The 57,671-nt window shown below is 45.9% G+C and carries 58 protein-coding genes and 1 other annotated feature (1 of these 59 running past the window's edge); of the genes, 15 read left to right on the top strand and 43 right to left on the bottom strand.

All coding sequences use genetic code 11. The features are described from left to right. Positions 1 to 253 carry the beginning of a TAXI family TRAP transporter solute-binding subunit gene (locus tag ABE021_RS10055; protein ID WP_430288439.1) on the bottom strand. 740 nt of this gene lie to the left of the window's left edge, so only the first 253 of its 993 coding nucleotides appear in the window; the start codon lies at positions 251 to 253; its stop codon lies beyond the left edge, outside the window. 177 nt (positions 254 to 430) lie between these two features. Then, entirely contained in the window at positions 431 to 982 is a 552-nt protein-coding gene (locus tag ABE021_RS10050; protein ID WP_430288438.1) for a phosphatidylglycerophosphatase A family protein, read from the bottom strand. Positions 983 to 1,105: 123 nt separating this feature from the next. Between ABE021_RS10050 and ABE021_RS10045 the strand changes: the two genes are divergently transcribed. The 3 genes from ABE021_RS10045 to ABE021_RS10035 all read left to right on the top strand — a co-directional run bounded on the left by ABE021_RS10045 (position 1,106) and on the right by ABE021_RS10035 (position 2,866). Further along, positions 1,106 to 1,828 (top strand): alpha/beta hydrolase, encoded by a 723-nt coding sequence (locus tag ABE021_RS10045; protein WP_430288436.1) that lies wholly within the window; start codon positions 1,106 to 1,108, stop codon positions 1,826 to 1,828. A 77-nt stretch (positions 1,829 to 1,905) separates the two neighbouring features. Beyond that, complete coding sequence (locus ABE021_RS10040; RefSeq protein ID WP_430288435.1) at positions 1,906 to 2,424, top strand: YjcG family protein; 519 nt, start codon at positions 1,906 to 1,908, stop codon at positions 2,422 to 2,424. Between the two features lies 1 nt (position 2,425). Then, complete coding sequence (locus ABE021_RS10035) at positions 2,426 to 2,866, top strand: GNAT family N-acetyltransferase (RefSeq protein ID WP_430288433.1); 441 nt, start codon at positions 2,426 to 2,428, stop codon at positions 2,864 to 2,866. 61 nt (positions 2,867 to 2,927) lie between these two features. Here the strand turns inward: ABE021_RS10035 and ABE021_RS10030 are convergent, their stop codons facing one another. The 7 genes from ABE021_RS10030 to ABE021_RS10000 form a co-directional block, all read right to left on the bottom strand. Beyond that, the gene (locus tag ABE021_RS10030; protein WP_430288431.1) at positions 2,928 to 3,239 is read right to left on the bottom strand and encodes a hypothetical protein; all 312 of its coding nucleotides are present in this window, start codon (positions 3,237 to 3,239) and stop codon (positions 2,928 to 2,930) included. A gap of 73 nt (positions 3,240 to 3,312) precedes the next feature. Then, positions 3,313 to 3,564 (bottom strand): stage VI sporulation protein F, encoded by a 252-nt coding sequence (locus ABE021_RS10025; protein ID WP_039042078.1) that lies wholly within the window; start codon positions 3,562 to 3,564, stop codon positions 3,313 to 3,315. A gap of 21 nt (positions 3,565 to 3,585) precedes the next feature. Continuing rightward, positions 3,586 to 3,726 (bottom strand): YjcZ family sporulation protein, encoded by a 141-nt coding sequence (locus ABE021_RS10020; RefSeq protein WP_082003292.1) that lies wholly within the window; start codon positions 3,724 to 3,726, stop codon positions 3,586 to 3,588. Positions 3,727 to 3,814: 88 nt separating this feature from the next. Further along, positions 3,815 to 4,177, bottom strand: a complete 363-nt coding sequence (gene spoVAE / locus ABE021_RS10015) for a stage V sporulation protein AE (RefSeq protein ID WP_430288429.1) — start codon at positions 4,175 to 4,177, stop codon at positions 3,815 to 3,817. Positions 4,178 to 4,187: 10 nt separating this feature from the next. After that, a complete protein-coding gene (locus tag ABE021_RS10010) occupies positions 4,188 to 5,192 on the bottom strand; it encodes a stage V sporulation protein AD (RefSeq protein WP_430288488.1) in 1,005 nt (334 codons plus the stop codon). Continuing rightward, entirely contained in the window at positions 5,189 to 5,644 is a 456-nt protein-coding gene (gene spoVAC / locus ABE021_RS10005; RefSeq protein ID WP_430288428.1) for a stage V sporulation protein AC, read from the bottom strand. The genes ABE021_RS10010 and spoVAC overlap by 4 nt, the downstream gene beginning before the upstream one ends. Next, entirely contained in the window at positions 5,644 to 6,045 is a 402-nt protein-coding gene (locus ABE021_RS10000; RefSeq protein WP_430288427.1) for a hypothetical protein, read from the bottom strand. Before ABE021_RS10000 ends, spoVAC begins: the two co-directional genes overlap by 1 nt. Before the next feature lie 123 nt (positions 6,046 to 6,168). On the opposite strand from ABE021_RS10000, the gene ABE021_RS09995 reads away from it, so the two are divergent. Beyond that, on the top strand, positions 6,169 to 6,708 hold the full coding sequence (locus tag ABE021_RS09995; RefSeq protein ID WP_430288425.1) for a CotY/CotZ family spore coat protein: 540 nt from the start codon (positions 6,169 to 6,171) through the stop codon (positions 6,706 to 6,708). 104 nt (positions 6,709 to 6,812) lie between these two features. Here ABE021_RS09995 and ABE021_RS09990 read toward each other — a convergent pair whose 3' ends face one another. After that, positions 6,813 to 7,181: a hypothetical protein gene (locus ABE021_RS09990; protein WP_430288424.1), complete on the bottom strand. Its 369-nt coding sequence runs from the start codon at positions 7,179 to 7,181 to the stop codon at positions 6,813 to 6,815. Between the two features lie 99 nt (positions 7,182 to 7,280). Then, positions 7,281 to 8,654, bottom strand: coding sequence for a magnesium transporter (gene mgtE / locus ABE021_RS09985; RefSeq protein ID WP_430288486.1), 1,374 nt, complete (start codon positions 8,652 to 8,654; stop codon positions 7,281 to 7,283). A gap of 91 nt (positions 8,655 to 8,745) precedes the next feature. Here mgtE and prpE point away from each other — a divergent pair, with 91 nt between their 5' ends. Continuing rightward, the gene (gene prpE, locus ABE021_RS09980) at positions 8,746 to 9,486 is read left to right on the top strand and encodes a bis(5'-nucleosyl)-tetraphosphatase PrpE (protein ID WP_430288423.1); all 741 of its coding nucleotides are present in this window, start codon (positions 8,746 to 8,748) and stop codon (positions 9,484 to 9,486) included. Here prpE and ABE021_RS09975 read toward each other — a convergent pair. From ABE021_RS09975 to ABE021_RS09960, 4 genes are read right to left on the bottom strand one after another with little or no spacing between them, the layout of a single operon-like run. Next, positions 9,453 to 10,403, bottom strand: a complete 951-nt coding sequence (locus ABE021_RS09975; RefSeq protein ID WP_430288421.1) for an RluA family pseudouridine synthase — start codon at positions 10,401 to 10,403, stop codon at positions 9,453 to 9,455. The genes prpE and ABE021_RS09975 overlap by 34 nt on opposite strands. After that, the gene (locus tag ABE021_RS09970; RefSeq protein WP_191688535.1) at positions 10,390 to 11,196 is read right to left on the bottom strand and encodes an NAD kinase; all 807 of its coding nucleotides are present in this window, start codon (positions 11,194 to 11,196) and stop codon (positions 10,390 to 10,392) included. Before ABE021_RS09970 ends, ABE021_RS09975 begins: the two co-directional genes overlap by 14 nt. After that, positions 11,196 to 11,870: a GTP pyrophosphokinase gene (locus ABE021_RS09965; protein ID WP_191688484.1), complete on the bottom strand. Its 675-nt coding sequence runs from the start codon at positions 11,868 to 11,870 to the stop codon at positions 11,196 to 11,198. The genes ABE021_RS09970 and ABE021_RS09965 overlap by 1 nt, the downstream gene beginning before the upstream one ends. Positions 11,871 to 11,897: 27 nt before the next feature. Beyond that, complete coding sequence (locus tag ABE021_RS09960) at positions 11,898 to 12,290, bottom strand: hypothetical protein (protein WP_430288419.1); 393 nt, start codon at positions 12,288 to 12,290, stop codon at positions 11,898 to 11,900. A 155-nt stretch (positions 12,291 to 12,445) separates the two neighbouring features. Here ABE021_RS09960 and ABE021_RS09955 point away from each other — a divergent pair, with 155 nt between their 5' ends. From ABE021_RS09955 to ABE021_RS09945, 3 genes are all read left to right on the top strand, one after another. Further along, positions 12,446 to 13,153, top strand: coding sequence for a lytic transglycosylase domain-containing protein (locus ABE021_RS09955; RefSeq protein ID WP_430288418.1), 708 nt, complete (start codon positions 12,446 to 12,448; stop codon positions 13,151 to 13,153). Positions 13,154 to 13,247: 94 nt separating this feature from the next. Then, the gene (locus ABE021_RS09950) at positions 13,248 to 13,640 is read left to right on the top strand and encodes a globin (protein WP_430288417.1); all 393 of its coding nucleotides are present in this window, start codon (positions 13,248 to 13,250) and stop codon (positions 13,638 to 13,640) included. Beyond that, on the top strand, positions 13,637 to 14,449 hold the full coding sequence (locus ABE021_RS09945) for a DsbA family protein (RefSeq protein ID WP_430288416.1): 813 nt from the start codon (positions 13,637 to 13,639) through the stop codon (positions 14,447 to 14,449). Before ABE021_RS09950 ends, ABE021_RS09945 begins: the two co-directional genes overlap by 4 nt. 911 nt (positions 14,450 to 15,360) lie before the next feature. Here ABE021_RS09945 and pepF read toward each other — a convergent pair. The 4 genes from pepF to spxA form a co-directional block, all read right to left on the bottom strand. Continuing rightward, positions 15,361 to 17,169 carry an oligoendopeptidase F gene (pepF, locus tag ABE021_RS09940; protein ID WP_430288415.1) on the bottom strand — a complete coding sequence of 603 codons (1,809 nt, stop codon included), beginning with the start codon at positions 17,167 to 17,169 and terminating at the stop codon, positions 15,361 to 15,363. A 53-nt stretch (positions 17,170 to 17,222) separates the two neighbouring features. After that, positions 17,223 to 18,380, bottom strand: coding sequence for a competence protein CoiA (locus ABE021_RS09935; protein WP_430288414.1), 1,158 nt, complete (start codon positions 18,378 to 18,380; stop codon positions 17,223 to 17,225). Positions 18,381 to 18,540: 160 nt separating this feature from the next. Further along, positions 18,541 to 19,203: an adaptor protein MecA gene (gene mecA / locus ABE021_RS09930; RefSeq protein ID WP_430288412.1), complete on the bottom strand. Its 663-nt coding sequence runs from the start codon at positions 19,201 to 19,203 to the stop codon at positions 18,541 to 18,543. Between the two features lie 280 nt (positions 19,204 to 19,483). Further along, entirely contained in the window at positions 19,484 to 19,882 is a 399-nt protein-coding gene (gene spxA, locus ABE021_RS09925; protein WP_025786060.1) for a transcriptional regulator SpxA, read from the bottom strand. 443 nt (positions 19,883 to 20,325) lie between these two features. Next, positions 20,326 to 20,545: a binding site (T-box leader), on the top strand. 52 nt (positions 20,546 to 20,597) lie between these two features. Between spxA and trpS the strand changes: the two genes are divergently transcribed. Further along, entirely contained in the window at positions 20,598 to 21,584 is a 987-nt protein-coding gene (gene trpS, locus ABE021_RS09920) for a tryptophan--tRNA ligase (protein WP_430288410.1), read from the top strand. Positions 21,585 to 21,885: 301 nt separating this feature from the next. On the opposite strand, the gene fabF is transcribed toward trpS, so the two are convergent. Together fabF and ABE021_RS09910 are read right to left on the bottom strand one after the other, a co-directional pair. Then, positions 21,886 to 23,124, bottom strand: coding sequence for a beta-ketoacyl-ACP synthase II (fabF, locus tag ABE021_RS09915; protein WP_430288408.1), 1,239 nt, complete (start codon positions 23,122 to 23,124; stop codon positions 21,886 to 21,888). Between the two features lie 79 nt (positions 23,125 to 23,203). Beyond that, complete coding sequence (locus tag ABE021_RS09910; protein ID WP_430288406.1) at positions 23,204 to 24,136, bottom strand: beta-ketoacyl-ACP synthase III; 933 nt, start codon at positions 24,134 to 24,136, stop codon at positions 23,204 to 23,206. Between the two features lie 187 nt (positions 24,137 to 24,323). Between ABE021_RS09910 and ABE021_RS09905 the strand changes: the two genes are divergently transcribed. Beyond that, on the top strand, positions 24,324 to 24,509 hold the full coding sequence (locus ABE021_RS09905; protein WP_430288405.1) for a DUF2929 family protein: 186 nt from the start codon (positions 24,324 to 24,326) through the stop codon (positions 24,507 to 24,509). A 101-nt stretch (positions 24,510 to 24,610) separates the two neighbouring features. After that, positions 24,611 to 24,814 (top strand): hypothetical protein, encoded by a 204-nt coding sequence (locus tag ABE021_RS09900; RefSeq protein WP_430288403.1) that lies wholly within the window; start codon positions 24,611 to 24,613, stop codon positions 24,812 to 24,814. 70 nt (positions 24,815 to 24,884) lie between these two features. Here ABE021_RS09900 and ABE021_RS09895 read toward each other — a convergent pair whose 3' ends face one another. The 3 genes from ABE021_RS09895 to ABE021_RS09885 all read right to left on the bottom strand — a co-directional run bounded on the left by ABE021_RS09895 (position 24,885) and on the right by ABE021_RS09885 (position 28,343). Next, positions 24,885 to 27,026: an ATP-dependent Clp protease ATP-binding subunit gene (locus ABE021_RS09895; RefSeq protein ID WP_430288402.1), complete on the bottom strand. Its 2,142-nt coding sequence runs from the start codon at positions 27,024 to 27,026 to the stop codon at positions 24,885 to 24,887. A gap of 185 nt (positions 27,027 to 27,211) precedes the next feature. Continuing rightward, positions 27,212 to 27,520 (bottom strand): metal-sulfur cluster assembly factor, encoded by a 309-nt coding sequence (locus ABE021_RS09890; RefSeq protein WP_430288401.1) that lies wholly within the window; start codon positions 27,518 to 27,520, stop codon positions 27,212 to 27,214. A 52-nt stretch (positions 27,521 to 27,572) separates the two neighbouring features. Beyond that, positions 27,573 to 28,343, bottom strand: coding sequence for a prolyl oligopeptidase family serine peptidase (locus ABE021_RS09885; protein ID WP_430288400.1), 771 nt, complete (start codon positions 28,341 to 28,343; stop codon positions 27,573 to 27,575). A gap of 136 nt (positions 28,344 to 28,479) precedes the next feature. Here ABE021_RS09885 and ABE021_RS09880 point away from each other — a divergent pair, with 136 nt between their 5' ends. Both ABE021_RS09880 and ABE021_RS09875 read left to right on the top strand, forming a co-directional pair. Further along, entirely contained in the window at positions 28,480 to 29,295 is an 816-nt protein-coding gene (locus ABE021_RS09880; protein ID WP_430288399.1) for a Cof-type HAD-IIB family hydrolase, read from the top strand. Positions 29,296 to 29,313: 18 nt separating this feature from the next. Continuing rightward, positions 29,314 to 30,162 (top strand): DegV family protein, encoded by an 849-nt coding sequence (locus tag ABE021_RS09875; RefSeq protein ID WP_430288397.1) that lies wholly within the window; start codon positions 29,314 to 29,316, stop codon positions 30,160 to 30,162. 90 nt (positions 30,163 to 30,252) lie between these two features. Here ABE021_RS09875 and ABE021_RS09870 read toward each other — a convergent pair whose 3' ends face one another. From ABE021_RS09870 to ABE021_RS09840, 7 genes are all read right to left on the bottom strand, one after another. Then, positions 30,253 to 31,701: an alpha-amylase family glycosyl hydrolase gene (locus ABE021_RS09870; RefSeq protein WP_430288395.1), complete on the bottom strand. Its 1,449-nt coding sequence runs from the start codon at positions 31,699 to 31,701 to the stop codon at positions 30,253 to 30,255. 502 nt (positions 31,702 to 32,203) lie between these two features. Further along, entirely contained in the window at positions 32,204 to 32,575 is a 372-nt protein-coding gene (locus ABE021_RS09865) for a YisL family protein (protein WP_430288393.1), read from the bottom strand. A gap of 76 nt (positions 32,576 to 32,651) precedes the next feature. Next, positions 32,652 to 33,551 carry a fumarylacetoacetate hydrolase family protein gene (locus ABE021_RS09860; RefSeq protein ID WP_430288391.1) on the bottom strand — a complete coding sequence of 300 codons (900 nt, stop codon included), beginning with the start codon at positions 33,549 to 33,551 and terminating at the stop codon, positions 32,652 to 32,654. A 43-nt stretch (positions 33,552 to 33,594) separates the two neighbouring features. Further along, positions 33,595 to 34,791 carry a DUF418 domain-containing protein gene (locus ABE021_RS09855; protein ID WP_430288390.1) on the bottom strand — a complete coding sequence of 399 codons (1,197 nt, stop codon included), beginning with the start codon at positions 34,789 to 34,791 and terminating at the stop codon, positions 33,595 to 33,597. Further along, entirely contained in the window at positions 34,788 to 38,495 is a 3,708-nt protein-coding gene (gene addA / locus ABE021_RS09850) for a helicase-exonuclease AddAB subunit AddA (protein WP_430288389.1), read from the bottom strand. Before addA ends, ABE021_RS09855 begins: the two co-directional genes overlap by 4 nt. Further along, positions 38,470 to 41,991: a helicase-exonuclease AddAB subunit AddB gene (gene addB, locus ABE021_RS09845; protein ID WP_430288387.1), complete on the bottom strand. Its 3,522-nt coding sequence runs from the start codon at positions 41,989 to 41,991 to the stop codon at positions 38,470 to 38,472. The genes addA and addB overlap by 26 nt, the downstream gene beginning before the upstream one ends. Before the next feature lie 367 nt (positions 41,992 to 42,358). After that, positions 42,359 to 42,988, bottom strand: a complete 630-nt coding sequence (locus tag ABE021_RS09840; protein ID WP_430288385.1) for a TVP38/TMEM64 family protein — start codon at positions 42,986 to 42,988, stop codon at positions 42,359 to 42,361. 119 nt (positions 42,989 to 43,107) lie between these two features. Between ABE021_RS09840 and ABE021_RS09835 the strand changes: the two genes are divergently transcribed. Both ABE021_RS09835 and ABE021_RS09830 read left to right on the top strand, forming a co-directional pair. Then, a complete protein-coding gene (locus tag ABE021_RS09835; protein ID WP_430288383.1) occupies positions 43,108 to 43,830 on the top strand; it encodes an AzlC family ABC transporter permease in 723 nt (240 codons plus the stop codon). Continuing rightward, on the top strand, positions 43,830 to 44,138 hold the full coding sequence (locus ABE021_RS09830; protein ID WP_430288381.1) for an AzlD domain-containing protein: 309 nt from the start codon (positions 43,830 to 43,832) through the stop codon (positions 44,136 to 44,138). The genes ABE021_RS09835 and ABE021_RS09830 overlap by 1 nt, the downstream gene beginning before the upstream one ends. A 97-nt stretch (positions 44,139 to 44,235) precedes the next feature. Here ABE021_RS09830 and ABE021_RS09825 read toward each other — a convergent pair whose 3' ends face one another. The 12 genes from ABE021_RS09825 to secA form a co-directional block, all read right to left on the bottom strand. Then, positions 44,236 to 44,496, bottom strand: coding sequence for a CsbA family protein (locus tag ABE021_RS09825; protein WP_430288379.1), 261 nt, complete (start codon positions 44,494 to 44,496; stop codon positions 44,236 to 44,238). A gap of 24 nt (positions 44,497 to 44,520) precedes the next feature. Continuing rightward, positions 44,521 to 45,690 (bottom strand): PDZ domain-containing protein, encoded by a 1,170-nt coding sequence (locus ABE021_RS09820; protein ID WP_430288377.1) that lies wholly within the window; start codon positions 45,688 to 45,690, stop codon positions 44,521 to 44,523. 104 nt (positions 45,691 to 45,794) lie between these two features. Next, on the bottom strand, positions 45,795 to 47,234 hold the full coding sequence (locus ABE021_RS09815) for a S41 family peptidase (protein WP_430288375.1): 1,440 nt from the start codon (positions 47,232 to 47,234) through the stop codon (positions 45,795 to 45,797). A 248-nt stretch (positions 47,235 to 47,482) separates the two neighbouring features. Then, on the bottom strand, positions 47,483 to 48,055 hold the full coding sequence (locus ABE021_RS09810) for a redoxin domain-containing protein (protein ID WP_430288373.1): 573 nt from the start codon (positions 48,053 to 48,055) through the stop codon (positions 47,483 to 47,485). Next, entirely contained in the window at positions 48,052 to 48,702 is a 651-nt protein-coding gene (locus tag ABE021_RS09805; RefSeq protein ID WP_430288371.1) for a hypothetical protein, read from the bottom strand. Before ABE021_RS09805 ends, ABE021_RS09810 begins: the two co-directional genes overlap by 4 nt. Before the next feature lie 188 nt (positions 48,703 to 48,890). Continuing rightward, positions 48,891 to 50,252: a murein hydrolase activator EnvC family protein gene (locus ABE021_RS09800; RefSeq protein ID WP_430288369.1), complete on the bottom strand. Its 1,362-nt coding sequence runs from the start codon at positions 50,250 to 50,252 to the stop codon at positions 48,891 to 48,893. A 38-nt stretch (positions 50,253 to 50,290) separates the two neighbouring features. Further along, positions 50,291 to 51,175, bottom strand: a complete 885-nt coding sequence (gene ftsX, locus ABE021_RS09795; protein ID WP_430288368.1) for a permease-like cell division protein FtsX — start codon at positions 51,173 to 51,175, stop codon at positions 50,291 to 50,293. Continuing rightward, positions 51,165 to 51,851, bottom strand: a complete 687-nt coding sequence (gene ftsE / locus ABE021_RS09790) for a cell division ATP-binding protein FtsE (RefSeq protein ID WP_430288367.1) — start codon at positions 51,849 to 51,851, stop codon at positions 51,165 to 51,167. Before ftsE ends, ftsX begins: the two co-directional genes overlap by 11 nt. Positions 51,852 to 52,126: 275 nt before the next feature. Continuing rightward, positions 52,127 to 52,456: a cytochrome c551 gene (gene cccB / locus ABE021_RS09785; RefSeq protein ID WP_430288366.1), complete on the bottom strand. Its 330-nt coding sequence runs from the start codon at positions 52,454 to 52,456 to the stop codon at positions 52,127 to 52,129. A 257-nt stretch (positions 52,457 to 52,713) separates the two neighbouring features. Then, on the bottom strand, positions 52,714 to 53,163 hold the full coding sequence (locus tag ABE021_RS09780) for a hypothetical protein (protein ID WP_430288365.1): 450 nt from the start codon (positions 53,161 to 53,163) through the stop codon (positions 52,714 to 52,716). Positions 53,164 to 53,325: 162 nt separating this feature from the next. Then, a protein-coding gene (gene prfB / locus ABE021_RS09775; RefSeq protein WP_430288484.1) for a peptide chain release factor 2 occupies positions 53,326 to 54,427 on the bottom strand; the annotation gives its coding sequence in 2 pieces (ribosomal slippage) (positions 53,326 to 54,354 and positions 54,356 to 54,427; 1,101 coding nt in all). A 39-nt stretch (positions 54,428 to 54,466) separates the two neighbouring features. Continuing rightward, positions 54,467 to 56,974, bottom strand: coding sequence for a preprotein translocase subunit SecA (gene secA, locus ABE021_RS09770; RefSeq protein WP_430288364.1), 2,508 nt, complete (start codon positions 56,972 to 56,974; stop codon positions 54,467 to 54,469). Between the last annotated feature and the right edge of the window lie 697 nt (positions 56,975 to 57,671).

The raw sequence follows: 57,671 nt of genomic DNA, 5'->3' as shown, positions 1-57,671 counted from the left end.
ATGCTTGAGACACTTCAGCTGATGTTTTCACACCCGTATCCTTTTCGATGAATTCAGCGATTGCACCACCAAGTGCATAATACGTCCCTTGTGTCCCCCCCGTCAAAACACTGAGGAACTTATATTCTTTCCCGCTATCTGCATCCCCTTTTGCTCCATCATCTTTTCCAGCATCATCCGATGTCCCACACGCTGCAAGTGCAAGCACTGCAATGAGCAGCATCGAGATGAGCCCTAAAAGTTTCTTATTCATCCAAAGACCCCCTAGTTTTTATTTGTCTAGTAATGTATATTCTACCATGTAAGCGGGTTCAATTGTCAATTGATTTCAGAAAACAAAATCAGTTGCAATCGGTTTCATTACTGAAAAATAAAAAAAAAGAAAAGAGTGATCGAGCACCCTTTTCTTCAGAAATCCTATAGCATCCTATCACTTTGCAGCATCTTTGACATCTTCAAACGTCAATCCAGCTTCCTCTAAATCCCGGGAACGATGAGCAATCCGTGCGGCTGCACAAGATGCGACACTTGCAACTAAGTCATCTAAAAATGTATGCACCTTATTCCCTTTTTTCGTATCCAAATCATTGATAATCCCGACTTTGTTCTTATCCAAATGACCAAATGTCGTCACTGCAATCGAACCGTACGTGAACACCGCTCCAAGAGCAATCGTTTCATCCACCCCAAAAAGACCTTCGTCCGATTCCACAATTTCTTGTAACGGGGTCGATAACTTGCCTTGTTCACAAAGCTCGTCCAGCTCGATACCTACTAAGATCGCGTGCTGCAGCTCCCGTTTCTTTAGTACATTCATGACCGAATCCACACATTGTTCCAACTGAAGCTCTTCGTTATAGGGAGCTTGCATTTCATAAACGATTTTCGCGATATCTATCAGCTCCACCCCACGGCGTTGCAACGCTTCCTTTGTAGCTTTTGCAATTACTTCCGAACGAACTTTACTCTTTCCATCAAACATGCAAATCATCCCTTTCTAAATCTAATACCAACTGTAACAATTTTCAGTCAATCGTGCACATTATACCCTCTAACGAGTGTATGTTACAATCTCCTTGAATAGACACGTAAAGGAGGCAACACTATGAATTATGGAAAGATCCACGATGTTCAATTTTACAGCGAATCCCTTCAGGAAGAAATGGAACTTCTCATCCATCTTCCATATAATTATTCTCCACTCTATAAATACTCTTTACTTTTCGCATCAGACGGAAAAGATTATTTTCAATACGGAAGAATCGGGAAAGTCATCGATGAATACTTGGACAAGGAAGAAATCGAAAATGTCATCGTGGTCGGCATCCCCTACAAGTCCGTTTCAGAGAGACGCAGAATGTATCATCCAGACGGAGATCGCCAGAAAGATTATATCCGTTTCCTCGTGCACGAACTTGTGCCCTATATGGACGAGCACTATCCGACTTACCAAATTGGCGGGGGCCGTGGGTTAATCGGCGATTCTTTAGCCGCTACCGTTTCTTTGCAAACTGCACTGCTCTATCCGAATTGCTTTGGAAAAGTCATTCTCCATTCTCCTTATGTAAACGAAAAAGTTCTTGACGCTGTCGAGTCAGCTAAAGACCCCTCTGGTCTGTCCGTTTATCATGTAATCGGAACTGGTGAAACGGAGGTCGTCACCACTGTCGATGGAAAGCAGGATTTCCTGACCCCGAATCGAAAACTAAAAAAATTATTCGAGAATAAAGGATTTCCATACTTCTATGAAGAATTTAATGGGGAGCACACATGGAAATATTGGCAGCCAGATGTGCGACGTGCTGTCCAAATGGTATATGGACAATAACCAATCGGACAATTCCAAACAATTCTGCTATACTTAAAAGAAGTTAATGTATTTACTTTCCTAAGGAGGTTTTTCACATGAAATACGGTGTTGTCGCATTCCCATCAAAGAAATTGCAAGATTTAGCAAATGGATATCGTAAGCGGTATGATCCTCATTATGCTCAGATTACTCCTCATATGACGGTAAAAGGTGTTTTTGATGCGGATGAAACGGAAATTGAAGCAGTCGCTGAAGCGATCCGAAATGTAGCCAAAGAACACAAGCCTTTCGAACTCAGCGTCTCAAAAGTGAGTACTTTTGCTCCTATAACGAATACAATATATTTCAAAGTGGCTCCCAATGAGGAGTTATTGGCCCTCCACAAAGCACTGAATAACGAAGAATTTTTTGGAGCGCTTCCACAGTACGCATTTGTCCCTCATATCACGATTGCTCAAAGTCTGACTTCCGGTGAGCATGACGACATTATCGGTCAACTGAAAATGATTGGTGCAGATCACTCTGAAATCATTGATCGCCTCCACCTCCTTTATCAGCTTGAGGATGGATCTTGGACAGTATACGAAACGTTCCGTCTGCAAGAGGAGAACTGATTTGTACGAGGTGAAAATTGCCACGTCTGAACAAGAACGTGAAGCTGCATTTACTGTACGGAAGAAAGTATTTGTGGAAGAACAAGGTGTTCCCTTAACGATGGAAATTGACGAACACGATAACACGTCTTCCCACTTTGTCGTATATGATGGTACGAAAGCGATTGCTGCAGGTCGTATCAGAAAGATTTCAAGCGAAGTCGGGAAAGTGGAACGGGTTTGTGTATTGAAAGAATACCGCGGCCAGCATCTTGGCGTGCTGATCATGAACTCTCTGGAAGAACATGCAAAAAAGACTGGCATTCACAAAATTTTGCTGAATGCCCAGTCTTATGCAATTCCATTTTACGAAAAGCTGGGGTATGGCGTCACTTCCCCTGAGTTCATGGATGCGGACATTCCCCATCGCGCAATGGAGAAACAAATTTATTCCTCACTTTAGAAATGAAAAAGACCCAGTCCGATTGAGGACTGGGTCTTTTGTGTTTCCTATGGAACGTCTTTTAAACATATTCATTTATGGCCATCCCTTTTCCAACTACAGCCGCTACTTGTTTGGAAAGAGCTGCTGGATTGGGTTGGATAAAACCTTTTTTAGCTGGAGGCAAGGGCCGTTGTGAATTCGCTTCTTCGCCAAATTCCCATTCGGAATTCTTCTCCCGTTCACGACGAAGCACCTTCTGCCATTCATCGTATTCTGTTTGTAACTTCACAGATTGGACTCTGTCAATGTATGCAAAAGACGGTGAAACATTTTCCATACGATTTGCATACATTTGTGATTGGATATTCTGAATCGGCAGTAGGTACCCCATTGCCTCCACCTTCCTCCCCGTTTAAGTTGATATAACCCTCTACCCGATCGGCAAGAAGCTTAAACCTCTTTTTTTATTTCCCTAGCATTCTTTGGATATCTGCAATATTGACAGGCTGGCCACTGGAAACAAGTGAGTTTACGAGTTCGTCTTCCAAGTGCTGCGGAACGTTTTTATTCGCAAGCATCCCCACATTCTGAATAATTCTTCTTACTTGACGTTCATCTTTAAAATCCGCATGTTGGATGGCATTCGCGAGAGCAAATACTTCAGTCATGGGGACACCCGTTTTTGATTCTATTTTCTTGAAGAAGGAGTCATTCATACTCCCATTCCCCCCTCTCATTTAGCAGAACGTACTGCCAACAATAATCAGTAAGATGAACAATACAACGAGCAAGACGAACGTAGAGCCGCCTCCTTGGTTGCAGCCGCGGTCATATCCACCTTCATAACGCGGTTCTCCATAACAGTAGTTTCCATACATAAGAAAATCCCCCCTCTCTTCCCTGTATCCTATGCAAGGACTCAGCAAAGCGGGCGGGACATTTGCACATTTATTTTCTGCAACTGATTTAAATGGAGCCCTTTGACTTGAAAACAAGTGAAGCGATGAAACCGAAAACGATTGCTGCACTAATTCCGGAACTCGTCACTTCAAACATCCCTGTCAGCACTCCGATGATTCCATGTTTCTCTGCCTCAGCAAGCGCACCATGTGTCAATGCATTCCCAAAAGAAGTGATCGGTATGGTCGCACCTGTCCCAGCGAAATCAATCAGAGGCTCATATAAACCGAAGCCATCCAAAATGGAGCCTACTACTACGAGTGTGCAAAGAGTGTGCGCTGGGGTGAGTTTACCAACATCCATCATTAACTGACCGATGACACAGATCAGTCCACCGACTATAAAACTTGTTATAAATATGGATAGCAATTCAAACCACTCATTTCATTTGGATTTCCACTGCATGCGCTACGCAGGGAATCGTATCGCCTTGCTGATACGAAAGCGGAGACATTAAGGAGCCTGTAGCAATCAGTAATACGCGTTTATACGTTCCAGATAGGAGTTTATCGTAGACTTCAGAGAAATAAGCGGATGCTGAACATCCTGAGCCACTAGCTCCTGCCAGGAATTCAGGGTGCTTGCCATAATACTCTGCACCGGCATCTCGGAACGTATTCGATACGTTATATTCCCACCGATCCAGCAACGTTTTGAACAACTCGAAGCCGATTTTCCCTAAATCCCCCGTCATGATCAAGTCGTAATCTTCGAGTGTCGTGCCGTGACCTTCCAAATGCCGTTTAAATGTATCCGCTGCTGCTGGTGCCATCGCAGCCCCCATGTTTAATGGATCTGTCAGACCAAGATCCGTTACGATCCCAATAGTTCCACAAGCAATAATCGGAGCTCCTTCTATATAAGGGATAACCGTTGCGGTTCCTGCCGCACTTGCAGTCCATTGTGCTGTGGCCCCTTTTTGACTCCCATATTGGAGGGGATAACGGAATTGCCGTTCAATAGCGTTATGCTGACTGGAAGACCCAGCGACTATTAGTTCAGCCATACCGGACTCCGTTAGTAAGGCAGCCATCAATAACGAAGAAACAGACGTAGCACAAGCAGAAAACATTCCGATATACGGAACCCCGATTGTACTAGCGGCAAAGTTGGATGGGGTCATTTCATTCACTAAATCCCCCATCAAAACGAATTCAGCATCCGCCGGGGTCTTATCCAGCTTGCTCAGGGCAATCATGCACGCATCTTCCATCATTTTTGCGTGCCCTTGCTCATTCGTCTTTAATCCACAGCGTTCGTCATCGTAATTCTTGTCAGCATATTTGGCAAAAGGACTTTTCTTCATCTCTAAAGGTCCAACCGTAACACCAGTCGACGCGATGACAGGTTTGGATGCAAATGTCAGTAATCCTCGTTGATTCACCAAGATACCACTCCTAATCCAACAAGTATCGTTTTAATGAGAGCGACGACAAATGCCGAAAAAACTCCATATATAATGACCGATCCAGCCAGTTTGAACATATTGCCCCCCACGCCTAATACATAACCTTCTGTCTTATGTTCAATTGCTGACGAAATCACCGCATTTCCGAAACCGGTGATCGGTACGGCACTCCCTGCACCACCGACCTGTGCAATCTTTTTATAGTAGCCGAATCCGGTCAATAGCATGGATATAAAAATCATAGTAGCCACCGTCGGATTACTTGCGGTACGTTCTGTGAAATCAAAGTAAATAATATAAAAAAGCGCTACGAATTGGCTAATAAAGCAAATGAAGCCTCCCACTAAAAATGCTGTGATGCAATTCTTTACATATTTCGGCTTAGGAGTAATCTGTTGTTCCAATTGCTGATACTTTTTTTCATCCATTACGTCTCTTCCTTTACTAATGCACTGATTTTTTCCATCTTCTCTTCATAATTCTGTTCATCCTCTTTTTCGATCAACTTGTTTGTTTCCAGCAGCACTTTACTGTCAGCGGATACGGTAACTTTTAGATCAGGATACATATCTTCCAGCTCTTTTGAAAGTTCTTGTGCAATTTTACGCTTCTTGAATCTTTCAAATGTATTGACACGCAATCCCGCAATCAGCCGATCCTCGTGAATTAGAACGACCGCATTTTTAATCCGCTTATCTTCTTTTAATAACTTTTCCGCCCGCTGGGAATCCATATCTGTTGTATTGACGGTTTTGAAACCGATCGATGTCGAACAACCTGCTAGCATGACGAGGATGAATACCAGTGTCAGTATTTTACGAATCGCCATCCCCTCCTTTTTTCACCAGTATGTCTAAATAGCTTGCAATTTATTCATAACGGTTCAAGCGCCCTGCCAATAGGTAGAGGAATGCATAAGGTATAGAGAACAAACGAGAGGAGGAAATAATCAATGAGTTGTGGATGTGGAAAGAACGAAAATACGGGGGATAAGGTGAATCCGATTCAAGGACACTGTGTTTGTGAGGCAGTCCGCTTCATTAAACGTCTTCAGGATACGCACACAGACGATGATTGCTTCGACTGTGATACAGACTGCTTTATGAGACCACTTGGTAGTCTCGTCAGCCCTACGAATGAGCGCTTCAATACACGGGTGTTTTCATTGCTGACAGAAGACGGTGATTTCTTTAAAGCGATGTACCGTCCGAAAAGCCATACCCATCATGGCATCAATTGTTTCTCTGTATTTTTCAGAGTCCAAAACATTTTTGACAATTGCTGTGCAACCTTGATGGTACTTGAGCCACTAGACAAAGACGGAAAACCAGTCGACATCATCGATTGCGGTAAAATCAATCTCGAAAAGCTTTGCAAAGTCGAGCGTTTCAGAGCGACAAAGTCTTGTATCACTGTTGACTTGAATTGTTTCTGTGCAATCCAATGCATCAAAGATACATTCGTCACGCAGTGTGCAACAAACCCAGCATAAGCATCACCCCCGCGATGCGCGAAAAGAGGACTGCCCAAATGGGCAGTCCTCTTTTTCCTTGTATTAAAATACGCCTCAGACTAATTAGCCTGAGACGCGTCTTTTCATGAAAACGGTGTTCCTTTCCAGAACACTTCTTCGATCTCCTGCAAGTTCAGCGTACGGATTTCGTTTAAATCTTTGCTTTCTTGTTTCACTTCGATCGCAATCTGTGAATCAGTCATCGCAGAAATGCCGCCTGTCAATAATTGGCCGTTCACCAAAAATTGGAGCGGACGATAAGCATTGCGGGGAAACGGTTCGGATAAGTAACGTAATCTTTTCACGACTGGGGAGTCGATCGAGACCTCCTTCACCTGGTGAGGCACAGTTTCTTCTTGCAATAATTCATTCTGTTCCGTCAGATCAGGGTCATTAGCTGACCAGTAAATGGACGTACTCTCTTCTTTCACAACTTCCACAATCGATACCAAAGGGGGTCCGTCGATAAAAAGCAAGGGAACTTGAAGTGAAATATGCGCCACATCCTTTTTACTGCATTATATGCAGCATCTGCCCATGCGTGACTCCAATTACAACAGGTTGATGAAAGTGGTCGCCAATCCTAAGTAAATTAAAATACTGATCAAGTCATTCAACGTGGTGATGAAAGGGCCAGAAGCGACAGCTGGATCGATTTTCATTTTGTGCATGAACAACGGGATGAATGATCCGGAAATAGTCGCCGCGAAAATCGATACGAAAATCGCTGCCCCGACTAGCATTCCGATGACCAATTCGTGCTTCCAGAAAAAGATCAGCCCGATGACAAAAACTCCGCATATGAATCCGGTGATCAGTCCGGTACCGGCTTCTCTTATCAATAATTTCATTTTGCTTTCATCTTCTATATCTCGTGTTGCAATTCCTCTGACGGCAACAGCAAGTGCCTGGGTGCCACTGTTGCCAGCAGTACCTGCAATCAAAGGTATGAATGCGGCGAGTAACGCCACTTGGGAAATGGTGTCCGTAAACATATCAATTAAATTCGCCGTGATCATCCCGAGTATAAGTAGAATAATAAGCCATGGTACTCGTTTCTTCGCTGCAGATAACGAATTTTTGTCAAATGTATCCATATTCGATACACCGGCTAATTTCGAGTAATCATCCGATGCTTCTTCTTCGAGGATATCGAGCACGTCATCGACTGTAACAATTCCGAGTATATGCTGCTGAAAATCCACGACTGGTACAGCAAGCAAGTTATAGTCCTGTGTTGTACGGGCGACGTCTTCCTGATCGTCGGACACAAGGACACTAACCACACGTTCATTCATTATGGAATTGATCAAGACATCTTCTTCTGAGGTGATCAAGTCACGTAACGAAACAACCCCTGTTAGACGGTTGTCTTCATCCACAACAAAAACGTAGTAAATCGTTTCAGCACTCGGAGCTTCAATGCGCAAAATATTCATCGCAGATCGAACCGTAGAATTCTGGGGAACAGTGACGTACTCCGTTGTCATGATAGATCCGGCAGTGTGCTCTTCGTAATGCAAAAGTTCCTTGATTTGATCGGCTGCTTCTTTGTCCATAAGCGTTAAATAGCTGACGCTTTGAGACTTATCGAGTTCTTTCAGGACATCGACCGCGTTATCCACAAACATGTAAGAAATCATCTCTGCGGCATACGTCGCCTCCATCTCCTGAAGGAACTCTTCGTATTCATCTTCGTCAATTTCACTCGTTTCAAAAATCTCTGCCATTTCTTTCGGACTTAGGAAATAATACATCGTTTTCCGAAGTTCGGCTCCAGCTTCTTCATAGAAGATTGCGCGATCGTAAGGATGGAGTAGCAAATATTCATCTCGGAACGCTTTAATATCTTGCCGTTCTAAATCTTCCCTTAGCTTCTCTACATCAAAATCCACTTCTTCTTTGCGGTCCTCTGTTGTTTCCATTGCTACACCTTCCTTTCTTTTCGCCAATTGGCACTCCTCCTGTATACTACTTGTGTGCTTTACAAATACTTCGTAAAAAGGAGTGTATCATATGTTTGATATAATCGGTGACATACATGGCTGTTACGATGAACTGCTCGAGTTACTCAGCTCACTTGGATATTCTTTGACGTCTGGTATTCCAATCCATCCCGGCGGCAGACAGGTTGCATTTGTCGGAGATGGCATGGACCGCGGACCTTCCTCTATAAAAGTGATGCAGCTTCTATTTGCACTACAAGACGAAGGTCGGCTCATTTATTCCCCGGGAAATCATTGTAACAAACTGTATCGTTACGCTAAAGGGAATAACGTACAGCAAACGCACGGTCTGGAAACGACGGTTGCAGAGTTGGACTCTTTGCCAAAAGAAAAACGATCACATATTCTAGATCGCTATGAAAGATTCTACGAAGCATTGCCTCTTTACCACCAATTGGACAGCGGAAGGTTAATCATTGCACATGCCGGGCTTTCCGAGCAATTAATAGGCGCTCCGGCATCGCAAACTGTGCGTACATTCGTCCTCTATGGAGATATTTCAGGGAAAACCTTACAGGATGGACGTCCTGATCGCCGTGACTGGGCAAAGTCATATCATGGGACAGCCTGGGTCGTCTACGGACATACCCCTGTCCGGGAGCCGCGCTTTAAGCATCATACCGTGAATATCGACACTGGATGTGTGTTTGGAGGTAAACTGACTGCATTCCGATGGCCGGAACGTGAAACCGTCTCCATACCGTCCAAACAGCCGTTTCAACCTGAAAAGTTCACTTCGTACCCATCTTGAGTCTCCATTTCAATCGGAAGAAGTCTCAATAGATCTTGCGGGAGTTCACTTTCAAAGGAAACATAGTTATTCGTTGAAGGATGCTGAAACGAAACAGATTTACAATGAAGGGCTTGTCGGGAAATCAAATGACAAGGCCCCCCATACAAATCATCTCCAAGTAAAGGATGTCCAACGTGCGACATATGGACCCTTATCTGGTGGGTTCTTCCAGTATGCAATTGAAGCTCAACCATTGTATATCGACTGCCATCCATTTCAAAACGACCGGTTACAAGGACATCGGTACGTGCATATTGTCCATCTGTCCTGACAATCCGTTCAATAATACTGCCGTCTTTTCGGCCGATTGGCATTTCAATCGTAAACGTTTCTTCATGAATCCACCCACTCACGAATGCAATATACCGTCTGTCAAATCCCGTTTGCTGCATTTGTGTACTTAGCAGGTGATGAATATGACGATTTTTCGCAATACAGACGACGCCGGATGTGTCCGTATCCAAACGGGTGACTACGTGAACGGTCGCAGGATGCTGGTCATTTACATACTTCCCGGAAATTGTATTCGCGAGTGTGCCCTTCGGATGGTTTCTTGAAGGAATCGTTCCTTGTCCTGGAGGTTTTTCCACTACTAAAATCGAATCGTCCTCAGCAAGGATTGAAAGTTCTCCATGTTCAGGCACCAATCCTTCACCTATCTCTTCAGGTGGAAATTCAATGATGATCTTGTCCCCTTGCTCGAGCATCCATCGGACGGTGCGTTCTTCCCCATTCACTAAAATCCGCCCGCCTTCATATTTGACGGCAGTCAGCGCTCTTTTGGAAAGGTTTTTCAGTTTAAGGAAGTCTTTTAGAAGAATCTGTTCTTCTGCAATAAATGTTAGCAGCAGCGGTGAAGGATTACTTTTCTTCATCACTGGCGACAAACGATTCCGACACACGCTTCCAAAAAGGAAAAGGTCTAAAACGGGCGAACGAAATGCGTTCCTTTGATACTTTGTATTCGATCGACTTTACATCTTTCTGAAGCAGCTGCAGGTGATCTACAGTGACCATGAAATCCGGTCCTTTAACTGGCTTTAATAAGCATGAATGATGCGCCGGCAGGACAAGCGGTGATCCGACAGTTCGGAATACACGGTTGTTAATAGATGCCATCTCAGTCAGTTGCATACAGGACAATGATGGATGCAGTATCGCCCCATTTAATGATTTGCTATATGCAGTTGAACCCGATGGAGTGGACATACATAAGCCATCCCCTCGGAACCGCTCGAAATGTTCTCCGTTGAGCTCAACATCCATAACAAGAGTGACTTCCGGTGATTTAATCGTTGATTCGTTCAAAGCCAGATACGTGGATTTCTCCTCTGAATGGGTGTATGAAATTTCCACTTCTAAGAGCGGGTATTGCACAACGTGATAGTCTTTCCGGGCGATCATGATCACCAACTTCTCAATCTCTTCCGGTTTCCAATCTGCGTAAAAACCAAGGTGGCCCGTGTGGATCCCGACAAATGCTGTTTCGTGCAAACGATGTACATACTTATGAAAACCATGCAGCAACGTACCATCCCCGCCGATGGAAAGAACGATATCCGGTTCCACCTCGTCATACTCCAAACCAAACTCCACCAGATATTCTTTAGCCTCCGCCATAAGACGGTTGGATAACTCATCACCACGTGATTGGATAACAAATTTCATCATTCTGGTTCCCCCTTCCATGAGGTGTCTTGTATATCTCGTTTCTCCGTTTCTTTAAACGAACTAAAATACGATTGCGCTTCATGTATTTCATCTCGGATGAGCGACATTTCTTCATCGAGCCGGAAAGCCGCTTCTGCAGCTCCTTCAAGTCGCTGTCGAATCACATCCGGAAGTTCCCCTTGGTATTTATAATTCAAAGAATGTTCAATCGAAGCCCAGAAGTTCATCGCAAGTGTTCGGATTTGAATTTCTGCAAGAATGGTCTTTTCGCCACGGATCGTCTCGACAGGATATTCGATAATGATATGGAACGAGCGATAACCGCTCTGTTTTTTGTTCGATATGTAATCTCGTTCTTCGACAATCTTTAAGTCGTTCCGCTGTCTGAGCATGCCGACGACACTCTCGATGTCATCAACGAACTGACACATAATCCGAAGTCCTGCAATGTCAGGAACTTCCGCAGCCAATTCAGGAGATGGCTCGAACGGAATGTTTTTTTCGAGAGTCTTGTCGTAAATGCTAGCGAGTGGTTTAACACGTCCAGTAACAAATTCAACTGGTGCATGCAGATCCTCTAATTTGTATTGGTGCCGCAAGCCTTTTAGCTTCACCTTAAGCTCCACCACGGCTTGTTTATAGGGCGCAAGAAAATCATTCCACATTCTCATTTAAAGGCCGCCTCCCATCCGTTCATGTTAGCTAGGTTGTTGAAGTGTCTCTTTGAATGCTTGTTCCACGGCAAGCATGAACTCTTCCCCGTAATTTCCATTACCTTCTATATTGAAAACCAACATCGTCAATTCCTCGGTGAATCCAATCAGTTGAACACACCCGTCTTCACATTCTATAAAAGGATCCCCATTATCGCTCTCAATAAGGTGTTGCATGAGCGGCCATACTTGCTGCGTAAAATGGAGGTACCGATATTCTTCACCATCTTCGAACAAATAAACAAAGCTGAGTGCATCCGAATCGGTAATCATCTTCCCTGCGGGGGAATGTCCAAGTGTATTTTCCGTTCCACCATAAGTGAAATAAACAGTTCCATCTTTTAATTGTCCTTCAGTTATTCGATGTTCAATACGCACTTTTCCCTCTTCCTTCCCCTATCAGTCAGTATGATTAGTTTACCATAGAGTCACCACTGTTGCAGTCAGGATTGTGCTTTCCGCTTTGAAATTGATATACTGAAAGAAGAATTAGAAGTGCCACGGATGATTAGGTATCGGAAAGGACGATTAGTATGGATACGAAAATGATGCGTACCCTGTTCGAATTGAACTCACTGCAGTCACTCGGGGCTGTTCACTCTGCAACCGAAACGAAAACAGGAGCCACAGATTTCTTCCAAACGTTAATGAGTGAAATGACCAATGAGAGGTCCATCTCCGATTCAATTTCAAGTGTCTCCGCAACGACACTTGGCAGTATTCAAGCTCCTCAAAGGGCGGAGTTGTTTGCGTTCACCTCCACTCCATCTGTCAATTCGCCTACTGATGCAATGCATTATATTGACCAAGCTTCGGCGAGCCGCCCTCCTTTAGCTTATAATGGAGGAAATGTCAGTACAGCATATGCGCCTTTGATCACCAAAGCTGCAAAAAAATATGACGTCCCCTCTGCATTGATTGCAGCGGTCATCAAGCAGGAATCGAATTTCAACAAAGATGCTGTGAGTCATGCCGGTGCAAAAGGGCTTATGCAACTCATGCCTGGAACAGCAAAATTCCTAGGGGTTTCGAACGCAGCCGATCCTGAGCAGAATATTATGGGTGGCGCTAAATACTTACGGCAAATGCTCGACCAGTTCGGAGGCGATATGAAACTATCGCTGGCAGCGTATAACGCAGGTCCAGGAAACGTCCGTAAATACGGTGGAGTCCCGCCATTCCGCGAAACACAAAACTACGTCACCAAAGTTATGAACAACTATAATACATTGAATACGTAAGGTGCAGCAGTCGAATCTAAGCTATTTATTTGTGAATGTTTTATGTGGTTGATAATATAGAAGTGCAGAGCTACAACAAAGGAGAATGACATTCATGACACGAAAGCCTTTGATACCCTTTGAGGAGATCGGTGAAGCACGTTTGTCGGAACTGATAGACCGGTTCTACGCCAAAGTGGCTGAGCATCCGGACTTGATTCCCATTTTCCCACCAGACCTAACTGAAACCGCACGCAAACAAAAACAGTTCCAGACGCAATATCTGGGAGGACCTAATTTATATACAGAAGAACACGGACATCCGATGATGAAAGCTCGCCATATGCCATTCGCTATCACACCCACACGGGCAGAAGCCTGGCTAGCCTGTATGGCTGAAGCGATGGATGAGGTCGGTCTTGACGGGCCCCTTCGAGAAATCTATTATCAACGCCTCGTCATGACTGCCAACCATATGGTGAACCGGAACGAGGAGGGAGACCAGTGAATCGAAGAACTTTCGCAGAAGTTGAGCAGCAGCCGATTGCACATCCTCGGCCGATTGAATTATATGTGTTTCTCGATCCCTTATGCCAAGATTGCTGGGCATTGCAACCTATCCTTAGAAGACTGCAAGTTGAATACGAACGGTATTTCACGCTGCGTATCGGTCTTCTGACGTCCTTGCCAAAGATGAATTACAAAGCTCTTCCTTTAGTGGATGACGAATGTGAAGAGAACAATGCATTTGAAAAAGCACACCCTGCGTTCCCGAGCATTGCGATCAAGGCAGCCGAGTTCCAAGGTAAACGTGCCGGTTTCAAATTCCTCACAAAACTTTTCGAGTATTCATTCTTGAAATCACGTAATGTTAAATCATTTGCAGTTCTCGTTGAAATTGCAGAGAAATTGAACTTGGACAAACAAGAATTCATCAGCGATTTCTTTTCAAAAAATGTACTCCAGTCTTTGCAAGTCGATTTGCATCTAGCCAAAGAGATGGAAGTTGTGAAATCCCCCACCTTCGTTTTTTTCAACGAAAACATTGAAGACGAGGGCCTCATGGTGGATGGTTCATATAGCTATGAGATCTATGAACAAATTTTAGAAGAGCTTACCGGCTCTCCTATCATCCGGGATCGTGCTCCGTCATTGGAAGAGTTGTTCAGCCGTTTCGAAATGCTTGCAACTGCTGAAATCGCAGCCATCTACGGAGTCCCTGAAAAAGAGAGTGAACGAGAGCTCAAGAAACTTCTGCTCAAGCAAGAAGTGGAACGCATTTTTATTAACGATAACGTCTTATGGCGCAAGCGCTAAGAGAGATGTATACATTCAGTCATTATACAAAACAGGTGGAGAGTTTTTCTCCATCTGTTTTTTTGAGGGGATATGTATGTTTGAGTGGGGATGGTTAGGTAGGTTAGGAGGATTTTTGCAAGGGAGTTTGCGCGTGCTGTAGAGGTTATGAGCGTTTTTTATCAGTTATGATCACTTTCTGCGGGTTATGAGCGGTTTCCATCGGTTATGATCATTTTCTGCGGGTTATGAGCGGTTTCCATCGGTTATGATCATTTTCTGCGGGTTATGAGCGGTTTCCATCGGTTATGATCATTTTCTGCGATTTATGAGCGGTTTCCATCGGTTATGATCATTTTCTGCGGGTTATGAGCGTTTCCCATCGGTTATGATCATTTTCCCCGATTTATGAGCGTTTTCCATCAGTTATGATTACTTTCTGCGGGTTATGAGCGGTTTCCATCAGTTATGATCATTTTCCCCGATTTATGAGCGTTTTCCATCAGTTATGATCACTTTCTGCGGGTTATGAGCGTTTCATCATCGGTTATGATCACGCCCCATGGTTTGTGACCGATTTCCATACATATCCCTATACCTTCTCATTCAAGCATGGGATCATCACTTTTTCACAGGAAAATGAAAAGAACATCGCTCCTGGGGGGAAGCGATGTTCGTATAAAGGGAATGGGAAAAATGTTCACGTTCAAACAAAAGGGGTGTATGTTTGGTTAGTGAGTTTCATTCACAAGTTAAATCTATCATAAAATAATTGTTACATCAACAATTCACAAGCGATTTCATGGATTTGTCACATATGCACCTTTGAAAACGCTTACTTACAAGGCTGGATTTCCTGATATTAAAAAAGGCAATCATGAAAAGTATTCATGATTGCCTTTTTATACTATTTCAATATATTAAACCGATACTTATTGTTTCTCCAGCAGTTGCTCCAACTCATTCAAACGCTCTTCGAATACCCGACATGCTTCTTCAATCGGTGCAGTTGTTGTCATATCGACTCCAGCTTTTTTCAACACTTCGATTGGATAATCAGAAGATCCGGCTTTCAAGAAGTTTGTCACGTAGCGTTCTACTGCTGGTTCACCTTCGGTAAGGATTTGATGGCTCAGTGCGACTGCTGCACTGTATCCAGTTGCATATTGGTATACGTAATAATTCATGTAGAAGTGAGGAATACGTGACCATTCCAAACCGATTTCCTTATCCACAGTCATTGCGCCACCAAAATACTTTTCGTTCAAAGCATAATACTCTTCGGTCAGCTTCTCTGCTGTCAACGCCTCTCCTTGCTGATCCAACTGATAAATTCTGTGTTCAAACTCAGCAAACATCGTCTGGCGGAAAACAGTTCCACGGAATCCGTCCAGCCAATGGTTTAAAAGATAAATACGTTTCTGATCGTCATCTGTCGTTTTCAACAAATAATCATTCAGCAATGCTTCATTTACAGTAGAAGCCACTTCAGCGACAAAAATCGAATAGCCGCTATAAATGTATGGCTGGTTTTCTCGTGAATAGTAGCTGTGGGCACTGTGGCCGAATTCGTGCGCTAATGTGAACATATTATTCACATTGTCTTGCCAGTTCATCAGTATATATGGATTTGTGCCATATGAGCCTGAAGAATACGCACCTGAACGTTTTCCTTTGTTCTCACGCACGTCCACCCAGCGGCTCTCCAATCCTTTTTTAATGATGGAACGGTACTCTTCACCCATCGGTTCAAAGCTCTCGAGCATTGTCTTTGCCGCGTCCTCATAAGTAATCTTCATATCCAGATCTTTCACGAGTGGCGCGTAAAGATCCCACATATGAAGATCGTCCAACTCAAATACTTTTTTCCGAAGCGCGATATAGCGGTGAAGCAACCCTACGTTATCGGAAATCGTATTTACAAGATTCTCATATACTTGCTCAGGAATGTGATTGTTCGACAAAGCAGCATGACGAGCGGAGTCATAGTTCCGGATGGTCGCGTTGACGTTATTCGTCTTCACATTTCCTGACAGTGTAGATGCAAATGTGTTCTTGAACGCCCCATATGTTGCGTACATCGCTTTGAATGCTTCTTCCCGAACTGAACGGTCTGGGCTTTCCAAGAAATTGATGAAGCGGCCTTGAGAAAGCTCGACCTCTTCCCCTTTTTCATTTTTCACAGTCGGGAACGTCAAGTCTGCGTTATTCAACATGCTGAAGGTTTTGGATGACCCTTGTGCCACTTCGGACATTTGCGCAATCAATGCTTCCTGTTCTGCTGGAAGCACGTGTGGACGCATGCTATTCAATTCTTTCACTTCTTGTTTATAGAGAGAGAGTCCTTCATTTTCTTCAACCAGCTGATCGAGCTTCGCTTCATCAATGGAAAGTAATTCTGGCAGGAAAAATGACAGCTTTGTAGAAACCTTGACAGCCAAAGATTTTGCTCGGCTATCCATAGCTTGGTATGTGCTGTTTGTTGTATCCTGGTCTGTCTTCAAATGTGAGTATGTGTATAGCTTCCCTAACCGCTGTGAAAGTTCGTCACGATAAGTTAGTGCTTTCAAGAGAGCTTCTGGTCCATCATCCAGCGTACCTTGATAAGATTCTGCTTGTGATGAGAGTTTCTCGATTTCCTCATACTCTGCAGACCACGCGGCATCGCTTTCAAAAATGTTTTCCAAGTTCCATGTTTCTTCTACTTTCACTTCATCACGCGTAAGTAATTTCTCTGCCAATGTAATTCCTCCTAGTTTCCGATGATTCGGGGTTCGAACCTTTTCTTATTTTCTCAATTTTCACTCTGTATTGCAAGGAATCGCTCTGTAAGTATGTGAACAATCTCTTTCTCTATTCGCGCATTTACGGAAGACTCCTCCTTTTTCCAATCTATTCTTTGAAGGAATTGCAGGTAGTGCAAACAGGCTTCGATCTGCTGCTCATCGCTCCCTGCATAAGCATGTACAAATCGACGAAGTCGCTGAATTGGAACACGGGCCGGTGATAGCTGAAAACGCCGTAACAAATCGATGACTCCTAATTGCCATTCGCAGTCGTGTACAGAGAAGGCACGATTCCCTTTCACAGGAATACCTATCCATAAAGGAAGTTCTGTCGGATGAAGTTTCCTTTCATAACAATGACGTAAAAAAGGATTTTGTATGCCACGTCGATTCAAAAAAATTGAACGTTGCAAGTACGTCATTCGCTGGATTTTATAGGACTTGTAGTAGTGAAGGAGCAGCTGCTGATCTGGAAGTTTCGGTCGTGCGAACGGAAATGGTTGCAAGTGGACGGGCAGCTTGCGATGGATCGCGATGAAGCGGTTTCCATCGATAGGCAGCAGATGACTGAAATAATGGAACTCCTTTGTCTCGGGGGATAATGTGAGCAGTGTGTCTTCTGGGGATAAGCTCTTTGTGAAGAATAGTTGATGGAAAGCTGAAAAACTGAATAGGCCCATGCCTTCAGGTCGTGCCTTAAATTTCTCAGGAGTTTGTAATATCCAAACAGGCTCCATCCCTAAGGATCTATACCCTTGAGTCCGACTGGATTTCACGTCTTCAGGCAATCGGCTGCATTGGAACTCGATCGGGATAGGTTCACCTTCATGATGCACGAGTATGTCAGGACGCTGTGCAAGCTCAGGAAGCAGAGGCTCCAACACGGGCGATTTTTCCAATCGCTGAAATAACGAATAGAGTACCTGTTTTCCTTGCAGGTGCGGAATTGACTCCCCTTCGGAAAAATTGGCTGAACAGGCGGATTCCGCTTCATGTGCAAAATGAGGAATCCGGATGGCGCCTACTTTCAATCGAACACGTTCACCACATTGCGGACAATGGAATTGATATTTAGTCCGCCATGTTCTCAAGTGCTCTCGTTGGATTGAATCGTCAAGAACTATAGGCGTCCCATCATTCAAGGTTGCGGTCAGTATTTGTATCATCCCCTTTCACTGAATAGTTTACGAACTTATACACATAATAGCAACTTTTATCGCGTCAGCCATATATAATGAACACTGAATTTTTTGTTTTAGTATCGCTTTGATCGGAATGGATTTGTAGGCAGAAAAAAAACCACCTCGAAAGGTGGCTTTGAAACAGTCAGAAATAAGATTCGATCGTTTTAAAAACATTAGAACCCATTACTTCGGTTCCGTATTCTTTTAAGCGATGAATCGTCAAGTTCGTGGGCGTACCATACTCAAGAATAATACTTTCCACATCAATTTTATCTGAGACTTCCTTATCTGATGAACTATAGTCAATATACAAATAATACTTCTCTTCGAAAGCATACAATGCAGTCGCTTCATCCAAATCAGAAAGTTGAGAAGCCAATGGGATTAAATCATCAAAGTCTTTGAAGACAAACAAATCGCGCGCTGTTGCCATCCTGCTATCTCCAGATGGCTCATTTGCTGACTCAGAAGAGTCAATCGATGCTTCAAGTTCAGGTTGGAAGAGTTTACGAGGATCGTCAATGCCATAAGGATATTCCGTCGATTCTCCATCTTCAGGAAGCTGTGCACGAGTCACCAGAACTTCAATTCCACCACTCATTGCATGCACTTGAATCCACAAAGGTCCTTCAATTTCAAATTCAATATCAGACTCAGAATCGATTTCCTCCATCATATCCCAAAACAATTCCTCACTCTTATCGCGGTTGTACCATACTTCTTCCCGAGTAAATCCCCGTTCTTCGATATCCATATAAGTCAAGTAAAATTTAACCGTGTTCTCATTGATTCTCTCGATTTCCATGATTTTTCTCTCCTTTCCCCTGAAGTAGACATACTGTCCAACTTCTTTTTTCGTTCCCGCGATGCTTCTTCTACTATATGTTCAAATCATCAGTAACGAAAGGGTTTTGCCTCAAAGCTTGCAGACAAAATTTTTTTTGTGAAAATATCCCCTGCCAGCCCCAAGTTACTGAGTAGAATCCATCCAATGCACCGTGCACGGAAACTAGGAGAATGGAAAAAGCTGATAGGTTTACGGCATTCACCATGAGATCCCCTATCAGCTTATTTATAAGTATTCGTTAGTTTACCATGCGACGTGCTTCTAATAACTGATAGGCTCTAACTTTCCTAGGCAAGAAGCGGCGTATTTCATCTTCATTATAACCTACCTGGAGACGTTTTTCATCTAAGATGATCGGTCTTCTTAAGAGTCCCGGATGTTCTTGGATCAATTCATATAATCGTTGCAGCGGCAAGCTCTCTACATCGACATTCAATTTTTGGAAGATCTTAGAGCGAGTAGAAATGATTTCATCAGTTCCATCTTCAGTCATTCGAAGAATCTGCTTGATTTCATCAATATTTAAAGGTTCAGAGAAAATGTTGCGCTCCTCGTAAGGAATTTCATGTTCCTCTAACCATGCTTTCGCTTTACGACATGATGTACAGCTTGGTGATGTAAATAATGTAACGCCCATTTGCTGACACTCCCTTTCAATCGGCTTCATATAATGGTGACTACTTTTTTACATTAGAATTATTTTAAATAAAACTTCATATTGACTATTATACACACATTTGTTCTCAATGAACACACTTTTTAAAAATTATTTCCTGTGAACATCATGTTTGTAACAATTCCGCAATAAACAACATTTCTCAACACAAGTAATTATATAATTAATATTGTTATTCCCTTTTCAAAATGAGATTAAACATCAAATTTTTGCAATTTGCATTATCAATTACAAAATCGAAGTGAAAATGTGTTTCTTGTTTACTAGTACGTTTCAAACCCCAAAAGGTTCCAAAAGATACAAAGTTTCTTTATGACTATTTCAAGTATTCCCCAAAAAACTGGTTTGAAACCGAATAGAACTTGCATTTCATGAATAGACATACTATAATTACTCCAATTATAATAACGGCTAAGAAGGAACAAGTACTTTTAATGCAGCTTCTTAAGAGAGCCTGTGGATGGTGTGAACAGGTGGAGCGGTTAAGAGGAATGGACTCCTGAGCTCGGTTGAATGAGTAGAAAACCACTACTTTTCCGCTGCGTACCCCCGCGTTAAGGGTTTTGAGCGGCCTTCGGGCAATTCGGGTGGCACCGCGGTTCCTACACATCGACCGTCCCTATATATAGGGATGTGTCGGTGTTTTTTTGTGTTTGAATTGAAGGAGGAAGCGTCTATGACAACTATTTTTTCAGGTGTACAGCCGACAGGCATTATTACGTTAGGGAATTATATCGGGGCTTTCAGGCAATTCATCGAGCTTCAAAATGAGGCGGACTGTATTTTCTGTATTGTGGATCAGCATGCCATTACAGTTCAGCAAGACCCCGATGAACTGAAACAAGCGATTCGTTCACTTGCAGCAACGTATATCGCAAGTGGAATCGATCCGGAGAAATCGGTATTATTCATCCAATCGGAAGTGCCTGCACACGCACAAGCGGGATGGATTATGCAATGCACGTCTTCGATAGGCGAACTCGAGCGCATGACACAGTTCAAAGATAAATCGGATGGGCAGGAGGGTGTTTCAGCTGGTCTGCTCACCTACCCTCCACTTATGGCAGCTGACATTCTCCTTTACAACACAGACGTCGTCCCGGTTGGAGAAGATCAGAAACAGCATTTGGAATTGACCCGTGACTTAGCGGAGCGCTTCAACCGCCGGTATGCAGAGGTGCTGACGATTCCGGAAGTGCGCATACCAAAAGTCGGCGCGCGCATTAAGTCGCTGCAGGATCCTTTAAAGAAGATGAGTAAATCGGATCCGAATCAGAAGTCAACGATTTTCTTAATGGATACGCCGAAACAAATCGAAAAGAAGATAAAAAGTGCTGTGACAGATTCCGAAGGAGTTGTCCGTTTCGATATCGAGAATAAGCCGGGCGTTTCGAACTTACTGATTATCGAATCGGCTCTTACAGGTATTCCTGTGGATAACCTGGTTACTAAGTATGAGGGGCAGGGATATGGTGCGTTTAAAGCGGGCGTTGCAGAAAGCGTCATTCAACACCTCGCGCCAATCCAAGAAACCTATCATGAACTGATGGAGTCCGACCAATTGGATGACATCTTGGATGCAGGCGCTCGTAAAGCAAATGCAATTGCCACCCAGACCCTTACGAAAATGGAAGCCGCGATGGGACTCGGACGTAGACGGTAAGCAGAAGAAGGAGAACGGCTCCGACAAACAGCGCAAAGTCTGCTGAATGCAGGATGAAAAGCCCCACAGTCCGTATATTGAATCCCATGGATGTGTAATTCAGATACGTAACCATCGTTGTACAGGTCGTCACAATGAGGCCATAGCTGAGTAGAAAGAAGAACAGTCGCGTCATGACATCGATCCTTTTTTAGTTTTGTCCTACTATATGAAAGCTGGCTGCGTTTTAAGACTGGCTTTCCCGACATAAAAAAGAGCTGCTCCGGAAATCTCCGGGCAGCTCTTTTTTGACTGGATTGGATTAGATCTTCTTAAAAATAAGGGATGCGTTGTGACCGCCGAATCCAAGTGAGTTGCTCATTGCATACGTGATGTCCGCTTTCCGGGGACCGTCTGTAATGTAGTCGAGATCACACTCCGGATCTGGATTTTCATAATTCGTAGTCGGTGGCAAGACCCCTTCTTGCAGCGCTTTCGCAGTGAAGATGGCTTCCAGACCACCTGCTGCTCCGAGCAAGTGTCCTGTCATCGACTTCGTTGAACTGATCGCAAGTTCGTACGCGTGCTCACCGAATACGGTTTTCGCTGCCATCGTTTCAAATAAGTCGTTGTATGCGGTACTTGTACCGTGGGCGTTAATATATCCGATTTCTGATGGAGCGATTTCCGCCTGTTGAATCGCTTGCTGCATCGCTCGAACCGCGCCTTCGCCTTCAGGAGCAGGGGCGGTAATGTGGTGTGCGTCCCCTGTTGACCCATACCCTACCACTTCCGCATAGATTTTAGCCCCGCGCTGAATCGCATGCTCGTATTCTTCCAACACCAGAATTCCCGCACCCTCACCAATAACAAATCCATCGCGTTCTTTATCGAACGGCCGTGAAGCTGTATTTGGATCCGGATTTAGTGAAAGTGCTGTATTTGCACAGAATCCAGCAACTGACATCGTTGTGATCGGAGCCTCTGCTCCCCCTGTGATCATGACATCAGCATCCCCTCGAAGAATGACTTCAAAAGCATCTCCAATCGAATTAGTACCTGATGCACAAGCTGTTACCGTACAAGAGTTAATGCCCTTCGCGCCAAAGTATATGGATACTTGACCTGACGCCATATCAGGAATCATCATCGGAACGAAAAAGGGACTGACTCGGCGATATCCTTTTTCTTGGAATGTAAGGAACTGTTTTTCGTGCGTTTCCATTCCGCCGATCCCTGAGCCGATCCAGACGCCTGTACGGAGTCCGGTCTCTTCATCCAACTCTTCAAGACCTGCATCTTTCATCGCCATGATGGAAGCCGCCATTGCATAATGTGTGAAACGGTCCATTTTACGAGCTTCTTTTTTAGGCAAGTACTCTTCAATGTCAAAGTCTTTTACTTCCGCAGCTACTTTCACTGGGAATAACTCGGTATCTAAACGTGTCAACGGCCCGATGCCTGACTTGCGGTCAAGAACAGACTGCCATGATTCCTCCGCCGTATTTCCTACCGGGGAAACAGCCCCGACTCCGGTTATGACTACGCGTCGTTTTTCCATAAGTTGAACTCTCCTTCGTTTCATAGATAGCATAGTTGCTTCCATCTGTATAGTTTAGTGAAAATATAACACGGATTACTTACTTGCCCCAGCGCATACAAATGCCGCCCCAAGTAAGTCCGCCGCCGAAACCGACAAGTACAAGGATGTCATCATCTTTTACGCGGCCTTCTTCGATGTCATCATATAACGAAATGGGGATCGAAGCTGCCGATGTGTTACCGTATTTATGCACGGATTTCGACATCTTTTCAGGAGGGAGTCCCAGTCGTTCACGAGAAGCCTCCATGATCCGGATATTTGCTTGGTGAGGGATCAGGAAATCCACGTCCTCTTTCGAGAGGCCCGCTTTCTCAATGACATTCACTGCCGACTCACCCATTTGGCGCACCGCAAATTTGAATACTTCGCGCCCATTCATTTTCAAGTAACGATCCTGATAAAGATGCTCACCGCCTGTTCCATCCGCACCCAGTTCGAATGAGAGAATCCCGCGATCTCCGCTCACATTACCGACGATTCCCGCCCCGGCGCCATCTCCGAACAAGACAGCCGTGTTCCGGTCTTTCCAATCTGTGATCTTAGATAGTTTTTCGACTCCGACCACTAGAACATACTCGTGTGTACCTGCTTCCACGAAATGTTTCGCAGTGACTACACCATACATGAAACCTGCACATGCAGCGGAAATATCCATCGCTGCTGCATTCTTTGCACCAAGACGCGCTTGGAGCATCGTGGCTACTGAAGGAAACGGCTGATCAGGCGTCACTGTTGCAACCAAGATCATACCGATTTGTTCCGGCTGGATGCCTGCTTTTTCAATTGCTTCTTTAGCAGCTGCATAAGCCATATCTGATGTATCTGTACTATTATCTGCAATTCGGCGTTCTTCAATTCCTGTGCGTGTACGAATCCATTCGTCTGATGTATCCATTCTTTTTTCAAGATCTGCGTTTGTCAGTACGTGATCAGGGACATACTTGCCAATACTTAGAAGTCCTACACCCATTGCTCATACCCCGTTCCTTGTTATCTATTGTTAGTACCTGGTATCAATAATAGAGGAGTTCATGATTTTTTTCAACAATGGAGACACGAAACCGTCAAACTCTTTTACGGGCGGTGGAAATTAAGTTTCGAAACGGGCGTCGCTATGATATGATGAAAGGTGAAAAAGTAATCTAGAGGTGATTTCGATGAAGTTCGTCATGACATTCTTTTGGTCATTCCTATTGGTATCCATGCTCAACTATGTAGCTGGCGCCATTGCGAACGTACCAACGTTTGAATTTACAACAGGAATCATTGTCTCACTCGTATTGTCTGTGATGATATTCGCAATTACAGCGATTATTCCGGATGAGCCAGTAGCAGAGCATTGATTCTTCTAGCAGTGAATGGGAAACTTCCCTTTCACTGTTTTTTTGTGCAGAAAGGTATGATTAGAGAGGATATTGGCTTTACGAGCGGATAGATTGGTGGTTTGCTTCATGGAACGGGCGGGTTGCTCGCAGGAATGAGCGGGTTGAGCCTCGGAATGAGCGGGTTGGACCCTGAAACGAGCGGGTTTGGCCCCGGAACGGGCGGGTTGCTCGCAGGAACGAGCGGGTTGGACCCTGGAATGAGCGGGTTTGGCCCCGAAACGAGCGGGTTGATTCACTCTGAATGGTATGCGTTGCGTGGGTAGAACAGATGCGTTCATTCCCATAAAAACAAGCCGCTTTTCGCATAACACGAAAAGCGGCTTGAACTGTCCATTATAACGTATCCACAACCAAAGCTCCATCTTCCATACGAAGGTGCAAACGCTGGCCTTCAGCTAGATCACCTTTGATGACTTCTTTAGCGACCGCGGTTTCTACGTAGCGCTGGATGAACCGTTTCAGTGGGCGTGCGCCGAAATCCGCATCCGTCCCTTCTGCGACGACCCAATCGAGTACGGTTTCTTCATACGTCAACGGAATGTCCTGACCGTCCAATCTGCGCACGAGATCATCCAACATCTTACGGGCGATTTCAACGAATGCGTTACCTGATAACGAATGGAATATGATAATGTCGTCCATCCGGTTCAGCAGCTCCGGTTTAAAGTGGTTGCGTAACTCTGTCATCACCAAGTCCTCTGCTGCATGTTCTTCCGACTCGAACTGGCCGCTCATTAAATACTGCGAACCAATATTGGATGTCATGATGACCACTGTATTCGTAAAACTCACGAGACGTCCTTGGCTATCCGTAATCCGGCCATCATCCAATATTTGCAAGAGAATGTTCGAGACATCGGGATGAGCCTTCTCGATTTCATCCAGCAAAACAACCGAATACGGATTGCGGCGTACTGCTTCTGTCAACTGACCGCCCTCTTCATATCCGATATATCCCGGAGGTGCACCCACAAGGCGAGATACGCTGTGTTTCTCCATATACTCCGACATATCGATGCGGATGAAATGATCCACAGAGTCGAACAATGTCCCTGCAAGTGTTTTTGCAAGCTCCGTTTTCCCAACACCTGTCGGCCCTAGGAATAGGAATGACCCAATCGGCTTCTCGGGATCTTTAATACCGGAGCGGGCCCGCCATACAGCTTCTGTCACAAGTTGAACGGCATTATCTTGACCGATGACTCGCTCTTTCAGCGTATCTCCCAATCGTAATAATTTCTCCCGTTCGCCTTCCATCAGCTTCGTCACTGGAATACCTGTCCACCGTGCCACAATCATCGCAATTTCGTCTTCTGTCACTTCTTCGCGAATCAAACGGTTCTCTGCGCCGCCCTTGAACTGCTCTTCCAGATCATGCAGTTGGTGTTCCAGTGATGGGATTTTACCATGACGCAATTCTGCGGCTTTGTTCAAGTCGAATTTGTTTTCAGCATCTTCCAATTCACGACGATAGCGATCTAACTTCTCGCGTACATCTTGGACTTCCTGAAGCTTTTTCTTTTCATTCTCCCATTGCTCACGCATCCCTGAAGAAGAATCTTTCAGTTCATTCAATTCCTCACGAAGAGCAGCCAGGCGATTTTTACTGATCGGATCCTTCTCTTTCGTCAAAGCTTGTTCTTCAATTTCAAGCTGCAAAATACGTCGCGTCACTTGGTCGAGCTCTTGAGGCATCGAATCGATTTCCGTACGGATCATCGCACTGGCCTCATCCATCAGGTCGATCGCTTTGTCCGGCATGAAACGCTCTGTCAAATAACGGTCGGACAATGTTGCCGAAGCAACGAGAGCCCGGTCATGGATGCGTACTCCATGGTGCAGTTCAAAACGTTCTTTCAAACCGCGTAAAATCGAAATGGTATCTTCTACAGAGGGTTCGCGTACCATCACTTGCTGGAAACGCCGCTCCAGCGCTGGGTCTTTCTCGATATACATACGGTATTCGTCCAATGTTGTCGCACCGATACAATACAACTCGCCCCGCGCAAGCATCGGTTTCAACATGTTCCCTGCATCCATCGCACCTTCCGTCTTCCCTGCTCCTACAATTGTATGGATTTCATCGATGAATAAAATGATTTCTCCATGACTATCCTTCACTTGTTTCAAGACCGCTTTCAGCCGTTCTTCGAACTCGCCGCGGTATTTCGCCCCTGCAATCAAAGAACTCATGTCGAGTTCGTGAATTTGACGGTCTTTCAATCCTTCCGGTACGTCTCCTTTTACAATCCGTTGTGCCAGTCCTTCAACGATTGCTGTCTTACCGACACCCGGTTCACCAATCAGAACCGGATTGTTTTTCGTTTTTCTGGATAAAATACGGATAACATTCCGGATCTCTTCATCCCGGCCAATCACCGGATCCATTTTGCCATTCTTCACATCTTCTACTAGGTTGCGTCCAAATTGTTCTAAAGGGGAACGCTGATCCTCTTGCACGCCATCCATTCTCATGAATCATCACCTCATATATAGTAATTAGTTTATTTGACTTTGACTATCTTTGACTAATACCAGTATACCTCGCCTTTTATCGTCTGTAAAGTGAGATGCTTTGGGTTCATCCGTTGGTTTTTCCTAATTAAAACAGTAAAAAATCCATCCAGTGAAACTCACCGGACGGATTCATTATTACTTATTTATCGGACACCAAGCGCCATTTTTGCATAACGCGACATGTTGTCACGTGACCAAGGCGGATTCCAGACGATGTCGACTTCCACATCTTTCACTTCAGGAAGTTCCATCAGTTCTTGCTTCACATTCGCAACAATTTGCGGTCCCATCGGACAACCGATTGATGTAAGTGTCATCGTGACTTTCCCGATTCCGCCTTCAAGCAATTCTGCATCGTAGACAAGACCGAGATTGACGATATCTACACCAAGCTCGGGGTCAATCACGTTTTCAAGTGCGCCCATCATGCTTTCTTTCATTTCATCAGCCATTAGAATTCCCCTTTCCATTTCGTTTCGTTGTACCCATCATAGCAAAATGCGTTCAACCATTCAAATGGTGGGCAAGGAAGTCCACTGCACGCAACATTCCCGGTCTGGATACTGCGTGACCTGCATGCTCGTCCACCATGAATTCAAAGTCGTCCGGGTGTCCGACATAGTCCTCTTTGACGGCATTATAGAAATGATGTGTCGGTTCGAATGGTACCATCGTATCGTTCATGCCATGCCAGAAAAAGACTGGCCGGTTGTTCAAACATTCCGGATGACGGGTCAAGTCAAACATATCGAGCGTGTTCAATAGCTTATGGACGTCTTCGTCTTTCATCGGAAGTTTGAATCCTTTGTTTTCAAATTGTTTCATTTGGCCTTTTGCAAGTTTCACGAATCCCGGAGTTCCCATCATGACCGCTGCATTTTGGATCCACGGATAGGCTGCCAGGCATCCAAGAGTGGTAATCCCTCCCATGGACGTTCCGGAAAAAGCAATTCGATCAGATTCCAACAACCCTTTTTCTTTCAAATGCTGATGCAACACCCCGGCTTCTTCAATGGAAGTCAAGACGATTTCCCAGAACCGCAAGCTAAGCTGAACCTCATCAAGTGACTCGGACCGGACCCCGTGAAGATGCGCTTCAGGCAATAACACACGAATGCCTTTTTTCGCGAGATTAAATGCGTAGTGTAAGTTGTGTTCTTTTGCGCTTGTAAATCCATGGAAGAAGATGACGACCGGCATCTCAGATGATTCCTGTTGTTCATCTACAATATGCAATAAAGGGATTGTGCCCCATTTTTCTTCTCTAATATTCAACCGCGACACCTCGTTTTTTGTTTAATTGAGCATACCAATGTTTTTCTAAAAAAACAAAAGTTGCGCACGTGTCATTTCTTTTTGACTTGCATGCAACTGAAAGGATACACTTAAATGAGGAAGGAGGCGTTTTGCCATGAAACCTCATTTAATTGCCCTCGATTTAGACGGAACGTTATTGAATGATAAAAAAGTGATCTCGGAAAAAACGCTCAATACACTGAAACAAGCTGAATCGGAAGGCCATCAAATCATGATTGCAACAGGACGTCCCTATCGCTCGAGTGAAGTCTATTACCGTCAGCTGGGACTGAAAACGCCGATTGTTAACTTCAACGGAGCGTTCGTCCATCACCCTACTGATCGGACATGGAAAACTGTTCATGAAACGATTGACTTGAGTGTAGCTAAGGACGTAATCGATGCCATGCAAGATTTTGACTTGAAAAATATTGTGGCGGAAGTAATGGATGACGTCTATCTGCATTATCACGACGAAAAGTTACTCGACATCTTCAGCAGCGGCAGTTCAAAAATCCAAGAAGGCGACATTCGTCAATACCTTCAGGTGAATCCGACCAGTCTTCTGATCCAAGGCGGTGAAGGGATGGCAGATCCGATCCGCAAGCATTTGGAAGAAGTTCACGCCGAAGTCATTGAGCATAGACGCTGGGGAGCGCCTTGGGAAATCGTCGAAGTCATCCGTCACGGACTCAACAAAGCGGTTGGAATTTCCAAAGTTTCGGAGTGGATTGGTATACCACAAGAACGAATTATTGCGTTCGGGGATGAAGACAATGATTTGGAAATGATCGACTATGCGGGGATTGGCGTTGCAATGGGGAACGGGATTGACCAACTGAAGTCGATTGCGAATGAAGTGACCTTGACGAATAATGAAGACGGCATTGCCATAATGTTGCAAGAACGACTGAACTTAAAAACTTCATAAAGGGATGGGAGGATTCTCATGAAAATTTTCGTAGATAGTGGTTGCGACTTACCCAAATCCTATTTAGATGAAAAGGATGTGACGTTGCTTCCTTTGACTGTGCTGCTGGAGGGAAAAGAATATCAGGATATTGTGGATATCGACTCCATCGAAGTATTTCAAGCGATTCGTGCCGGCAAACAACCAAAGACGTCTCAAGTTTCCCCGGATCGTGTACTCGCTTTGTGGAAAGAATTCGCCGAGACTGGGGAAGATGGAATCTATATTGCGTTTTCTTCCGAGTTGTCGGGTACATATCAGACCTCTGTCATGATGCGGGACCAAGTGAAAGAAGGCAATCCACGCATGAACTTGATTGTCGTGGATACACGATGTGCGTCACTCGGCTGTGGATTAGTTGTCCAGGAAGCGGTCCGCTTACGGGATGCTGGAGAAGATGTGCGGACGATTGAACGCAAAATACGTAAAATGGCAGGAAACATGGAGCACTTGTTCACAGTGGAAGATCTCGACTACCTGGCAAAAGGCGGCCGTGTCTCGAAAGCAAGCGCATTTTTCGGCGGACTGTTGAACATCAAGCCATTGCTTCACGTAGAGAGCGGTCGATTGGTGCCCATTGAGAAGCACCGCGGCCGTAAAAAAGTGTTCCGTAGAATATTGGAACTTATGGAAGAGCGCGGAGATACGGTTTCTGAGCAAGTGATTGCAATCAGTCATGGCGACGACGAAGCCGGGGCGATCGAGCTGCGTGACTTGATCGAAGAAAAATTCCATCCAAAGGAAATCCAGATCCATATGATCGGTTCTGTAATCGGCTCACACGCAGGACCTGGGACCCTCGCCGTATTTTTCCTCAATAAACTATAAAAGCAGCTCAGTCGTCTTCGCTTTCAGACGACTGAGCTGCTTTTTCATTTTTTTCAAATAGAAGAAACTCTTATATGCTCTTTTTCCTTGTTAGTTCTTTGCTGCTTTTCGTTCTTGACGTGCTTTCCGGCCTTTTCTCCAAACGGCCCATAGGAAGCTCAAGAACAGGACATACACCATAATCGATGCAATCAGATAAGGGATATTGAACCCTTTGTCTTCTTTCACCAAATAGATTTCCGCCATTTCCCGGTCTAGAACAACATGGTATTTGTCGTCTTCGGTTTCAACGATCTGGTCTCTATCCAACAATCCACGCAATCGTTTCTCACTTCCGATTTCATCCGGGTTCAGTTCATAACTTTGTGTTTCAGAAGTATTGTTGATAGCAATGATCCACGATTCCTCATTGTCATATATTTTGTATACCAAATATCCATCTTTGTTGTGCAGCATTTTAAATTTCCCATTACGCAGCGTCTCAGATTGGTTGCGAAGTAAATTCAGATTTCCGATAAGTTCTTTCAATTCCATGTCTGTTTTGAAGTTGAACAGAGGATGGCTTTCTGGTGCTTCTTTCCCGTTAACAGCAATTTCAGTACCATACGGCATGATTGGAGTGCCAGGTAACGTAAATAATGCCGTGACAGCTAGTTTCCAACGCGTCGGTGGAAACATTCTCTGTTCCACGATGTCATAAGTGAAACGAGGACCCGTCAACTGATCGAATTGAATCAAGTCATCGGAATGTTTCGTTGCAAACTGATCCATCGGAGATGAATCAGGATTGACCCGAACGAAGGATTGACGAAGTGCTTCTATCGTAGAATCGTTCGGCTGTGCATCCACTTCCGCGTCTGTCTCTTCGTCAGACAAGACATACAAGTCAGGTGAACTCTTCTTTAGCGCTCCCACAAATCGGTCAAGTACTTGTTTCGAATACCCTTCTGTCTTCGTCAGACGGATTCCATCCAACTCATATGTTTTTACGAAGTTGATCATCGCCTCTTCAAGGTTGTGCTGGACATCGGCATCGTCCGTTTTCCAATCAATCGTGTGCCCTTCTCCTTGCGTATGTGGAAGTTTACTGGCCCATACATGATCTTCACTAACCCCTGATAACGGGAAGTCCGCGATGACGCGTACATCTTTATCATGTAATTCCTTAAGCATCGACTTGAAGTCTTCCTCTGTTCCAAAATGCTCGTCGAATTTCGTGTAATCCAGCACTTCGTTGCCATCATATGTAGCGGTCTTGAAAACAGGCCCGATGGATACAGCTGTGAAGCCCATATCTAAAATGTGTTGCAGCCGAAGGGAAATCCCAGAGAAATCCCCCCCGTTAAATGCGGAAGGATCTTGAGCATCCGTGTTTGCATCGTTTCGCCCGTCCCCATTATTGAACCGGTCAACCAATAGATCGTATATACTTTCGTCCTTCAAGGTCCGCTCCGCCTTTGCAGAAACCAAACCGGGTAGTGCTGTTGTTCCCAGCAAAAAAACCATCATGATGATGCTAAGTAATCGTTTGACGTTCACTAAAAAAGCCTCCTTCTATCATAAATCCGCGGAAGCGGCGACCACTCATGGGGCCCATGCCGTTCCCTCTTGATTTGTGATCATCCTCCGCGCTTTTCCGCTCATAACTCCCGATTTGTGATCATAAACCCGCGCTTTCCGCTCATAACTCCCGATTTGTGATCATAACTCGCGCTTTCCGCTCATAAATCCCGATTTCTGATCATAACTCATCACTTAATACTACCAAACCACACCTAGCGTCGCCATGGTTTCTGAAGAAAACTAAAACCCGCATACAAAAATAAGTCAATCCTGTGAAAATGGCATAGCAAAACCCGCTGAAATAATTTCAGCGGGTTCCTGATTTCATTCTAACTCATCACTATCTTCTAACGATTGCATCCTCCGGGAAGTCACAACTACTGAGAGTGCGAAGAGGATCATGATGCCAAAAACGGCTAGCAGCACCGTCCATCCAACCATCCGAATCCCTCCTTAGTTGTGTATCCAGTGGATTGAATTAGAAGAGTTTTAATCCAAATGGTAAGTGGAAACCAAGTGCTACTGTAGCCAACACTGATACGGCAAACAAAATCCAAAATAGTTGCGCAGATTTGTTTTTCGCCTGACGAGCAAATACCATTTCCATCATACCAATTGTAACAATACCAAGGATGAACTTAATCCCGTACAATGCAGCGTCACCACTCATAAATTTGATGAACAATGCTAATCCAGTAATAATGATCAAGATGTAGAATACTCGTACTACCATCTTCATGATTTTACGGACTTTTGAGTCAAGTGGTTGTGTCGCTGCAATTAAGAACACAATTATTCCAACAACCCATGAGAAGATGTGTAAGTGTGTCGAGCTTGTTAAAAAATCCATTTAATTCACCTCATTCAATTTTCATGTTCATGCCTCATCTTACCATATAAGCAGGATGAGGCAAAATAAGGGACCTTTACTCGAAATAGTTCACGAGTGTACCGATTCCTTCAACAGATACTTTCACTGTGTCTCCTGCTTTCAAATAGCTGGGTGGATTCATCGCTTTTCCTACACCGGCTGGAGTGCCTGTCAAAATGACATCCCCCGGTTCAAGCGTGACAAACTTGGAAAGCTCCGAAATGATTTCATCTATTGGAATGATCATGGAACCGGTATTCCCATTTTGACGTACCTCATCATTCACTTTTGTGACGATAGACAAATTGTGCGGATTCGGGATTTCATCTTTCGTCACAATGTAAGGTCCAAGCGGGCAGCTTCCATCAAGCGACTTTCCAAGGAAGAATTGCTTGCGCTCCGCCTGCAAATCACGTGCAGTCAGGTCATTTGCAATCGTATAACCGAAAACCGTATCATACGCCATCTGTTTCGGAATGTTGCGACCGCCCTTTCCGATGACAACCGCAAGTTCGCCTTCATAATCCAGCTGATTTGTCACGGCTTCATGGACAGACAACTTCTGTTCGTCCGCTGCAATCGCAGTGTGTGCTTTCGTGAAGATCATCATTTTTTCAGGAGCCCCTTCGCCACCCATCTCAGATGCATGATCGGCATAGTTTTTACCGACACACAGGACGTTTTTAGGTGTACGTGGAATTGGAGATAACCATTCGATCGCCTCATAGGAATACTTGAAAGTATCCACTTCTTCATGCGCGCGTGCTTGTTCACAGAGAGCACGGATTTTTTCTACAAAATCCATACCGCCTGCTACGCCATCCGCAATCGACGTCGGGAAGTTCTGCATTCCAACTGCCTCTGCAATTTTCTGTACATCCCATACCGCTTCCTCTTTTTTCACTTTAGGTCCGAATAATGTCTTCCCGTCATACTTGAACGAAAGTAGTTTCATTGAGCTGTCCATCCCTTCCATCATTGGTTTGCCTTACGTACTGTTACGACACGTGTCGCTGTTTCTCCTTTTTATTCGATAAAATAGTGCCATACGTGCCGATTCGCCATACCCATTCGAGGGGGCCCATTTTGTAGCGTGAAAGCCACAAATCCGCGAGTAATGCCTGAACGACAAAGATACCTAGGGCCATAAGCGTTCCTGTCAAAATATCCACTTTTCCATACATCCCGAGCCCATAATTGTAGAAAATGAGTGTCGCAATGACGGATTGACCAATGTAAGTTGTCATGGACATACGACCCGCCTTGGCAACGGGACGAAATACTTTCGTAAACCATGGTATTGTGCAAAGGACCAATACAAGCGCCCCATAACCGACGGCTACCAGCGGTCCTCCAAAATAGGTTTGAACGAGTTGCATTGAAAAATCAGAGCCTATTAAAAATGGCACTGCTTTTAACAGCAGGCCGATGATCACTGCACTGATCCCCACGACCAGAAGACGGCCTTTCAATTCATGGGCGCGTTCAAATATCTTCCACTTTGCAAACGCTGCCCCGAGCATCATGAGCGGTAAAATCATGAAGGGTGTTAACAACAGATTGGCACCACTCACCAATAACCATTCTCTCGCTCGGAATACAAGTGCCGCCGCGTAGCTGCCATGGCCATACACTTCAATCGATCCCTGCAGCTGCTGAATATCGGCGAACTCGGAAAGTGATGCATCTCCGATAAATTTTTCACCGACGTAAAACAAGCCTGTGATCACCCCGTTCGGCACGACGTAAAGAGCAAGGGCACCGAAGAAAAGCCACTTTGGTGGCAGCCGGACGAGTGCGATCATGAGGAAGCCCATCATGGCATAAGTGAATAAAATATCCCCCGACCAGATGAACATTGCATGGATAAGTCCAAACAGAAGCAAGATGAACATCCGGCGAACCGCAACAGGACCGAATGGGGACTTCTGCAGTAATGACTTTTCATACTGCATACTTAGTCCATACCCGAAAAGCATGGCAAATATCGGATAAAAACTCGCTTCTATGAAAATATCCAGCCACATGAAGGACAACCCTTCCCCGTTATCCGCAAACCAGCTATACGGATCCATATACATATACGGGGAGTGGAATACAAGCATGTTGGCGATGAAAATACCTACTAGTGAAAATCCTCGAAGCATGTCGAGCGCTTCAATACGTCCGGCATCGCCGGTTGGTAGTCTAGTCAAACTGTCTCCTCCTGAACTGTCAAAGCACGACCTTCGTCAAATAAATACAGCAGCATTTCTTTGATCGTTACGTGTGTAATGTCTTCAATTGCAGTTTTATACATGCTGAGCTGCATGCTATACCGCGAACTCATCTCATAATCAACCGCTTCTTCAGACGCGAACCGCCCTTTCAGTCGATCGGTTTTATAATCCAATAGCACCCATCCGTCCGGTTCTTCAAACAAGCAATCCGCGATCCCCTGCAATATCTGTGAATCGCCATCGGCTCCATCAAATGCATACGTAAAAGGCAATTCCTTCAGGACACGCGTTGCTTTTTGCATCCGTTCCGCCACCGGCGAGGCCGTAAATTGCACAATCGCATCCCGGTCCAACGCCTTCACTTCCTCTTCGGTCAACAACTGCCGCAACACCAGATCTTGCAAAAGCACTTCCACACGGTTCCGATCCGTTGCAGTCGCCAAGTCGATATGCTGCATCACTGTATGCATCGCCGTCCCCACTTCCGCTGCGCTAATCGACCGTTGTTGCAAAAACGCCGGCCGCGCGTGCAAGTAGGCTGAACTCACTTCTCCATTTCCGCTTGCAAATGGATCGTTCAGAGCCGACTCCGCCTCCAGTTGTGCAACCCTCTTCAATTCTGTCACAGAAACTTTGGAACGTTTCTTAACAGAGTCCAGATACGGGTATTCATAGTCAAAGCGTTCCGTCACTTCAGCAAGAAGCGATTCATCCACAACAGGAATCGGCATGTCCTCTGCTTCGACTTCCTCAATGACCTCCTGCTCAGCCAAAGATTCACTGAAGTAGGATACTGGCAATGCACTGATGTTCCACTTGGAAGGATGGTCTTTCACCATTGCGCCATGCGTCGTTCCGAATTTCATGAAATCCATATGTCGCGCTACCGCTGGACCGATCCAATCCAAATAGCCATTCGCCCGCGACCGCATGTAATCCGGCAAGCGATCTCCTGGATCGACAAGCTGTGCGTCTTGCCACTTCGTCATCGATTTTTCAATATCCTTTACCGTCGCGACCAGCTCCAACTGCTCTTTCGCCCTCGTCATCGCAACATAGAGGATGCGCATCTCTTCTGAGCGCATTTCCAACTCTTTCTGTTCTTTCATTGCGAGAAACGGCAAGGAGGTATACATGATCCGTTTATCAGGGTCAATCGCTTTCACTGCGAGACCGAAATGCTGATCGAACAAATAGGGTTCGTTAAAATCCATTTTGTTGAACTGTCTGCCCATGCCTGCAACAAACACATTCGGGAATTCCAAGCCTTTCGATGAGTGGATCGTCATAATCCGCACGACGTCTTCCTTTTCACTCAAATAACGAGCCGCTCCGAGGTCATCCCCACGCCGCTGCATCCGATCAACAAAACGTAGGAAACGGAACAATCCACGGAAAGAGGTCTTCTCGTACTCAATCGCCCGGTCATGCAGCGCACGCAAATTCGCCTGGCGTTGCTTGCCGTTCGACATGCTGCCTGCCATCTCATAGTAATTCGTATCGGTGTAGACGTGCCAAATGAGTTCCGACAACGAGCCTCGACGCGCTAAATTCCTCCATTCTTCAAACAGAAGCATGAACCGCTGCAGCTTTTGTTGGGTTTCTGGCGCCATACCGGATCCCTTCGTTGCAATGAACATCTTCAACGCTTCATAATAAGGAGCATTCTTTGCAGCAAGACGCACTTGCGCCAACTCATTCTCCGTCATGCCGACGAACGGTGCACGCAGCACGGACGCAAGCGGAATGTCTTGATAAGGATTGTCGATCACACGTAACGTATTCAACATGATCGTCACTTCAAGTGCATCGAAATAGCCGCGCGATAATTCCACGTAAACAGGTATTTCCGCACGCTTGAACTCCTCAGCAATTTCAGCGGACCACGTCATCGAACGCATGAGAACCACAATATCGCTGTATCGGATCGGACGCTTCTCCCCACTGAATGCATCGCACACTTCATGCCCCTCCGTCATCCATTGGGAGATTTTCTTCACCATATACCGCGCTTCCGCCTGGGAACTCTTCAGATTTTCCAGATCCTCTGCCGTTTCATCCTCAAACTCTTCTTCTTCTGAATAGAGGACCGTCAAATGCGCAGCCGTCTCCGTCTCCGGATAGCGCGCACCATACTTCAAGGCTGCGGCTTCATCGTATTCGATTTCACCTACACGCTCACCCATGATCTGGGAGAAGATGAAGTTCGTCGCATCCAACACTTCCTTACGGCTCCGGAAGTTGGCATTCAAATCGATTTTTAACCCTTCTCCAACGGCGTCTTCTGCGAAACGCCCGTATTTCCCTAGGAACAAACCGGGTTCCGCAAGACGGAAGCGATAGATGGATTGCTTCACATCCCCCACCATGAACAGGTTGCCGTCCGACTCCGTACCGCTTTTCACGAATTGAACAATCGCTTCCTGCAATAAATTCGTATCCTGGTACTCATCGACCAACACTTCCTTGAATTTCGATCGATAATCCAATGCGATATCGGAAGGCACCAGAGCCTCCCCTTCGCGATCCGTCAGTATAGCGAGGGCGAAATGCTCAAGATCCGAAAAGTCGACAATCCCTTTTTCCACTTTGACTGCGCGATAGCGATGACCAAATTCTATGACTAAGTCAATAAGCGTATGCATCATCGGTGCCATCAAACGGATTTCGGTTAGCAGCCGGGCAGGTGTTCGGACGAAATACGCCTCCTTGATCCCTATGACCAGTTTCTTCACTGAATCGCGTAATGCTTTCGCACGCTTTGCGAGTTCCTCGTCACACGAATCCTTTTTCACCGCGCCCGCTTTCACCCACACAAGCTGTTGGAAAAACGCATGGGTCTGTTCCCACGTACCCGATGAGAGTATACGGATCGCTTCGGTGATCCAAGCCAGATCCGCTTCTGCAGTCTTCACAAGGGGTGATGGTCCGTCAGGCAACTCCGCAATCCGGTGCATATCGGTCGCAAGTGCAGCGGCTTCCTCCAGTTTTTGTTGGATGGCGGATTTCAAAGGGGCGATGAATCCCAAATCATCGATTGTGATCTCATCACCGATTTCGTATTGCTGTGGAATTTGCAGCAGCCAGGATTCAGGATCAGGATGCACACGGGAATAGTCGTACAGCCGGTCGATCAATAATTCAAGCGACTGGTCATTCCTATCCGATGTGAAACTATCCGCCAATCGGTAAACCGCTTCAGGATCGTCTGCGCTATAGGCATCCTCCAACACTTCAGCAATCGTATCGTCGCGCAGCAATGCTGCTTCCGTCGGATCTGCAATGCGGAATCCAGGATCGATGTCTAATAAATATGCATATTGACGGACGACATTCAAACAGAACGAGTGCATCGAAGAAATTTGAGCTTTATTCAATAGACTGAGCTGTTTCCGTAAATGCGGCGAATCCGGATGCAAGGCAATCGCTTCTTCCAGGGCAGCCCCCATCCGGTGACGCATTTCAGCAGCCGCTGCGTTCGTGAACGTAACAACGAGCAATTCATCGACGTTGATCGGATTTTCATCATCCAGCACTTTCTGGATGAGCCGTGTGATGAGTACTTTCGTTTTCCCGGATCCAGCAGCAGCAGAGACGAGAATGTCACTTCCTGAGGCGTAAATCGCTTTCCACTGGTCGTCTGTGAATGTCACGTCACTCGGTTTCGGTGGTATGTGCATCGCTTTCAGCCTCCTTCCTCATTTTTTCGAGCGACTCTTTTGCAGAGAGTTCGGCGTAATTCCGGTACTTCGCCTCAGGGTCAGTCGTGTCGAATTGACACACCCCTTGGTATGGACAATAGGTGCACGGCATCCGTTCCTTCAAGCGATACGGATACACCCGCGCGTCCCCTGCAAGCATCGCATCCCCCGCTTGACGGTGACGTGAACGGACCGCCCCGCGCAACAACTGCATATCGTCAGGTGCCAGCACTTTGGACGTTGCATAGAACGAACCATCTTTTTTCACCCTGGCAGGAATGATTTTGGACGATTGTTCAATATCGCTATCCATTTCTTTCACGACAGACAAATCCTCAAGTACATATCCTTTCATGGCAAACGATTTCAGCATCTCTTCCTCAACCGCTTCTTCCGTCAGCTCCTGGATGCTGCGCACCATCGGGTTATGGACATGGACATACAGCATCCCGGCAGGATCCGCATGCACATGCAGCCATTCGTCGGCGTGTTCAAGTGCAACGTCCAAATACGTCAACATTTGCAGAGATAGTCCGTAATACACTTCTGTCAAATCAAGCGCTTTCGATGACGATTTATAATCGACTATTCGGAGATAGGTCTTATCATTGACGTTCGATGCATCGACCCGGTCGATCCGTCCGCGCAAATTCATCTGCCCTCCGCGTTTCAACGGGATCGACAATGGCGGCATCTGCTCACCAGGTCCGAATCCAACTTCGACCGCAATCGGTTCAAAGCTGGAAGCGGTCGCTTGGCTCCGGAGTGCGAACAGGGTCCGCTGCACAATCCCCGTCAGTTTGCGCTTAATGTATACGTGACGGCTTGTCGATAGTAAAATCCGATGGAAGAAATACGGCGCAATCCCATCCACCGCTTCCCTCGCCAATCGGAAACAATCTTCTTTCGTCAGTCCTGCCCACGTTGCGCCTGTCCTCATGATTTCGTCGGAAACCCATTTTAGTGCCGCGTGGAACAGATCCCCGATCGCAGGTGCCTCCAATGTGAATTCCGAACGCTCCCGCAATCCAAGTCCATACGAAGCGAAATGCTGGAAAGGACAACTGTAATACGATTCGACACGTGATACGCTCGACGACATCGTTTCCCCGTACAATCCGTTCGTTATGTCAGCCGTCAAACGCTCCGTATCTGTCCCATGCTTCCGTTTGCCTTGGATACTCGCGAGAACCGATGACCAAAGCGGATCGGCTTCATAGTACGCAATGACCGCCTTCCATAGTGCAGGTATCCCTCTTGCAGTTTCTGCATGACGCAGTTGCGCAGACGCATAGGGCAATGCGGATCTTGGATGGCTGACATAAGGCAAGTGATCTGCACCCTCTAGCAAGTCCAGGGGATCTGCCACCACAATTTCCGTCTTTAAGCCTTCAAACAATTGGCCAAGCCTCGGAATATAGAGGGACGGTATGAGTGCTTTTCCTGCTTCATCCGCAATCGGGTACGACACTGTCAATCCTTCCGAAGCTGCAGTGAACGCACGATACGCTTTGTACGACTCGTCCATCAAGCGTGATTTTGCAGAAGGGGCCAGTTCGAATCCGACCGTTTCAAACCACTGTCTGTCGGCATCCGAAATGAGTCCTTCGTTGTCAATGCGCTGCGGCAGCACGCCATCATTCGTCCCGACAACAAACACTTCGTCAATACTTAAAAATGTCGCAAGGTCGATCGTCATGACCGTCACTTGGTCAAGTGACGGCGGAATCCTGGCAAACTCGAGCGTATCGAACCCTTCATCCAGAACCCGTACTGCATCTTTCGGCGCCATCTTGACGTCCCCGAACATGAGGACAAACTGATCCAGGATATTGATCCACCCCGTCCATGCCTGTTCATGTTCTGACGCGCCGAGCAATCGTCCTGCGCGTTCTTCTTCAGCACGAAGGTCGATGATTTTATCGTAAACATGGAGTTCTTCCATGAACGTAAATAAGGCTTCCGCCGCTTGTCTGCCATTTTTTGCCGCTTTCATTTTTTTCCCGAGAGCTTCCAGCGGCCCGCGGACTAAATCACGGACACTATGCAATTCTGATTGCATCGCAAGTTCTTCGTCTGTCTGGACTTCAGTATGCAGCTCGAGACCACTATATTTTTTCACCCGCCACCGTACGTCGTCAAACCAACGGTGACCATGGATTCCATGTGCGAGCACATAGTTTTCCAAGCGATCTGCACGCTCCCGCCAGATTTGCCGGTCCTCTCCGCGCGGGAAGAACATATCCGTTTTCACGGCACGGAAAATCGCTTCATAAGACCAATTTCCACTGACTGCCTCCAGCACTGAGCGAGTAAACTCAATGAGAGGATGGTGAAGCATCGACTTTTTCTGACTGATGAACACTGGTATATCGTACTGTGGAAAAATGGTATGGATCAATTCGTCGTATAGTTCCGGCTGACGATACAAGATTGCCATGTCGTTATAGCGTTTACCGGACATCGCAAGCTTCCTTATGGAACGTGCAACGGCGTGCATTTCCGCTCTTCGATCTGTCGCTTCCATCACCCGGACATCCCCGCTGCTGACTTGCTGCGCTGCCGGATAGTTATCGAATTGAGCTTCCAGATGCCGTACGTCCGGATTACGGAACCGCCGTGTGCCCGTAAGCAGCACTTCCGGTTCGATGGCCACCGATTCCTCACGTGCAATTTCTGAAATGATCTGTTTCGTCCTCACGGGACTGAAGAACAACTCATGATCCTCTGTTGCCTCAGCCGCTGCATCAGTCGGAAGAGCAACAGTCACCCGTTTCGCATATTTCAGCAGCTCCCGGATGATTTCATGCTCACGGTTCGTCAAAAGCTCGAACCCGTCTATGTAAATATCCGCTTCCTTGATATAGGAAGAGAACTGCACTTGACCGGAAAGCATTGCTAAATGACCTTCGCTATCCACGTATGTTGTCCCGAGACGTTCTTCCACTTTGGCAAGTAGCAGAGACAAGTCACCTGCTTTATCGACCAAAGAACGTGGCGCCGATGCGGCGGTCAACTGCGTATGCAGTTCTGCAAGTGTTGCGTGATCGAGACAATACCGGCTGAACTCTTTCAAAACACCTTCCACTTGCTCGGTGAAACCGCGCTTATCCGCAGCTTGGCGGAACAGCTTGAAGTCTTCACGATTTTCTTCAAGCACACTTCGTATGAGCATCCGATAGCCGAATCCATCCACTTCGCGTCGAGTGATCCCCCCAGTTTCTTGCAGCACTCGCCAAGCCAGACGTTTAAACGTCAACACTTGCGCACGGACCATTCCGTTTAACCCGAATTGGGCCGCCAAACTATGTTCCAACGAGTACGACATTTGGTCCGGTACAATCAATACAATCGGTGCGCCTAGCGGATCTTGCTGGAGTGATTCCACAATTTCTTGCTCGACCCTATAGGTCTTTCCTGTCCCCGAGCGTCCAGTTATAAATCGCAGCGTCATCTGATAGCCCCTCTCTCGCATTACTAGTCTCCTCATTGTAATTGTTTTCGCTGGAAGAATCAAAGTTTGAAAGGTGTTTTTACGAATGAATGTTCGTATCACTAATGAAGACTGCATTTACTTGGTAACAGTTGATAAAAAGAGAAATGCTGTATCAGTCGGGGCAAGTTTATGAGCGTTTCGATTGAGTTATGATCAGTTTTTGTGTTTTATGATCAATTTTTACTATTTATGAGCACTTTTCTCTGTTTATGATCACATTTCCAGATTTATGATCATTTCCCGCCGTTTATGAGAGATTTCGTACTTTTTATGAGCGCCAGGTACCTGGCCCCGAGATTTATTGAAAAAAAATACGCTCCGCATAAGCGAAGCGTACATTTGATCCTTATTTTTTCTCCCAATGCTTATTGCCATCCCATTCCCTTGCATGACGCTCGACTTTCTTATTCAAACGCCGTTCAAAATACTTGCCAGCCAGCCACAACAACAGAATGACAGCTCCGACAATTGCTGTTCGGATCGGTTGTGTCAGCAATGCTTTCAAATCATAGCCTACAAAACTGATCATGAAAATCATGACAAATTTGCCGGCCATCAAAATCATTAGATAATAGGTCTTCCGCATGTTAGACAGTCCTGCCACCAAGTTCACGAGGGCCGATGGTGTAAATGGAAAACAGAGAAACAAGAACAACGGTCCGAATCCATTGCTCTCCACCCACAAAATAAGCTTCTTCACCTTTTTATGCTTGGTGATAAAGTTCAGCAAACGGCTCTGGCCATATTTCCTGATGATCAGGAACACTACGTAGGAACCGACGACCGTGCCTACCCAGGAGAGGATGAAGCCTAGCCACAACCCATACGCAGCGGAATTCGCGAAGACGAACACAAATAACGGCAGAAAGGGCAGAAAAGACTCGATGAATGGCAGTAATATGCCTAGGAACGGTCCGAATGCCTTATATTGCCCTGCAAGTTCAGTAACTTTGTCCACACTTAACCATTCTTGCATCTCGAGTCACCCCAACCTTATACTCTCTTTTTTAACCATTCGAAGATTCAGTCTTGTTGTCTTTAGCAGTTGTAGTATAATCACTAGTATTGAAAATCATTGGAAAGCTGGGATGCAAAATGGAACGAAGTGAATTTAATAACGGCATTCGCGCCGGTCTCAGCATTGCCATCGGGTACTTCCCTGTTGCGCTGACGTTCGGTTTGCTCGCCAAAACGACGGGGCTTTCCTTGTTTGAAGCGACCGCGATGAGTATTTTCGTCTTTGCAGGTGCCGCGCAATACATATCGCTCAGCTTGTTGACAGCGGGCGTCGATCCGTTACTGATCGTCATGAATACATTCATCGTCAACATCCGCCATTTCCTTATGACGGCTTCACTGAATGAAAAGATGCAGCCTGCACCTAAGCCTGTCAAAGCGGCTTATGCATTCGGTGTCACGGACGAAACCTTTTCCGTCATCGCAACGAGCAAGCAGGAGAAAGTTTCGAGCGCCCATGCGTTCGGCGTCATCGTCATCGCTTACGGAAGCTGGGTGATCTTCACCGCTTTAGGGCATGTTATCGGTGCCAACTTGCCGCTTTTCCTGCAAGCCGCCATGTCCATCGCACTCTATGCCCTCTTCATTGCGTTGCTTGTCCCATCTATGAAAGGCAACCGGAAAGTCATTTTACTCGCCAGCCTTGCTGCAGTCTTGCATTGTATCTTTTATTATACCGGATTGTTATCGACCGGGTGGGCGATTCTTGCTTCAACCTTGCTATCATCCATCCTAATCGAACTCGCCTATACAAAGTACGGACGAGCCCTAATCCCAGCCGCTGAAAAGGAGGAGAGCTGATGGGCCCAACCTATTGGTGGATGCTGTTCGGAATGGCCCTGGTGACATACATTCCACGCATGATACCACTCACGATCCTAGATGGAAAACAACTGCCTCCGTTCATCACGGGGATCTTAAGCAACATCCCATATGCCGTGCTCGGTGCCTTGATTTTCCCGGCTGTATTCTATGTACAGGAAGGCAACTTCTTATTCGGATTAATCGGTGCTGCGACCGCGTTTCTCATCGCACTTTCCGGTTTTGGCCTGATGACTGTCGTTCTCGGAACAATCGGTGTACTTGCAGTCTACAGTTTGTTTATGTAACCCCTTTGAACCTATCATACCCAAAAAACACGGTTCTCATACTCATAGAATAGAAGAAACGAAAAAAGCCTCACACTTTTGTGCAAGGCTTTTTCCGTTATTCACGGAGATCTTCGTTGGATCGCCGGTGTGAATTTGCGACCATTCGATTCGCATACCAAAAGCCGATCGTCAGCGACAATGCATCTGCCGCATAGAGCATCCAGTTATGCGTATACCCTGCATACACGGAGGCGGCGATGAGGGCAATCGTCAGCACCAATCCGACAAGCTGATGGAATGTGACTCTCGTGAAAAAGACGACAAGAATCCCGGGAATGAACAACGCCATCACAAGTTTAGTCGCTAAACTTTCCACTCCTAACCGCCTCCTCTCAATCTATCATCGTACAAGCAACAAGCCGAGCTGATAATGATCATGATGGTACAGAACTTGCTGCATGAGCCGGACTTCTCCGTTCCGATCCGCGACTTGCAAGCGGCAATGCGCTGCATTCACCTGGATTGCATCATACAGTTCTTTATCATTCGCGACTTGCATGCCGTTCACTGCTCGAATGACTTCACCAGGCTTCAATCCTAGTTTCTCAGCGGGTGAGCCGGGAAGAACCCCTGCAATGACAACACCTTTTGCATTCGGCGAAGCTGCATAGCCGCCGCTGCGTTCCTTAACGGCTACTACAATCGTCAGCACTGTCCGCATGACGACACCGATCCCCAATGCTCCCCAGCCAACCAACGGCTCATAGAGTGCACCCAGACCAAGCGCCGTTACTGCGATCCCCGTCCAGATCACCGACTTTCCAAGTTTCGGTAAGAGGTCATCCGGAAAGTGCTTGCGGGCAATTTGGCTAAAGCCGATCAATACCGGCACGGGAACGAAGCTGAACGATTCCGCACCGAGCGAAAACTGTGGCCAATAAGGTACATAGGCGGTAATCATATCGCCAGGCACCAGTAAAACAATCGGCAACATCCAAATCGTTTTCACTTTGAAGACAGCTGCACGCAGGCCTCTGCTCGTCTTCTCCAGATGGGGCGACGCATAGTTCACTGTGGATTTCCGGATAAGCGATCCTTCGGCCATCACTAACAGTCCCGCTATAACCGGAATTGTCACCGCCAATTGCCCCAGAAGATCCACATCTTGAAGCGACCATCCGCGAAATGAGAACGTTCCTCCCGACTTCTGCCATGCAACCAATCCGAAAAATGCGAATGCCATCGCGTAAATCGGAGACCCCCACTGGTAATAGAGACTGATAAGGACAATGACCATAATGAGGGAGAACAATACAATCCATCCTGCATCTGTCACGAATCCGATCCCGCTGAGCAGGACGGAAATAATGAGTGCATGCAGCCAGGAATCTGCTACGAGCCGTCTCAATTCCGTAAGCCCTGGCAGCTTACGGATATTGAAATCCTTCCGTTCCCGCTTCACCCTCATATATCCGAGCGCAACTGCAACGAGGAGAATTAGCAAGAATAGTGGGTTCAAGAAAAATACTGCCACTGCTTGTAAGACGTCGAACAACCAATTCTCTGACACGTTCTAACACTCCAATCCAATCCCGCTGTTTCTTCTATTGTAACAAAGATTGGATTGGAATGGATAGTCGCGACAGACTGTTATTTACGTATAGGGAAAACCGATCAATTCCCTGATAACTTATGATGCAGATATCCGAGGGCCATCGAGAGCTGTTCATCGTTCGCTCGATCGGTGCGATAGGTTTCTGCACTCACTTTCAGTGTCTGGAAGAACTTGCTGTCCATATCACCCTTCGAATCCGCTTTTTCATGATTCATGAATTCAGCTACCGCCTCACCCGTTCCTTCATCGAAGAAACCGTCCACTCTGCCTGGATCGTATCCTAGGGATTTCAACAATCGTTGCGCGTATGCGACATCGTCATGGAATTGCTGTTCTTTATAAGTCTCTCCAATGACTCTCAAATGCTCGGAGAACAAGCTATTCTGCTTCACTTCGAGGTCAGTTGCAATCCCCTCCGAGTGGATCCAGCGCTCTTTCGGAGTCAGCCACTTATGGGTCGACAGCTTCACTTCCCCGCCATTCGATAGCTTCATCGTCTCCTGTACAGTCCCTTTTCCGAAACTCGTCGTCCCGACAATGAACCCCCGTCCGAGATCCTGAAGCGCACCACTCAACACTTCACTCGCAGAAGCACTGCCCTTGTCTTGCAGTAAAACGACGGGAATCGTCTGTAACTTCGGATTGAACTTCAGCTCTTTTTGCGGTTCGGTAACAAGCGGTGTCAATTGCCCTTTTACGTCCTCCATATAAGCAAATACCGTATCTTCCGGCAGCATACTTGCTGCGATATTCCCTACGGCATGCAAGTAGCCGCCAGGGTTCCCCCGGACATCGATCAGTAACGCTTCTGCTCCTTCTTTCACAAGCAGTTCCGTTGCCGCCTGCCACTCTTTCGCACTGTCTTCCCCAAACATCGTCAACCCTATGTAGCCGATTTTCTTGCCGCGTTCTTCCACTATTTCAGATGACACTGTGTGAACAGGAATGACGTCCCGTTCAATCGACATTTCCACGTGTTTACCGGACTCCGGACGATAGACGACCAATTTCACGGATGTCCCTTGCTTTCCGCGGATTTTTTTGACGACCTCTTTCAGTGACAATCCATCGACCCGTTCCCCATCAATCTGTACGAGCTCGTCATAAGGAAGCAATCCCGCTTTTTCAGAAGGCGAACCTTTGACAGGCGAGACAATGACGAACTTGCCATTGGTCCGAGTGATTTCAGCACCTATGCCCACCCGTTCTCCAGCAAGTGATTCTTTATGGGACGCCGCCTCCTCTTTCGTCAAATACGTCGAATACGGATCTCCGATTACGTCCGCCATGCCGCGCAAGGCCCCTTCGATCAATTCATCGTCTTTCAGTTTATACACGGCGTTCCCTGTAATGACTTTGTACGCTTCGTCGATGACACCGAATTTCCCACTCGAGTTATGGACTTTCTCTTCACTCTTTCCACAGCCGTCCAATACCAATACGAGACAAACCGCGACTGCGGCTAAAATACCAAACGCAAAAAAACGACTCCTGCGCATCTTCACCATCCCCTCCTCGTTTCACTATATGAACGAGGGAGGAAAGTTACGACAAGCAGGAGCCTGGAAATGAAAATAGAATAGACTGAGTTGATTTACGTTGCAGCCGGACGCTTTCAGGCGGCCGATTTACCTCACATGGTTGGGAATACTTCACTCGTTGTCTTTCGCTGCAATTCATGACAACAGTAGAATCCTCATCTTCATTGAAAAATGAGCTGAAAGAAAAATAGGTAGTTCAAAAAGGGTTACTCAACATCTTTCACTAGCTGTTCCATCATTTTTTCATCCATGGGGCCAACAATTTGGTTGTCGATGGTGCCGTCAGTTCGGAGGATGTAAGTTGTAGGAATCGAGAATACTTTGTAGTCTGTCATACCGAGTTCTTCCGTATCGAGTAAAATCGGGAAGGTCAACTTATACGCATCGACGAATTCTTCCACAGCTTTCACACCACGGTTTTCTGCAGTTGTCAAGTTAACTGAGATCAGCTCAACGTTGTCTTCAGGTTTTAATTTCTTATAGTAATTTTCCATGTGCGGCATTTCGGCTTTACATGGCGGGCACCACGTTGCCCAAAAATTCAGGATGACTTTCTTTCCTTTCAGATCGGAAAGACGGACTTTGTCACCTTCCAGCGTCTCAAGCTCGAAGTCTGGCGGTGTGTCACCTGGCTCCAGCCCCGGAGTACTTTTGGACAACGCTTCAGTAGAAGCAGTGTCGATAACCTCAGGTTTCTCCAAGTTCGACTTCACCATCACGACAATCAGTGTACCGATCAAAAGAATAGTGATTGCATACCCTATCCATTTTTTATTCATCGTATCCCTCCATCTGTTTCCTTACCTTGTGTGAAACGACCAGAAATTATTACTACTAATCCACTCGCAAGAACTGTCGCAGCGAATGGGATCCCCGTAAACCCTGAAGGCTGAATGGCGGCAATGAACGCATGGAGAGCTACACATAATCCAGCGCCATAGACAACAGGCATCTTTTCATCTTCAAAATGAAGGAATGCGAACAGCGCAAACGAAGCAAACAAGACAATCGTAATTGCTTTTATGATGAGCGTCCCTTCGTTCAAAAGCGCCATCGTCACTTGATAGCCCGCTTGGGCACATATGACCCCAAGCAGAATTCCTTGATTGGCAGTTGACGGCTTCGGTTTACGAGTAAACCGCAGGAACAGAGCCGCTACAAGAACCCCAAAAAGGAATCCAAACTTGCCTCCATTAAAATAAAGGAGAGCGAGAGGCGCACGGCGCACCGTTTCAAAGTCCGTTATGATTACGGACAGCTTCCATACAATAATCGTGGTAAAGATTCCATCAATGACAATGTCCGCATTGGATTTACCGAATTTCAATCTGACAGCAAGCCACGCGAGGATGAATCCGCTGACAGCTGCAATCCATGAAGAAGGGACAGTGACCTTCCATAAAAGAAAATAATCTGTGACGGGCATGGGATTCTCCTTTAGTCCAGTATACCTCTCATGGTATCGCAAAATGGCGATCAAAACCATAAAATCCTCTTATATCACTAAAGAAAAAGACCCGCATAAATGCGAGCCTTCCACTGGTATCGGAGTTCCCTGATACTAAGATGTTTGTTAGGGAGAAAATCCGGCAATACTACTTATAGAAGTGTTACTTAAAATGATACATAACGTAATGGGTTCACAGCACTTGGTCCTGTTGCAGAGAAGTTACCTACATGAATTTCAAAGTGCAAGTGTGGCCCTGTTGAATTTCCTGTATTCCCTGAATTCCCGATGAATTGGCCTTTGGCAACGTGCTGTCCCGAGCTCACTCCGATACTCGATAGATGTGCGTAAACGGAAGTGAAAATCTGGCCATCGATAGAGTGTGTAATCATGACCGCGTTCCCGAAACCGCCCATTGGTCCTGCATGGGAAACGACGCCTTCAGCTGCTGCGACAACCGTCGTACCGACTGGAATTCCAATATCTTGTCCTCTATGCTGCTTCTGTGTATGGAAGATCGGATGCATTCTCCAACCGAATGGAGAGGTAAGTGGTCCGCGTGCCGGGCTAGTCCATGAGCCGCTTGAGACAACGGGTGCCGATGTTTCAGGCTGGGTATATACATGGTTGTTTGATGAACTCGAAGAATTCGATGCATTCGCAGCTGCCTGCTGGGCCCGACGCTTCTCTGCTGCTGCAGCTTCCGCATCCCGTTTCCGCTTCAATTCTGCTTGACGGGCAACTTCTGCCAAACGATTTTGTTCAGCACTGATTTGGTTCACAAGGTCTTCCGAAAGTTCATGGGTCTCATCGAACTCGTTCTCCAAGCTCGCTTTTTCAGTTGACAGTTTCGTTTGTTCAGCTTCCAATTGATCGACTAACTTGTCCTTTTCAACTTTTTGCGCTTCAAACTTCTTCTTCAAATCCGTCAGTTTGTTTTTACGCTCTTCTTGCTGAGCAAGTTTAGTCTCCACCATCTTCTTTTCTTCTTCTAACTGGTTCATATCATCTTCTTGCTGTTTCATGATTTTCCGGTCAGCGTCCATCAATGTGGAAACTGCTGAGAACCGATCGATGAAATCCGAAAAACTGTTCGCGCCAAGAAGTACGTCCAGGTAGCTGACGTCTCCGCCTTTCACCTGCATCGTGCGAACCCGCTCTCTCAATACTTCATCGCGTTCTTTAATCCGCTTTTCCAACATTTTGATGGAAGCTCGAAGTTCCGTTATTTCATTAGTCGTTTGAGTGATTTTTTCCTTAACGTCACGAATCTTTTCGTTATTCGTCTCGATTTCACTATTCAACTTTGTAATCTGCTCCATAAGCGATTGTTTCTTCGTTTGCTTTTTATTGATCTCTTTATTTTTGTTTTGAATCCCATTGTTCAATTCTTTTTGTTTTTGCTGAAGCATCTTTTGCTCATCTTGCATATCTTTCAATGAACTTGCTGACGCTGCTGTCCCCGTCAGAGTGGTTGAAAGCAACAACACACCCATCGTAGATAGCAGCAATCCCTTATTCTTTCTCACAGTCCCAGTTCCCCTTTCAATAGTACGAATCGGCCAAATCAGACTTTCAAGAATTTGCGCACGGACATCATACTGCCCCATACGCCGATAAACACTCCCATAAACAGCAATAGGCCATTTACCTGGAGGATGAATGGCATAGGTTCCAGCAGCTGGAATAATTCATCCACCAATCTAGGTTGCCAATAAGCGTAAATTTGTTGATAAGCGATCGCAATGGCCGCCATCGGAAGAATCGATCCGAAGATTCCTAGCCAAATACCTTCCAATATAAACGGAATGCGGACAAAGCTATTCGTCGCTCCGACTAGTTTCATAATCTCAATCTCTCGACCACGTGCAATGATCGTCAAACGAATTGTGTTTGAGATGAGGAACATCGCCGTAAACAGCAGCGCTACGATTAATATCAAGCCGATGTTCCGGCTGATTTTTACAACGTTGAACAGTTTCTCGACTTTTCCTGCTCCATAGACAACATCAGCTGTGTACTCGTATGTATCGATCTTTTTTGCAATTGCAGCCGTATTGTGCGGGTCTGCCGCTTTTACGTAAAGCGCATCACCTAACGGATTACTCTGCTTATAAAGCGACAGTTCTTTACCGTACGATTTGATGATCTTGTCCAGTTCATCTTCTCTCGAAGCAAAATCGACACTTGCGATTCCGTCCATCTTCTCTATTTTTTCTTGTAACTCTTTTACGGCCGCATCACTTGCTGCAGCGTCCGCAACCACTTTGATTTCCACGTCGTTCTCGATATTATCCGCCATCTTGTTCAAGTTCATCATCATGACGATGAAACTGCCCACAAGGAGGAGAGTAACCGTAACGGCGCTGATGGAGGCGAACGTCATCCAACCATTTCGTCCGAGGCTCTTGAAACTCTCCCGGAAGTGACGGCTTAGCGTCCTACCCTTCATAACTGTATTCTCCTTCATATTCATCTCGCGTGATCATGCCGCCTTCTACTAACAAAACACGATGGCGGATGCTGTTCACGATGTCTTTGTTGTGTGTCGCCATAATGATGGTCGTCCCACGATTGTTGATTTTTTCAAAGATGTTCATGATGCCTAACGACGTATCCGGATCAAGGTTTCCTGTCGGCTCGTCTGCGATGACCAATTTAGGTTCATTTACAATCGAGCGCGCAATCGACACTCTTTGCTGTTCTCCGCCTGATAACTCGTTAGGAAACATTCTCGCTTTTTGGGACAACCCGACAAGCGCTAAAACATCAGTTACCTTTTTACGGATTTCTGCTGGTGTTTCTTCAATTACTTCAAGTGCGAACGCTACATTCTCATAAATATTGAGTCTTGGAAGCAATTTAAAGTCTTGGAATACGACACCAATCTGTCTTCTCAAGTAAGGGATTTCTTTGTTTTTTAACGAACCCAGGTCTGTTCCATCGATAAAAATCTGTCCGCTTGTTGGAGCTTCTTCACGATACATCATTTTGACGAATGTCGATTTGCCTGCACCGCTCGGACCGACGACGTAAACAAATTCTCCGCGGCCTATTTCGATATTAATACCATTTGCGGCAACGACACCGTTAGAATACTTTTTGTACACGTTTTTCATTTTAATCATTTTTAGTAACCACCTGATTCAAAACTTTTCTCGAGCTTTTTAAGTATAACAGATATAAACCTACACAGTATTACAGGAATATTTCATTTCCCCTAAAACGTTCACCGCGTTTCAACAATCCTGTAATGTAAGTCCCTGTTTTTGGTATTACAAGACATTTTTTGTCGAAGTTTGATTTAAAGATTGCCAAAAAACAGCACAAAGAAAAAAACAGAGAACGCCGAAGCGCACTCTGTTCCTTATGTTCGTAAACAGTTTCCACGTTTGAAAACAGCTTATTTCTTTTCAGAAAGCCATTTCGCAACTGCGTCCAGCTCTTCACCTTTGATGAGACCGCCAGGCATTCCGCCCGATTTACCATTTTCGATGATGTCGTGGATTTCGTCTTCAGAAAGCTCTCCGCCGATGTTAGCTAATGCAGGACCGTTCATACCTTCCAATTTACCGCCGTGACAAGTTGCACAGTTCGCTTGATACACTTTGTCGGCATCTACGCCGCCAGCAGCTGAATCTTTGTCAGAAGTTTTGTCTCCTCCGCCGCCACAAGCACCGAGTACGAGCGCTGCGCCGAAGATCGTCGCTAAAAATTTGTTTTTCATTTTCATGAAATTTCCTCCTTCGAATAAATAATTACGTACTTTCTTAGTATAACAAAAAAAGACCAAGTTCGCTCGAAGCGCGTGACAGACTTATGTCCGCTGCTTATTCAAAGCGAACTTCTTCTATTTAGTATTCACCATTCTTCAGAAATCAAACCTCTTTAGACGAATATAAGCGTGGATGGGAACCTGGTCATTTCGAATACAATGTAGATTGAACAAATTACGATTGTTCATTCGAAAAAAATGTCTTTTTTACAAAGTCATCTTGTTTTCTCTTGGTAGACTAAAAAACGAGCGGCCTCCTCTAAATCGTTCGAACAGAAAAGGGAGTGTGAGGCATTTAGCACCACGCGATTTTCAGCATTGATGTAATCGGTCAATGGAATGCGATCGAAAAACTTACGCCATTTCTGGGAGCTTTCCATCTGTTGGATTTCCTGCCGGACCGCCACATTATCGATTTTATTAATGAAGAAAAAAGGTTGTTGCTGATCCACATCTGGAAACCGCTTCTTTATAATTTCCAGTTCTGCCGTGTCATAATCATCCACTTCCAACCATTCGCCTGTGCCAACATTCTCAGCCGCTGCCATAAGAACGTCCATCCATTCGTCATATGTTTCTTCTTTCGTCCTGTCGTTTGTAAAGACGGTGACATTATAAAAAACTTCATCTTGGTGGCTTTGCCTCTTCTTCTTGTTGAGAAACATATGTCAGCCCCCGATTTTGTAGAGTACTTATGTAATTGGTTTCCGGAATTTTCAAACATCAGGTAATGAAAAACGGGGCTGACCCGAACTGTCACGTGTTGTGACAGGCTAGGACAGCCTCGTGATTGACTTATTCTTTTGAAATATCATTCACTATCCATATTACGAAATTCGCGAACGCAAGAATGCATTGATGAACGGATCGATTTCGCCGTCCATGACAGCACTAACGTTACCCGTTTCTTCGTTTGTACGGTGATCTTTGACCATGGAATACGGATGGAAGACGTAAGAGCGGATCTGACTGCCCCATCCGATTTCTTTTTGGTCTCCGCGGATTTCAAGAAGACGTGCTTCTTCTTCTTCGACACGGATCTGGTAGATCTTCGCTTTCAGCAAGTTGATTGCGCGTTCACGGTTTTTGATCTGTGAACGTTCGGTTTGACACGTTACGATTGCACCTGTCGGAATGTGCGTCATACGGACAGCGGAATCCGTAGTGTTAACGTGCTGTCCGCCTGCACCGCTCGAGCGGTACGTGTCGATTTTCACATCTTCCATTTTCAAATCGACGTCTACGTCACCTGAGAATTCAGGCATCACTTCCACAGAAGAGAATGACGTATGCCGACGTCCCGAGGAATCGAATGGAGAAATCCGCACGAGACGGTGTACGCCTTTTTCCGCTTTCAAGTAACCATACGCATTGTGGCCTTTGATGGAAAGTGTTACGGATTTCACACCTGCTTCGTCGCCCGCTTGGTAGTCCAGTGTTTCCACTTTGTATCCGCGCTGCTCTGCCCAGCGAGTGTACATCCGTAAGATCATCGATGCCCAGTCTTGGGATTCCGTACCGCCAGCTCCTGAGTGGATTTCGAGAACAGCGTTACTGCTGTCGTATTCTTCACTCAACAGCATCTGCAAATCGAATTCTTCCATACGCTTCAAGAAAGCCTTCAACTCATTGCCAAGGTCTTCCTTGAGCTCCTCGTCCGGCTCTTCTTTCAACAATTCAACCGTCATTTCGAGGTTTTCTTGCTCTTCCGTCATCGCATGGAACTCGCCGACGCTGTCTTTGAGTGCATTCGATTCGGAAATGACGGTCTGTGCTGCATCTTGGTCATCCCAAAACGTAGGATCCATCATCATTTCATCCAGTTCTTGCATACGAGCCTCTTTGTTTTCTAAGTCAAAGAGACCCCCTAAAGTCCACTAATTTCTTAGCTGTTTTGTCGAGCTCGTTACGTACATCTGATAATTCCATCATATATTGTTCCTCCAAAAATTCAGGTTCACAGCAAGATTACTCTTTACCATGGCAGTTCTTATATTTCTTCCCGCTGCCACATGGACATGGGTCATTACGACCGATATTGACCGAACGGCGGACCGGCTTCTTCACCGTTTTCTCGCCATCTTCTTTCGGATTCACCGCTTGGCCTTTCGCCACTTCCTCACGCTCCAGGTTGTTGCGGATTTCCGCCTTCATGACGTACTTCGATGCATCCGATTCAATGGCATTGACCATCTCTTCAAACATGGCGAAGCCTTCTGACTGATATTCACGAAGCGGATCGATTTGACCGTAGGCACGCAAATGGATCCCGTGACGAAGCTGATCCATCGCATCGATATGATCCATCCACTTCGTATCGATCGCACGAAGCAAGACGACTTTTTCGAATTCACGCATTTTCTCTGCGGACATTTCTTCTTCTTTTTCATCGTAGCGTTTCATAACTTCCGCTTTGATGAAATCCGTCAATTCAGTTGCAGATTTCCCTTCCAGATCCGTTACAGTCAAGCTGTCCTCAGATAGGAAGTTCGCACCTAAGAAATCGACAAGACCTTTAAGGGCCCAGTCTTCCTGCTTTTCTTCAGTCGTATGAATCGCTACTGCATTTTCAATGACACGTTCAATCATCGCTTCCAATACAGGGCGGACGTTTTCTGATTCCAGTACGTCGTTCCGCTCTTTATAAATGATTTCACGCTGTTGGCGCAAGACATCATCGTATTGAAGCAATCGTTTACGGGAGTCGAAGTTATTCCCTTCGACACGTTTCTGAGCGGATTCAACAGAGCGGGAGACCATTTTCGATTGGATAGGCGTTTCATCATCCATCCCGAGTTTCGTCATCATGCCCTTCATCTGCTCGGAACCGAAGCGGCGCATCAGTTCATCCTCAAGTGACAAGTAGAATTGTGTAATCCCGTCATCCCCTTGACGTCCGGAACGTCCGCGTAACTGGTTATCGATACGACGGGATTCGTGACGCTCTGTACCGATCACCGCGAGCCCTCCAACTTCTTGGACACCTTCGCCAAGCTTGATGTCGGTACCGCGGCCTGCCATGTTCGTTGCGATCGTAACCGCGCCTGGCTGACCGGCCTGTTCGATGATTTCCGCTTCACGACCGTGGTTTTTCGCATTCAACACGTTATGCGGCACCCCGTACTTCTTCAAGAAGTTCGAAATGATTTCGGACGTTTCAATCGCCACCGTACCGACAAGTACCGGCTGGCCATTTTTGTGGCGCTCTTTAATGTCATCCGCAACCGCTTTATACTTCCCTTCCGTAGAAGAGAAGATAAGATCGGGACGGTCATCACGGGCAATCGGACGGTTTGTAGGAATGGCAACGACATTCATGTTGTAAATGTTGCGGAATTCCTCTTCCTCCGTCTTCGCTGTACCCGTCATTCCTGACAATTTGTCATACATACGGAAATAGTTCTGGAATGTGATCGTCGCAAGTGTCATCGATTCGTTCTGGACTTCAAGTCCTTCTTTCGCCTCGATCGCTTGGTGGAGACCATCGCTGTAGCGGCGGCCTTTCATCAGACGGCCTGTGAACGAGTCAACGATGACGACTTCGCCTTCCTGTACGACGTAGTCTACATCTACATGCATGCTGACATGGGCTTTCAATGACTGATTGATCGTGTGATTGAGTGTGACGTGCTGCAAGTCGAACAAGTTCTCGATGCCGAATGCTTGCTCCGCTTTCTCAATACCGGTTTCCGTCATGGTTACGCCTTTTGTTGTTTCATCATATGCAAAGTCTTCCTCTTGTTTCAACGTCGTGACGAAACGGTTCGCCAAACGGTACAATTCTGCCGATTTCGCAGCTTGCCCCGAAATGATGAGCGGTGTCCGTGCTTCGTCAATCAGAATCGAGTCGACCTCGTCAATGACTGCATAATGAAGAGGACGCTGTACTTTGTGCTCGCTGTACAACACCATGTTGTCGCGCAAATAGTCGAAACCGAGCTCATTGTTCGTCGTATAGGTGACGTCCGCAAGATACGCCTCGCGCTTTTCATCTTTACCTAGACTGTTCAAGTTCAGACCGACCGTCAGTCCAAGGAACTCATACAGGCGTCCCATTTCCTCAGCATCACGGGAAGCCAAGTATTCGTTGACCGTCACGACATGCACACCCTTGCCATCAAGAGCATTCAAGTATACCGCAAGTGTCGACGTCAGCGTCTTCCCTTCACCGGTTTTCATCTCCGCGATGTTGCCTTCATGCAGAGCTGCTGCTCCCACGATCTGCACGCGGAATGGATACAAACCAAGCACACGTCGAGAAGCTTCACGGACAACCGCAAAGGCTTCCGGCTGAATCGAGTCGAGGGCTTCCCCTTCGCTTACGCGTTTCTGGAATTCCACTGTTTTCGCAGTCAAATCGGCATCCGAAAGTTGCTCCATTTGCGTAGCAAGCGCTTCGGTCTGATCAGCAATCTTCTCTAGTCGTTTCAAATCACGTTTATTCGGATCAAACATTTTATTCAATACGCTTAGCATAATTTGGTCACATCCTCACAAAGTTCACCCTTCATTTTAACATTGTGAATCGGCAGGCGCAAATGCAATGCAACGAAATTTCCGACTTTTGGATTATAGGTGGATTTTAGGTGGTGCTTGATTACTTTTACGGTAGGCTTGAGCGGATCTGCCACTCCCTTGATCACTTTCACCACCGCTTGAGCGGAATCACCACTCGCTTGATCACTTTCCGCATTGCTTGAGCGGATCTGCCACTCGCTTGATCACTTTCCGCGCCGGCTTGAGACAAAATCCTTATTTCCCTATTCTCTTCACTAAATGCGGAGCGTAGCGGAGCACACCAATCAGGCTTGGCTTTAAAATGCGAAGAGATGGATTGGTCACGAGCTTGGATACTTTGTGAGATAAGGTATTTTACCGCGGAATCAAGAGGATTGTCGCATGCTTGAGCGGAATCGCCACACGCTTGATCACTTTCCTTATCTCTTGAGCGGATCTGTCATTCCCTTGGTTCTTACGGTGGTTTGGGGAGGCATTATTTCGTTATTTTCTGGGTATAGTTTTAGAAAAAACGAAAGGGTGGGTCCTTATGGAATTGCTAACGAACTTAACACTTCCGTTCATAGAAAAAGATCAACTTTTGTATTTCAAACAGACAGATGATGTGATTTTTCTTATTATTGAACTTCGTTCCAGTTCTTCCAAATGCCCAAAG

Origin of the sequence: Sporosarcina gallistercoris (assembly GCF_050459885.1) — a bacterium.
Classification (GTDB): domain Bacteria; phylum Bacillota; class Bacilli; order Bacillales_A; family Planococcaceae; genus Sporosarcina; species Sporosarcina gallistercoris_A.
The sequence above is the reverse complement of the archived record's forward strand: the minus strand, read 5'-3'. Positions and strand labels throughout refer to the sequence as shown.

Excerpts from the sequence above, each read along its gene's own strand:
- ABE021_RS10050 (WP_430288438.1), bottom strand. The coding sequence starts at position 982 with ATGTTTGATGGAAAGAGTAAAGTTCGTTCGGAAGTAATTGCAAAAGCT.
- ABE021_RS10045 (WP_430288436.1), top strand. The coding sequence starts at position 1,106 with ATGAATTATGGAAAGATCCACGATGTTCAATTTTACAGCGAATCCCTT.
- ABE021_RS10040 (WP_430288435.1), top strand. The coding sequence starts at position 1,906 with ATGAAATACGGTGTTGTCGCATTCCCATCAAAGAAATTGCAAGATTTA.
- ABE021_RS10030 (WP_430288431.1), bottom strand. The coding sequence starts at position 3,239 with ATGGGGTACCTACTGCCGATTCAGAATATCCAATCACAAATGTATGCA.
- ABE021_RS10025 (WP_039042078.1), bottom strand. The coding sequence starts at position 3,564 with ATGAATGACTCCTTCTTCAAGAAAATAGAATCAAAAACGGGTGTCCCC.
- ABE021_RS10020 (WP_082003292.1), bottom strand. The coding sequence starts at position 3,726 with ATGTATGGAAACTACTGTTATGGAGAACCGCGTTATGAAGGTGGATAT.
- spoVAC (WP_430288428.1), bottom strand. The coding sequence starts at position 5,644 with ATGGATGAAAAAAAGTATCAGCAATTGGAACAACAGATTACTCCTAAG.
- ABE021_RS10000 (WP_430288427.1), bottom strand. The coding sequence starts at position 6,045 with ATGGCGATTCGTAAAATACTGACACTGGTATTCATCCTCGTCATGCTA.
- ABE021_RS09995 (WP_430288425.1), top strand. The coding sequence starts at position 6,169 with ATGAGTTGTGGATGTGGAAAGAACGAAAATACGGGGGATAAGGTGAAT.
- mgtE (WP_430288486.1), bottom strand. The coding sequence starts at position 8,654 with ATGGAAACAACAGAGGACCGCAAAGAAGAAGTGGATTTTGATGTAGAG.
- prpE (WP_430288423.1), top strand. The coding sequence starts at position 8,746 with ATGTTTGATATAATCGGTGACATACATGGCTGTTACGATGAACTGCTC.
- ABE021_RS09975 (WP_430288421.1), bottom strand. The coding sequence starts at position 10,403 with ATGAAGAAAAGTAATCCTTCACCGCTGCTGCTAACATTTATTGCAGAA.
- ABE021_RS09970 (WP_191688535.1), bottom strand. The coding sequence starts at position 11,196 with ATGAAATTTGTTATCCAATCACGTGGTGATGAGTTATCCAACCGTCTT.
- ABE021_RS09965 (WP_191688484.1), bottom strand. The coding sequence starts at position 11,870 with ATGAGAATGTGGAATGATTTTCTTGCGCCCTATAAACAAGCCGTGGTG.
- ABE021_RS09955 (WP_430288418.1), top strand. The coding sequence starts at position 12,446 with ATGGATACGAAAATGATGCGTACCCTGTTCGAATTGAACTCACTGCAG.
- ABE021_RS09950 (WP_430288417.1), top strand. The coding sequence starts at position 13,248 with ATGACACGAAAGCCTTTGATACCCTTTGAGGAGATCGGTGAAGCACGT.
- ABE021_RS09935 (WP_430288414.1), bottom strand. The coding sequence starts at position 18,380 with ATGATACAAATACTGACCGCAACCTTGAATGATGGGACGCCTATAGTT.
- mecA (WP_430288412.1), bottom strand. The coding sequence starts at position 19,203 with ATGGAAATCGAGAGAATCAATGAGAACACGGTTAAATTTTACTTGACT.
- spxA (WP_025786060.1), bottom strand. The coding sequence starts at position 19,882 with ATGGGCGTTACATTATTTACATCACCAAGCTGTACATCATGTCGTAAA.
- trpS (WP_430288410.1), top strand. The coding sequence starts at position 20,598 with ATGACAACTATTTTTTCAGGTGTACAGCCGACAGGCATTATTACGTTA.
- fabF (WP_430288408.1), bottom strand. The coding sequence starts at position 23,124 with ATGGAAAAACGACGCGTAGTCATAACCGGAGTCGGGGCTGTTTCCCCG.
- ABE021_RS09910 (WP_430288406.1), bottom strand. The coding sequence starts at position 24,136 with ATGGGTGTAGGACTTCTAAGTATTGGCAAGTATGTCCCTGATCACGTA.
- ABE021_RS09905 (WP_430288405.1), top strand. The coding sequence starts at position 24,324 with ATGAAGTTCGTCATGACATTCTTTTGGTCATTCCTATTGGTATCCATG.
- ABE021_RS09895 (WP_430288402.1), bottom strand. The coding sequence starts at position 27,026 with ATGAGAATGGATGGCGTGCAAGAGGATCAGCGTTCCCCTTTAGAACAA.
- ABE021_RS09890 (WP_430288401.1), bottom strand. The coding sequence starts at position 27,520 with ATGGCTGATGAAATGAAAGAAAGCATGATGGGCGCACTTGAAAACGTG.
- ABE021_RS09880 (WP_430288399.1), top strand. The coding sequence starts at position 28,480 with ATGAAACCTCATTTAATTGCCCTCGATTTAGACGGAACGTTATTGAAT.
- ABE021_RS09875 (WP_430288397.1), top strand. The coding sequence starts at position 29,314 with ATGAAAATTTTCGTAGATAGTGGTTGCGACTTACCCAAATCCTATTTA.
- ABE021_RS09865 (WP_430288393.1), bottom strand. The coding sequence starts at position 32,575 with ATGGATTTTTTAACAAGCTCGACACACTTACACATCTTCTCATGGGTT.
- ABE021_RS09860 (WP_430288391.1), bottom strand. The coding sequence starts at position 33,551 with ATGAAACTACTTTCGTTCAAGTATGACGGGAAGACATTATTCGGACCT.
- addA (WP_430288389.1), bottom strand. The coding sequence starts at position 38,495 with ATGCACATACCACCGAAACCGAGTGACGTGACATTCACAGACGACCAG.
- addB (WP_430288387.1), bottom strand. The coding sequence starts at position 41,991 with ATGCGAGAGAGGGGCTATCAGATGACGCTGCGATTTATAACTGGACGC.
- ABE021_RS09840 (WP_430288385.1), bottom strand. The coding sequence starts at position 42,988 with ATGCAAGAATGGTTAAGTGTGGACAAAGTTACTGAACTTGCAGGGCAA.
- ABE021_RS09835 (WP_430288383.1), top strand. The coding sequence starts at position 43,108 with ATGGAACGAAGTGAATTTAATAACGGCATTCGCGCCGGTCTCAGCATT.
- ABE021_RS09830 (WP_430288381.1), top strand. The coding sequence starts at position 43,830 with ATGGGCCCAACCTATTGGTGGATGCTGTTCGGAATGGCCCTGGTGACA.
- ABE021_RS09815 (WP_430288375.1), bottom strand. The coding sequence starts at position 47,234 with ATGCGCAGGAGTCGTTTTTTTGCGTTTGGTATTTTAGCCGCAGTCGCG.
- ABE021_RS09810 (WP_430288373.1), bottom strand. The coding sequence starts at position 48,055 with ATGAATAAAAAATGGATAGGGTATGCAATCACTATTCTTTTGATCGGT.
- ABE021_RS09805 (WP_430288371.1), bottom strand. The coding sequence starts at position 48,702 with ATGCCCGTCACAGATTATTTTCTTTTATGGAAGGTCACTGTCCCTTCT.
- ftsX (WP_430288368.1), bottom strand. The coding sequence starts at position 51,175 with ATGAAGGGTAGGACGCTAAGCCGTCACTTCCGGGAGAGTTTCAAGAGC.
- ftsE (WP_430288367.1), bottom strand. The coding sequence starts at position 51,851 with ATGATTAAAATGAAAAACGTGTACAAAAAGTATTCTAACGGTGTCGTT.
- cccB (WP_430288366.1), bottom strand. The coding sequence starts at position 52,456 with ATGAAAATGAAAAACAAATTTTTAGCGACGATCTTCGGCGCAGCGCTC.
- ABE021_RS09780 (WP_430288365.1), bottom strand. The coding sequence starts at position 53,163 with ATGTTTCTCAACAAGAAGAAGAGGCAAAGCCACCAAGATGAAGTTTTT.
- secA (WP_430288364.1), bottom strand. The coding sequence starts at position 56,974 with ATGCTAAGCGTATTGAATAAAATGTTTGATCCGAATAAACGTGATTTG.